This window comes from Mucilaginibacter sp. A5337 (assembly GCF_059690695.1).
On the sequence record NZ_JCAWEC010000001.1, the window covers coordinates 1,210,878 to 1,260,839 of the forward strand.

The window sequence follows — 49,962 nt, forward strand, 5'->3', positions numbered from 1 at the left end:
AGTGGTCTTTAGTTGGATAAGATTTGTTGTAACCGTCAAAGTTATCAGCATCAACATAAGTTTGAGTATAACCCAAATCTAATGCTACCGCATCGCTTAAACGGAACTTAACACCAGCACCAACTGGAACAACAAACTCTTTTACATAGTGGCTGCCACTAGATGTTGGGTTATGGAAATGAAATTCATCAGCACCTACCCTGGTTACTTTTGGATCATAAAAAGCCATACCGGCACCACCTTTTAAGTAGAAGTTAACTGCGTTTTTACGACGGATGAAATCGATGGTAGCAACGTTAACTACAGCACTTAAGCTTGCTTGCCAAAAGCGGGTGTCATAAGATACGTAATCGCCTGTTGCAGTAGGAGCAGGGTCATTTTTACCTTTAACTTTACCGCCAGTAACATCTAATTGTAAAGCGAAAGAATGTGCTAACTGCTCTTTTAAATAAATACCGTAGCCATAGCTAACAGAATGAGAGTTAAAATCATTGTTACGGCCACCGGTAGCAATAACTGGTGAAGTAACACCACCATTGATACCAATGCTAAATTTCCTGTACTGACCTAAACCACCAAATACCTTAGCGGTTTGGGTTTCAGATGACGTTGTAGTTGCTGTTGTTTTGGTTGAATCGGTCTGCGCTTGAGACAAACCAGCAACCATCAAAGAAGCAAATGACAATGCGACTGTTTTCTTTAATGTAGAATAATTCATAGTTTTTAAGATTAAACGATTTTAATTGTGATTTTTTTCAAATTTAGTAATTATGTTTGAATCCATGACCAAACATTGTTCCAAAAATTGTAATAGTTACACAAATAACTAAAAAAAAATGATTTAATAAAATAATCACCCGATAAATATGAAATATCTGCCGATCAAAAATAGCTTATTTACAAATAATAGAAAAAGTTTCGTTTCAAGAACAAAACCCAACTCAATCGCTATTTTTCATGCCAATGACGAATTTCCTCGCAGTGGTGACCAGGCTTTTATGTTTAAGCAAAACCCCGACTTTTTTTATCTGACAGGCATTGATCAGGAACAAAGTATCCTGGTTTTATACCCCGATTGTCCTAATAAGGCATACAAAGAAGTACTTTTTTTAAGACAAACCAATGAACACATCGCCATTTGGGAAGGTCACAAATACACCAAAGAAGAAGCGCGTGAAGCATCCGGTATCGAGAGTATTTTTTGGCTGAGCGAGTATGATACTATACTTCACAGCATTATTAACTATGCCGAAAATATATATATTAATACCAACGAAAATGATCGCTATACACATACCGTCCCCTATCGTGACTACCGGATGTATGAGGCACTTAAATTAAAGTACCCGCTCCATAATTATACACGCTCGGCACCCATTTTACGCGACTTGAGGGTAATAAAATCAGACATAGAGATTGAGCTTACGCAAAAAGCCTGTGACATAACGCATGACGCTTTCGTACGCGTTTTGAAATACACGAAGCCCGGCGTAACCGAATACGAAATTGAAGCGGAGATTATCCATGAATTTATCAGGCAGCGGGCTACAGGCCACGCCTACAATCCAATCATTGCTTCGGGCGCCAATGCTATTGTATTGCACTACAATGATAACAACCAGGTTTGTAATGATGGCGATATAATACTACTTGATTTTGGCGCCGAATATGGTAACTATAATGCTGATATGACCCGCTCGATACCGGCCAACGGTCGTTTTACCGCACGTCAGCGACAGGTTTATAATGCCGTTTTAAAGGTGATGCGCGAAGCTACAAAACTCATTGTTGCAGGAACAATACTGAGCGAATATCAGGACGAGGTTGGCAAGATCATGACCAACGAGCTAATTGGACTGGGCTTACTTGACAGACATGATGTTGAAAAACAGGACAAAAACGCACCACTGTATAAAAAATATTTCATGCACGGCACCTCTCATCACCTTGGGCTGGATGTCCACGATTACGCAAGCAGATATAAGCCTTTTGAAATTGGCAATATATTAACCTGCGAACCAGGTATTTATATTGCAGAAGAAGGATTGGGCATTCGCCTTGAAAACAATATTCTCATTACCGGTAATGGCAATATTGATTTAATGGGCAACATTCCGGTTGAAGCAGAACATATTGAAGAGATAATGAACAGCTAATAATTTACATTAAGCTTATATAAATAAAATGGCCGGATTTGCTTTCCCTTTACATTAAGCTAATCAAATACTATACATAGGTATCCACAAAACTATACAGGTTAAAATTATCGCCTGCTAAGGCTTCAGCTATATCAAGCTGAAGCTTTTTTTTGTCTATTCCCGCCATCTTCCTTTGCTCAATAAGTTTGTATACTTTTTCGGTCAGCAATAATTTACGCCTGTGGTTTTGTTTTAAATTGCTTTGTTGTATAAAGGTAGCTATATCAGCTATCCCCCGGGTTTGTGAAGCTATAGTTTTAAACACGGGCGGTTGCCCATTAACATTATGTCCAATAATTTTTTTTAAATTATTGGCAAACACGTCGGCTCCCTCCCGGTCGGCTTTGTTAATAACAAAAGCATCTGCAATTTCCATCAATCCCGATTTAATGTGCTGAATCTCGTCGCCTGCTTCAGGCACCAATACAACCAGGGTAATATCTGCAAGACCGGTAATTTCAATTTCAGACTGGCCAACGCCCACTGTTTCAATCAGCACGTAATCAAAACCGGCTGCCCTTAATACATCGGCCATCTCAATAGTCTTTGCCGATAATCCACCTAATGAACCCCGCGTGGCCAATGACCGGATAAAAACATCCGGATGGTTAAAATGCGTGGCCATCCTGATCCTGTCGCCAAGCAGGGAGCCAAAATTAAAAGGCGAGGTTGGATCAATAGCCAGCACAGCTATTTTTTTTTTCTCTTTTAAAAATATATCGATAATACCGTTTACAAGCGTGCTCTTACCGGCCCCGGGTGGCCCGGTAATACCAATGACCGGGCAGCTTTTATCAAATTTGAGGCTTTTAAGCAAGGCTTTGCTGCCATAAAGATCATTTTCAACAACAGTTAAAGCACGCGCAATTGCACGAAAGTTTAATTGACCGATGCTATTTTGATATAAATTCAACGCAAATGATGATAAAGTTCAAATCTATTCATTATGTAGCAAACACTTTATAACAATATTTAAACTATCCTATATGGCTATTAGCTCATTTATTACTTGCACGATATATAGCTAACATAAGCAGCTAATATTTAAGCAAAAGGCTAATACTTGAAAACTATAAATTATTGATCAAATAAATAAGATATCTATAAACCACCTTCAATAAAAGATACAGATTAAACATAACAATGATATAAAATTACATTAACCCTGTAACAGATTTAATCTTATCATTGCAAATTAATGTGTAGCATTTTATCAATCTGCCCGTATAATTCATTAAAACAATGGCCGATATCAATCATATAAAAACACCGCACATCTTAATAAGCAGGGTTGACGCCATTGGCGATGTTGTACTTACTTTACCCGTAGCAGCATACATTAAGCAATTGTTCCCAAAAGCCACGGTTTCATTTTTAGGCCGTACCTATACGCAGCCGGTAATTGATACAATGGCTTCGATAGATGCATTTATAAATTACGATGAGTTAAAAAAACTCTCCGAAGCACAACAGATCGAATATCTGCAAAAACAAAACGTAGATGCAATTATTCATGTTTTGCCCAATAAACATATTGCCAGGATAGCAAGACAGGCTGGTATTAAGCTCCGGATAGGAACAACAAACAGGGTATTTCATTGGTATACCTGCAATAAGCTGGTAAAATTAAGCCGTAAAAAGTCGGATCTGCATGAAGCACAGCTCAACCTGGTTTTATTAAAACCACTGGGGCTTAAGCATGTACCATCTTTAGCAGAAATTATATCTCATAATAATTTTCATAGTAAAATTGAACTTACCCCGGCTTTAAGTGCAATACTTGTAAACGATAAGTTTAACCTGATTATTCACCCAAAATCGCACGGCAGCGGCATGGAATGGGGGCTGGATAATTTTGCCGAATTGATACACATCCTTCCACCCGAAAAATTCAACATCATTGTAACAGGTTCTGAAAACGAAAAGACATTGCTTGCAACCTGGTTAAAAACACTTCCGCCAACGGTACAGGATATGACCGGAAAAATGTCGCTGGGGCAATTAATAACTTTTATAAGTAAATCTGGCGGGCTTATTGCTTCAGGTACTGGTCCGCTGCATTTGGCCGCCCTGACCGGGATCAATACCCTCGGATTATTTCCCTCGTTAAGGCCAATACACCCGGGCAGGTGGTCACCTGTTGGCAAAAAGGCAGGCTATATTGAAAGCGGGACAAACAATTTACAAACAATTACGCCGTTTATGGTGTCAGAGAAAGTTAAAACATGGATATGAATAAACCTCGCGTATTGGTAACGTTTGATTCGATGCAGTACCCCAATACAGGCTTATTTTATTTTGGAAGAAGCCTGGGAAAAGCACTGATAAAAGAAAATGAAGATTTTGATTTGAGTTATTTTTTATATGATGCTACAGCTGATTTTGATAACGATGAGGTGAAGCGGCATTTCCGTCAGAAATATCATAAGTTCTTTTTCATAAACCGGGATAGTATAAAACTTTTCCATTTTACCGATCAATTTTCAAGACTAAAACCCAAAAAAGTACATAGCAAGTACAAAAAGATCATGACCATTCATGATATTAATCAGATACATGAAAATATCGGCGAAAAAAAGTTAAAGCATTATCTTAAAAAACTGGGCGAACGTATTAACAAATGCCATCGGATAGTAACCATCTCGAAATTTGCAGCCAGGGATGTTGTTACTTATTTCCCCCAGGTAGCTAATAAATTAACTGTAATTTACAATGGTGCCGATAAAGTTGAATCGCCTGACGGCCACTTACCCGCATATCACCCTACACGCAATTTCCTGTTTACTATAGGCATTGTATCTGCAAAGAAGAACTTTCATGTTTTACCTGCTCTATTGGCCAATAACAACCTTGAACTCATTATAGCCGGAATAAAAACTCCATACGAAGATGAAGTTATGGCAGAAGCAAAAAAATATGGCGTGGAAAGCAGAGTGAAAATAATTGGAACAATATCAGATAATGACAAAGCATGGTATTACAAACACTGTGAAGCCTTTGTTTTTCCTTCCATAGCTGAGGGTTTTGGCCTGCCGGTAATAGAAGCTATGCACCATGGCAAGCCGGTTTTTGCTTCAACCCACACTTCGTTACCCGAAATTGCAGGGGATTGCGCTTACTTTTTCCCAAGTTTTGATGGCAAGGAGATGCAAAAAGCATTCAATGATGGCATGCGACATTTTCGTCAACATAACCCATCGGAAAAAATTAAGGCTCATGCACAAAAATTTAACTGGGATGAAACGGCAAGGCAATATCTGCAGCTTTACAGCGAAATGCTTGATGAAGAATAACCAGCTACATAGTCAACAGCCGCATCAAATTTATCCAACACTTTTATCCAGGTGTAATTTTCAGCTACATATGTTTTGGCCTTTTCACCCAGATCCGCAATATTTGTATTACTGCTGAAAGCTGTTTGAATTGCCGCTGTAAAAGTTTCCTGGTTGTTATACAGGAACCCGGCCCCGCTTTTATCAATATGATCTTTAATAACTTCGCATTTTTCATTGGCGATAACGGGGATCCCATAAGCCATGCTTTCAAGCGTTACTAATGATAAGCTTTCAAATATTGAGGGGATTACCAACGCCCTGGCATTTTTGAGCAGATTAAATTTAATATGCTCATCAACAAAACCGGTATAAATTATTGACGGGTGTTCCGTAACGGGCATAAATGCCCTGCCTACAAACACAAGTTTAATGTCATTGTGAGTATTGGCCTTAAACTTTATAAAGTTGCTGATAAGTTCATCACAAGCTTTGGCAACCTCTATACGCCCGATATAAATAATATAATTTCCGGCTTGTTTAATCAAAGCTTCGGCATTGGGGCTGGATTGTAATGCAGGCACTTCAATTCCAACCCCAACAACATCCGAATAAATAGCCTCGTTATCAAAAAGTTTGTTAACGAAGCGCTTTTCGCTTTCGGTATTATAAAGGATGGCCTTAGGCAGTTTAAAGAAGCTTCTAAAAAATTCGAGATATATCGGTGGCTCGTCGTGAGCAGTAGGTATCAGTATAGATTTATGGGGAGCAACTGAAATACCTATTGCCGTAGGGTAATACAAATAGGTAAAAAAGATAAAAGCATCATAATTTTCCTGGTTTGCTTTCAAAAACGTGATGAGCTCGGGTACATAAGGCCCCTGCTCATTTATCCACGCTAATTCGTTTTCGGCCCGGGATTTAACTTTGGTTAATTTTTCAAAGTTTTTGAGCTGCCCGAAATAGCTGAGCAACTTTTGATACCTCTTTTGTTTTCTCTTCCGTAACCTGCGCCCTGCGAGTTTAAATTTTTTTAAGTCCCTTGGGTGTTCAACGCCAAAACGAGTCACTTTAACGCCATTTATAAATTCGGTGCCGGCAGTATACTCATTTGCCCATGACATATAATCTTTGGCACAGGTAGTAAGCACCTCAACATTAAAACGGTCGTTAAGTTTTTCGGCAACTAAACGGCAATGGTACTCGGCACCGCCATTAACCTCGATGCCATACCGTTGAACAATAAAAGCTATACGTTTCACTAAAATAATTGTGTTTGGTCAGGATTGTAAGGTATCATAAAAATTGTTCTGGGCTTCCTGCCGTTCAAGGTTTTTAATGTGCATCAGGCAATACTTCTCATTTTTGCGGGGCAAATAGCAGCTTTTTTCAAAGCCATAAAGTTCTTCATGTACCTTATTTTTCCATTTAATATGCCCGTTTAACTTGAGGATTCTAAACTGGTAATCCGGAAAATTAACGCGGTTAAGTTTATCAACCGTCCAGTTCCATTTTTGTATATGCGCTTCTGTAAGCCCCTCAACAATATTAACCCTCGGCACCAGGAAGCAATCGCAATTGCGTTTTCGGTGCAAACGCTTTTTTATACGTTTGATGAGCGTTTTTTTAGGTATTTCATCGGCATCTATCTGAAACAGATAATTGCGGGACGCATTTTGTACAAGGTTATTTTTAAACGATGCAAAATCGCCATTAAGCTTTGCCTTTAAATGCAATATCTGGTGCTTATACCTTTCAATTACTGCAGTAGTTTTTTTATCCTCGTTAGTAATATCCTGCAATATTATTACCTCATCATTTTTATCAATGTTTTTGAGCAAATGAGCCAGCAATTTGTTTAGTTGCTCATGTTCATTACAAACGGTTACGCCGTACGATATGCTTATTTTATTTTTATAAAAACTGAAAAACATTATTTCCTTTTGATGAGCAGGTGTTGATAAGTTGCAAAGTTAGCTATCCTGATCCGGAAAATATGCTTTCTGAATATCATATTGCCCAATCCTAACAGCTTGTAAATTATTGCCGTTCGTTTCTGCCTTTTGCGGGTAATTATGCTGCTCAAATTTTCGAGGATATCCAGCGAATGCGCACCAAATTTCTTACCATCAAAAAAAACAAGGATGTCATTTTCCTTTTTTTGATGGTATGGCTTTATCTTATCATTTAATTTGAACAAAGTATTTCGTTGCTCGCGATCAATATATTCGTTAAAACCGCTATCGATATAAACAGCTGCACAAAGTGGTTCTATTTTTTCTAGCAGTTCTGTACTTCCATTTTTTACCACAAACCCAATGTCATATTTTATTTTTACTGCCGATGAATTTCTGAAGCCCCATTTCCTAAAAAAATTACGATTGGAATTTCGTTCAATCTGCCTGGTTCTGTTCTGATATTCGTCTGAAAACCTGGATGTTTTACTAACAAAGTGATAACACAAAGCATTAACGGTTACAGATCCTGTTAGCCCAAGCAACCCCAGCCTTATAATCATATCGTCATCTTCACAAAACATCGGGTTGTATAAAGGATCAAAGCCACCGATATTCAGCAATGTTTCCCTCAACATACAAAAGAAAAAAGTTGTAGCATCATTTTTAACATCAGGCTGTTTTTTGTTCTGAATATCTGTAGCATACTCATAAAACCCTGCAATATCAAAGGTGTTAATGTCAGCTCCGAAATCTTTTACAAGTTTGCCAGGCCTTTCATCATCAGCAAAAACCGGGGGCTCAACAGTTGTAAATTTGGTGATCTTTTGTTCCGATATACTTTTTTCCAGATATTCAATAAAATTGGGAGCAATTATAATATCGTTATGTAATAAGGCAACATACTTTTTTGTGGCTATTTCAATACACTTGTTATAGGTATCTGAAAATGTCTTCTCTTCATCTGAACAGTAATACCTGACATTGCTGTCATTCAAACTATCCAACCATAAATGAGTTCCATCGGTACTATTGTAACTTGTAAAAACAATTTCAACATCAGGATAAAGCGCGCGGGTTGTAGCATAAAAGTTTTTACTGTAGTCTAAATTATTCTTAAGTCCTACCAGTAATGCTATATTATTATTCATTTTTTTAACGTTGATATGCCTGATGTAATTAAGCACAATCTGTGATAAAGGTATAACAAAATCGGATAGTTTTTGACAGGCCCGGCTCCGTCAGCTATAGGTATTATTAAATGCCCCCGGGCAGCTTCTATATTTTTGATCGTTTTAATTACTTAATTACTATTAGCTTTGCACCTTTAAAGTTATTTGATGAAGATATATTTCAGGCTTCTTTCCTTTGCACGACCTATAGGTAAATTCGCAGTCCCTTACTTTATATGTACTTTATTTTCGGTAATATTTAATACCCTTAACCTTGCCTTGCTGGCACCGTTATTAAAAACAATTTTTGACCCTAAAACCGCCCAGGTAGTTACCAAACCTGAAAACTGGTGGAATCCATTAAAAGATTTCGACTATTTTGCGCATGAGGCTAATTTAATTTACGGGCCGCTGGGTGCGTTGAAATTTGTGTGCGTGGCTATAGTTGTTTCGGTATTGCTAAGCAACCTGTTCCGCTATTTTTCGCAGCGGATTATGGAAAACCTGCGGATATATACCCTGCTTAATCTGCGCCGCACGGTTTTCAATAATGTCATGAACCTGCATTTAGGCTATTTTAGCAATGAACGCAAAGGCGATATCCTTTCAAAAATCTCTGCCGACGTGCAGGTTGTACAATTTTCTGTTACGGGTACTTTGCAGGTAGCCTTTAAGGAACCATTCCAGCTGATAACCTATCTTGTATTCTTATTTGTAATATCGGTTAAGTTAACACTGTTTTCTATGTTGATAATACCTGTATCGGCATTTGTGATATCAAGGATAGTTAAGCGCCTTAAAGAGCAGGCTGCCGAATCACAGCAAACCTACAGTAATATGATCAGTAATCTTGATGAAGCCTTATCGGGCATTAAGATCATAAAGGCATTTAATGCCGTTACATTTATCAAAAATCGTTTTGATCGCGAAAACAAGGAATATTCAAGAATTACCCGTTCTATGGCGAAAAGGCAGCAAATGGCATCGCCGGTATCTGAATTTTTGGGAGTATTAATGGTTGCGGGTATTGTGTTATATGGCGGCTCGTTAATTATCAAAGGTCAAGGCACCCTATCTGCCGATAATTTCATTGTTTATATTGCTATGTTTTCACAGGTTATGCGTCCGGCAAAGGCTATATCTGATTCTTTTAGTAATATCCATTCGGGTATTGCCGCGGGTGAACGTGTGTTGGCACTGATTGATGAAAAACCACTAATTGTAAATGCCCTCAATGCAACAGAACTTACTGGCTTTGAGGATAAGGTTAAATTTGAAAACGTATCATTTGCATATACTGTTAAACCCGGCGCTAAACAAATAGCAGATACCGGAAAGCCTCAGGCCGACACCGAAAAATATGTATTAAAAAACGTTAATTTCGAGATCCAGAAAGGAAAAACAGTAGCCCTCGTTGGGCCTTCAGGTGGTGGAAAATCAACCTTGATGGATTTGCTACCCAGATTTAGCGAACCACAGTCGGGCATCATTTCTATTGATGGTAAAAACATTCAGTCTGTTACGATGGAATCGTTAAGGTCATTAATGGGTATAGTTAACCAGGAGTCTATTTTATTTAATGATACTATTTTCAATAATATAGCCTTTGGCAAACCGGATGTAACTATAGAAGAGGTTGAGGCTGCGGCACGCATAGCCAACGCACATAATTTTATTATGGATACGCCAAACGGATATCAAACCAATACCGGCGACCGCGGCACAAAACTATCGGGCGGTCAGCGCCAGCGCATCTGTATAGCCCGTGCGGTGTTGAACAATCCGCCAATCATGTTATTAGATGAAGCAACATCGGCATTGGATACCGAATCGGAAAAACTGGTGCAGGAAGCTTTGAATAACCTGATGCAGAACCGCACCTCGCTTATTATCGCGCATCGTTTAAGCACCATACAAAATGCAGATATCATTCTTGTTCTTGAAAATGGTTGCATTGTTGAACGGGGCTCACACATCGAGCTATTACAAAACAATGGCCTTTATAAAAAACTGATAGATATGCAGGCATTTAACAGTGTGGAGTAAGTTCTAAGGACTAAGTCGAAAGTTTTAAGTCATAAGTCATATTTCCCCGGTGGCCTCTACAAGTTTCAGTTAACCCACAAAATTCACCAAACTGAAATTTCAGTAGGAGGCACCTATGGAGCCAAAAAACGTATTCTTTTAGAGCTATAAACACGTGGCCCCGCTGGGGCCTGCAATGTCTTATATGTAAACTTTTTTTAGGACGAGACAGTTTGTAGCATAAATATCCCTTTGGCCCAGAGGGACAAAACTTAAATCTACAAGAGACCTTGAAGAGACGAAAGTTATAAGTTCAGGTATTGATTTAATTATATCCGATAAATCTCAGCCTTAAGACTTAAGGCTTAATACCTCAAACTTAATACTCTCCTACCGATAACATGACCAGCGTACAAGCGTATTCTGTTTCAATGCCTTTTTCATTCGCTTTACGCCGCAACTCGGTATTTTCGGTTCCGGGATTAAATATGATCCGTTTGGGGTTTGTATTCAATATATAATCATACAACGGCGGCTGGTTTTGCGGACCAACGTACAGCGTTATGGTGTCAATATCATGATGTATTGTTTCGGGCTTTTCAATAGCTACGCCGGCCACCACGCCTGTTTTTATACCAACGTTAACAATAGTATGCCCGCGTTCAACTAAACGGGTAGCCGCAAAGTTGGCATACCTGCTGGTATCGGGCGTTGCTCCTAATATTAATGTTTTTTTATTAGCCATTGATCATCCTGTTTAATAAGGCAATTTGCGCGGAATGATAAATATGGTGCTGTATCAAACCCGCTACCTGGTACTCGTAAGTTTCGCCGGCCTCATCAGCTCCCGGTTTACCGGCAACAATTTCGCTCCATCTTTCTTCCGGAAAATTTTGGATAAAGCCTGCCAGGTTTACATTCACCAGCTTTATATCTTCAACAATCCATTTCCATTTTTGTTCGTCGGGCAGCCCGGGTTCAGGCCAGTCACCACGAACCGGCAGTTGGGCATCCATACCGTTCATGCGGTCCATTACTTCCTCAGTCCAACCGGTCATGTGCAAAATAATGGCGGCAATATTATGCACCGAGCCTGTGGGCTTTTCATAAGCTGCTTCAAAGCTGATGCTATCCACGATAGCATAAACCGAAGGACCATACCATGGTTCGCCCGACAAAACACTTTGAAGCTGGTTAAATAGTTTTTGAGATGTGGTCATGATAATATTTTTAAAGCAGCAGTTGCGCAGTTAATCCCATCAATAGCAGCAGAAATTATACCACCAGCATAGCCGGCCCCCTCTCCGCAGGGAAATAATCCTGAAACCTGCGGGTGCTGTAAGGTTTCTCTGTCGCGCGGAATTTTTACCGGAGACGATGTGCGCGATTCAACACCAACCAAAGTTGCTTCGTTGGTATAATAACCTTTCATTTTTTTACCGAATACCGGCAACGCTTTACGCAAACGTTCATTGATCCACCCTGGTAAAACTTCTTTCAGTTCAATGCTTTTAGTACCGGGCAGGTATGAATTAACCGGCAAATCAACCGATAAACGGTTCTGTACAAAATCAACCATCCGTTGTCCGGGAGCTACAAGGTTACCACCACCGGCTGTAAAAGCTGCCTGTTCAACCTGTTTCTGAAAGTTGAGCATTTTAAAGGGATCATTGTCATCGCCGGCAACATCTTCCAGGTTAATTTGTACCACCGTGCCTGAATTAGCAAAAGGATTGTTCCGTTTAGATGGACTCCAGCCGTTCACCACAATTTCACCTGCTTCTGTTGAGCAAGGCGCGATGATACCACCGGGGCACATACAAAACGAAAATACTCCACGGTCGTCAACCTGTTCAACCAGGCTGTAATACGACGGTGGCAAATCGGGACCGCGAAATTCGCAATGATATTGTGCGCGGTCAATTATTTCCTGTGGATGCTCTATCCTTACACCCAAAGCAAAAGGTTTGGCCTCAATCAGGATATTTTGGCTGTGCAACATTTCAAACACATCCCTTGCCGAGTGACCTGTTGCCAGGATCACAGCGTCAGACATTACCTTTTCGCCTGTTGCTATTTTAACACCTTTAATTTTCCCAAACTCAACCAGTAACTGGATTACTTTGGTGTCAAACAGAATCTCTCCCCCGGCATTCAGCACGGTTTCGCGCATAGCGGTGATGATCTGCGGCAGTTTATTGGTGCCTATGTGGGGCCGTGCATCAATCAATATATCTTCGGCGGCTCCATGTGCTACAAACATTTTTAACACCTGGTTTACATCGCCGCGTTTGGTTGAGCGGGTATACAGCTTGCCATCTGAATAGGTACCGGCCCCTCCCTCGCCAAAGCAATAATTTGATTCGGGGTTAACAATACCTTGTTTATTAATATTAGCCAAATCCCGGCGGCGTTGTTTAACATCTTTGCCACGTTCAATAACAATTGGTTTTAATCCAAGCTCAATACATTGCAGGGCAGCAAATAACCCGGCAGGGCCCGCGCCTACAATAATTACCGGCCGGCCAAATTGTACATTGGGATAGTTGACGGTAAAAACTTCGGGCTGATAAGCCTCCTGCATAAAAACCTTCACCTGCATGCGGTAAACCACACGACGGCCGCGTGCATCAATAGAACGCTTTAAAATTTTTAATGCAGTAATATTTTTCAGGGGGATTTTAAGTGCCGATGCTGCCAGTTGTTTTAAAACTGCTTCATCCTCGTGCTGTCCGGGCGGGCAAACTATCTCTGTTTCTTTTGTCATGACTGATGCCGGGTTTTTATCCCGGATGGTGCAAAGTTAAGAAAAAAACTGCCCCCCAGCCCCCTAAGGGGGAGCTTTTGACAGGCTATTTTACCTGCGCTGATTCTCACCTTGTGGCTGTATTATAAATAACTATCAGGCTATTTTTTCCTTATTCAGTTACTCAGGCGATATCGTTTTGGGTTGGATTGACTCTACTTACAAGGGGGGTTAACAGGGTTAACACAATTCAGGGTTAACATTTACATATATAGCTAACAATCAAATGATTATGCGTTTTTTTGTCCAAAAAAGTGTTAACCCCCATTTTGTATGAATATTATCGGCTAAATTCCAATTATTCCCCCCGTTTTAATGATGTTCAATATGCTCAAAACCGTTCGGCTTTGCACAATGACCGTACGCTATCGGACAGTTTTAAAACCGAATAAAAAATAAATACCTAAAAATCAACAACTTACAAAATGGCACTTAGATTGGCATGCACCTCATGTATTTAAATAATAAAAATATGACTACCGCCGACGAACGCTTACACACAATATGGAATGGCTGCCTGAGCAACGACAGGAAAAGCCAGGAACAATTATACAGGTTATTAGCGCCCCGCATGCTTGCAGTTTGCATGCGTTATGCAACCGACAAAGACGAGGCACAGGATATATTGCAGGAGGGATTTATAAAAATGTTCCGCAATATGAAAAACTATCGTGGCGAAGGTAGTTTGGAGGGATGGATCCGCCGCATTATGGTGCATTGTGCTATATCACGCTACCGCAAATTAAAACCAATGGTTTTGGTTGATGATTTTGCAGCAGAGGAAGCTTCAGCAGTACCAATCAGCAGCTCATATAATGATAATGGCCTTGAAGCTAAAGACCTGATGAAACTGGTACAAAAATTACCAAAAACATATCGTTCTGTTTTTAATATGTACGCCATTGAAGGCTACTCACACCAGGAAATAGGCTCATCGCTGGGTATGAGCGAGCTGTTATCGCGCACTACCCTTCACCGCGCCCGTACATTGTTAAAAGATATGGTAGCCAAACTAACCATGCGCGAAGAACATTGCCTGGCAGGATAAGCCGGTTCTACCATTAACCTTATACAAATCATTTACAAAGCTACAGCCCCTGATGGGGCTTTCTGCTTTTATAGGGGAAGCATGGACTCAAAATTTCTCATTTTCCAACAAACTGCATCTAATATTAGCATCCCCCGGTGCTGAAAACAACCCTGACACTTAGCACATTTGCCACCAGAACAGCCTTACTGCAGTCATCGCAAAATTTCTCATATCTCACGTCTCATATCTCACACCCTTTCATAATTTACCGAAAAGCCGTAACTTGACACCTTGTCAGCAGCTCAGGCCTTTTGTAACAACGGTACGTGATTTGCACTCTAACCCAAAACATCACAAAAACACACGAAAAACAAAATGAAAAAGTTATTCTCAGTTATATTAATCATAGCAACAGCTATGTCGTTAAGTTCATGCAGCTATAACAGCATGGTTAAATTGGATGAGTCTGTTAAAGCCAAATGGGGTGCTGTACAAAGCGACTACCAACGCCGCAGCGATATGATCCCTAATTTGGTTAATACCGTAAAAGGCGCAGCCAATTTTGAAAAAAGCACGTTAACTGCCGTGGTTGAGGCTCGCTCAAAGGCAACTTCGGTACAGGTTGACCCCAATAAGCTTACGCCCGAATCAATTAAAGCTTTTCAGGCATCACAAGGGGAGCTAAGTGCTGCGCTTGGCAAATTACTTTCTATTACCGAAAACTATCCCGACCTGAAATCGAACTCTAACTTCCATGACCTGCAAATTCAACTGGAAGGTACCGAAAACAGGATCAACGTATCGCGTAAAGATTTTAACGATGCCGTGCAGGAATATAACAGCAAGATCCGCTCGTTCCCGGCCAACATTACTGCCAAAATGTTCGGTTTTTCTGAAAAGGGTTATTTCACCGCCGAACCAGGCGCCGATAAAGCCCCTAAAGTAGAGTTTAATTAATTTGATGGGTTACTGAAGTATGAGTTATTGAATTACCAACGCTATTTCAATAACTCTAAAATTCAATAATTCACTAAATCAATAATTCAATAATTAAAATATATGGCTGTATTTAACGAAGAGGAACAGCAGCGCATTCGCAAAGCTATTGAAGATGCCGAGCACCGCTCATCGGGCGAGATCAGGGTTTGTATCGAAAAGCGGTGCAGCGAGAATGTTCTTGACCGTGCTGCAAAATATTTCCAGCAGCTCAATATGCATAAAACCAAGCTCAGGCATGGCGTGCTCGTATACGTGGCTACTGTCGACCGTAAGTTTGCCATCATAGGCGATGCCGGTATTAACCAGGTAGTCCCCCCCGATTTTTGGGATACCACCCGCGACGATATGCTCCAGCATTTTAAATACGGCGATATTGTTGAGGGAATTGTTACAGGCCTTAAAATTGCCGGTGAACAGCTACAAAAATATTTCCCTCATCAGGATGGTGATCAAAACGAACTACCGGATGATATAGCCTTTATGGATGGCGATTAAAAATTAAAAACATGTTCAAAAAATTTATACTGTTTTTCGGATTTATACTTTGCGTTGTTGCCGCAATAGCCCAGGATTTTCCGGAACGCTCTAATACCCTGGTTACAGATTATACCAACACCTTAAACCCGGCCGAAAAACAGCAGTTGGAAACCAAACTGGTTGCTTTTAATGATTCTACATCAACTCAAATTGCTGTAGTGATCTTAAAATCTGTTGGCAACTACGATATTAACGACTATGGAGTCCAGCTGTTACGCAAATGGGGCATAGGTCAAAAAGACAAAAACAATGGTGTATTGATGCTTGTTGCCATCGGCGACCGTAAAATGAGCATCCAAACCGGCTACGGCGCCGAAGGCGCCTTGCCCGATATCGTTACGCAGGACATTATCCAAAACGACCTTAAACCACACTTTAAGCAAGGCGACTATTATGGCGGACTTGATGCCGGCACCAATAGTATCATCAAAGCCATGAAGGGTGAGTATAAGGCGGCAAAAAAACAAAAGCAAAGTAATGGCGGCCCTGCGGGTTTTATATTTATTGTAATAGTGGTAGTTATCCTGATCATTGTGTTCCGTAATCGCGGCGGTGGTGGCGGCAGGCAGATCATCGGTCGCCGGGGTGGAGCGAGCCCTTTCTGGTGGTTCCTGGCAGGTAATATGCTTGGTGGCGGCGGCAGAGGCAGCGGCGGCGACTGGGGCGGCTTTTCCGGTGGCGGCGGAGGTGGTGGCTTCGGCGGTTTTGGCGGCGGAAGCGGCGGCGGCGGCGGTTCAAGCGGCAGCTGGTAACCGTTGATTGGTTAGATTGATTCCGTTGATTTCGCTGATGCTATCACACAAACAAAATTATCTTAACATCACATTTACTTTTATTCATTATTTTTCGATCATTGATTTTAGTTTGATCTAACAAAATCAAAATAATCATCGAAATCAAAACATCAACGGTTAAATTAATGAGCAAAGATCTCACCTGGAAACTACTTTCATCATCATACATACATAAAGGCCCCTGGGCCACCCTCCGCATCGATAAATGCGAAATGCCCAACGGCAAAATAGTTGAAGATTATTATGTGCTCGAATACCCCAACTGGGTTAATGCAGTAGCCATAACCGAAGACAACAAGGTGCTGATGGTAAAACAATATCGCCATGCTGCGGGTATTATTTCGCTCGAAATTCCGGGCGGCGTAATTGATGCCGGCGAAGAGCCAGTTCATGCTATACGCCGCGAATTACTGGAAGAAACCGGCTACCAATTTGACGAATTTGAACTGATCTGCACCGTATACGGCAACCCGTCCACTGCCAACAATCAAACGTTTACCTACTTTACCAAAGGTGGTAAGAAAGTGCAGGGCCAGCACCTCGACGAATTGGAGGACCTGATTGTTGAAGAATATACCATTGAACAAGTAAAACAACTGTTGCTCAATAACGAAATAAAACAGGCCATGCATTGTGCCGGTTTGTTTTATGGCATAATGAAGCTGGGAGTGATATAGCATTACTCCGGGCAATTATCCTTCCGCCGGGTATCAACTATGTAAATGATCTTCCAGCCGTCGGCAGTTTTCATTAGTTGAAAAACATCGACACCGCAATGGCTGTATTTATCATCTAAGTAAAACTTATATGGCGCCCAAACGCTGGCCAATGGGCCATCAATCTTGATATCGGCGAAGGTTACACGCTCATCATATACACCTTTGTGCGGCGTACCTATGAGTTTAATAAAATCATCCGGGTTTTCAATTTCCAAACTTACGGTTCCGTCCTTCTTATTAGCTATACCATGAAAAGCAATTCCTTTAGCAAAAGTGGATCTAAGCATTGTGCTATCGCCCTTACGCATAGCATTAAACATGGTGTTGATGGTTTGCTTAATGGCCTCCTGCTCCGTTTGCTGGGCGAAGGATTGGAACGACAATAAAGTAAATACAGCAAGGATAAGTTTTTTCATAGCTAAATATACCTTATTTGCAATCAAGTTGATATCCTGATTTAATCACTTGCCGATAACAGAAAAAAGCAAAACTCAATTTAGACCTTCTTCATTTTTAAACTGCGCTGACATTTAATATGAAGGCCTTCACTACTTTGCGATAAACAAAAATCTATCAAATGAAAAAGTTACCCTATTATATACTTGATGTATTTACCAACCAACTATACAAAGGCAACCCATTGGCGGTAGTGAGGTGCGAAGGCGAGCTGGAATTATCTCAATACTATAACATAGCCCGCGAATTCGGTTATTCAGAAACATCCTTTGTGTGGTATTCTGACGCCGAAAAGTCACTTAAGGTACGCTCATTTACCCCGGGTAATTACGAGGTTGGAGGCGGCGGTCATAATTTCCTTGGGGCCGTATCATTGGCCTTATTACAAGGATGGGATATTTTTAGCGGTCAGGGTGATGAGCATTGGGTAACCATGAAGAATGAAAAATTACCTGTTGTCATCAATGAAGAAAATGGCCTTATATTGGTAGCGGTAAAGCAGCAGGCTGCGAAGAATCTTGGCACTATTAACCCGGAAATCATAGCAGCGGCGCTCAGTTTAGAAGCTGCTGATCTGGAGCTAAATAATTGGAAGCCCACCATCATGAAAACAGAAGTAGCCCACACCATGGTTCCTGTAAAAAACAGAGCACTTCTTAATCAGGCTACCCCGAACCCGGACAAGCTTAAAGAAATTTCAAAAGATTACGGCTTTGAAGGCTTTTACTTGTATACCACTGATGTTTCGGAGATTGGCTATCTAACTGAAACCCGCTTTTTTAACCCGGCATATGGCATTGACGAAGACCCTGCCACAGGAACAGCTGCCGGTCCCCTCGCTGGATTTTTGCAGCAGGCCAATTACATAAACGCCAACCAGGATTACAAATTTTTGCAGGGTGTATTGGTAAATCATCCATCTACCATTCACGTAAAGGTAACACCCAATAATGTGTTGGTGAGCGGCTCGTCGGTGATTGTAATGGAGGGGACATTATTTCTATAAAAACCAACCACAATCGCCTGCTTCAAAGTTAATGTTTCACAAAAAAAGCCCTGCATAAATGCAAGGCTTTCATATTTTCAGAGTCGGTTATTATGACATTTTCAATTTCTTCTGAATATCAGCCACGTAACCTTTAAATTTCTTATCGGTATCAATCAAATCCTCCACGGTTTGGCAGGCATAGATCACGGTTGAGTGGTCGCGGCCACCAAAGAAATGACCAATTGATTTAAGCGAGCTTTTGGTATGGGCTTTGGCCAGATACATCGATATTTGACGAGCCTGTACAATTTCGCGTTTACGGGTTTGTGATTTAACCATTTCGATAGGCACTTCAAAATACTCGCAAACCAAACTTTGGATATACTCCATCGAAATTTCTTTAGATGAGTTCTTCACAAAGTTTTTCAACATTTGTTTAGCCAGGTTCAGGTCAATCTCCTTGCGGTTAAGGGTTGACTGTGCCAGTAATGATACCATTGCCCCTTCCAGCTCACGTACATTATTGTCGATATTGTGGGCAACGTATTCAATTACGTCATTTGACAGGTCGATACCATCCTGGTAAATTTTATTTTTAAGGATAGCCATACGGGTTTCCAGGTCAGGAATCTGCAAGTCGGCAGATAAACCCCATTTAAACCTCGAAAGCAGGCGTTCTTCCAAACCGGCCAGATCCTTAGGCGCTTTATCTGATGTGATGATCAGCTGCTTGCCCGATTGATGCAGGTGGTTAAAAATATGGAAGAAGAAATCCTGTGTTTTTTCTTTACCGGCAAAGTTATGCACGTCGTCCATGATGAGCACGTCAATGGCCTGGTAAAAGTTAACAAAGTCATTAATGTTGTTGTGCTTCAAGGCATCAACAAATTGTTGCGTAAATTTTTCGCATGATACATACAGTACCAGTTTATCCGGCAGGGTGCGCTTAATTTCGTTACCAATAGCTTGTGCAAGGTGGGTTTTACCCAACCCAACGCCACCATAAATCATCAGCGGGTTAAAAGAGGTACCTCCTGGTTTAGCCGCTACCGCATAACCGGCCGAGCGGGCCAGGCGGTTGCAATCACCCTCAACAAAATTTTCGAAGGTGTAGTTACGGTTAAGCTGAGGATCTACATTCAACTTTTTAAGCCCGGGTATAACAAAGGGGTTTTTAATATCCTTGTTAATTGAAATAGGTATCGGCATACTCTGATGTTTTGCATCAGCGCCATTTCCGTTTGAAGGCATGTTAGTTGTGTATGGTTTACTTGATGATTGCTCAACAACTATATTATACTCTAAACGTCCTTCATCGCCCAATTGTTTCTTAATTGTTTTGCGCAGTAACCCTACATAGTGCTCTTCAAGCCACTCGTAAAAGAATAAACTTGGTACTTGTATGGTTAATACGCTTCCTTCCATCCTCAAAGCTTTTATCGGCTCAAACCAGGTTTTAAAACTCTGGGCCGGTATGTTGTCTTTGATGATCTGAAGGCAGCTATTCCAAACGTTCGTACAAGTTTTTTCCATATAGATAAAAAGTAAAATATTGATTTCCAACCCCCAGCAAAACAACTTTTGGCCTTGCTACGGAACATCGAATATTGCCAAAAAAAGCTTATAAAAAAATTAAATTTTCACTTTTTTAACATTTGGCTTTTTACTAACAAATTCGATTTTTTAATGAAATTTTTGTATGGATAACATAATTTTTGATATAAAAATCACAATCCGAATATTTCTCAATTGTTTTTTTCTTTTTTTGAAATTTCAAGAAAAAGAATAACAAAACCGCGTGTTTCAACCCTTAGTTATACGCCAAAACACGGGCAATGTTTGAGCCTTTTAGGCCGTTATTGCAAACAAAAAAATAACACACTGGTTTAGTGCCTTATAAAAAATAAAAACCAAGTTTGCTGATTTGTGGCACGCTATAAACACATGCAAGGAAGCCACACCACGATGCTAATATTCCCCAAAAACACCGCGCAGTACGTCGGCGATCTCTCCAAGGGTTGCATAGCTTTCTACCGAAGTTACGATAAAAGGAATTAAGTTTTCAGTGCCCGCCGCCGCTATTCCCAAAAGATGTAAACTTTTCTCAACATCTTCACTATTACGCGTGACTTTTAGCTCTGCAATTTTCTCAGACTGCATTTTTCTGATAGCGTCATCTACTCTGAACACACTACCAGGAGCTTCTTCTTGCTGGGCAAACCGGTTAACACCAACAATCACTTTTTCGCCGGTTTCTATTTCCTGCTGGTATTGGTAAGCCGATGCTGCTATTTCCTGCTGAATATAATCCTGCTCAATAGCTTTCACCGCACCTCCCATGGCGTCTATCTTATCTATATATAATTGAGCGGCGGCTTCTATCTCATCTGTCAGAGCCTCTATAAAGTATGAACCCGCCAGCGGGTCGACCGTGTCGGTAACGCCGCTTTCAAACGCGATAATCTGCTGGGTACGCAGGGCAATTTTGGCAGCAGCCTCAGTTGGTAACGACAATGCTTCATCATATCCATTGGTATGCAATGATTGTGTCCCCCCCAATACCGCAGCCATAGCCTGGTTACTTACCCTTATAATATTATTAAGCGGCTGTTGAGCGGTTAAAGTAGAGCCGCCTGTTTGCGTATGAAAACGAAGTTTTTGAGCACCGGCGTCGGTAGCACCGAGTTGTTGGGTAATATGCGCCCACATACGCCTCGCAGCTCTGAACTTGGCTATCTCTTCAAAAAAATTACTGTGACAGTTAAAAAAGAAGGAAAGTCGTTTGGCAAATACGTTAATGTCAAGCCCTTTATCCAAAGCTGCCTTTAAATAAGCTTTACCATTGGCTAATGTAAAGGCCAGCTCCTGCACTGCGGTCGAACCTGCTTCGCGGATGTGATAACCTGATATGGAAATGGTGTTCCATTTGGGCACTTCTTTACTGCAATATTCAAACACGTCGGTAATGAGCCGCATGGAAGGCGCAGGCGGGTATATATAGGTACCACGTGCAGCATACTCTTTTAATATATCGTTTTGGATTGTACCTGAAATTTGTTTCAGATCAGCCCCCTGTTTTTTTGCCAGCGCAATGTACATGGCCAGTAAAATAGGAGCCGTAGCGTTGATGGTCATGGAGGTGGTAATATCCTTCAGTTCAATACCTGCAAACAGGACCTCCATGTCCTTTAACGAATCAATGGCTACACCTACCTTGCCTACCTCACCTTCTGCAAGTGCGTGGTCGGAGTCGTAGCCTATTTGTGTGGGAAGATCGAATGCTACCGAAAGGCCGTTTGTACCCTGGCTTAATAAATAGTGATAGCGCTTATTTGACTCCTCGGCAGTTGAGAAGCCTGCGTATTGACGCATGGTCCAGGGTTTGCCCCGATACATATCTTTCTGGATACCACGGGTAAAAGGGAACTCACCGGGCAATTCATTCATATTTGAAGGTTCGGTATAAACCTCTTTTATTTCGATACCCGATGTAGTAACAATCTTTTTATCCGCAGCCATAAGCTTAGTATAATTCTTCCATATCCTGCCTGATCAATCCCAGCGCTACATCATAAGGATTATCTTCAAGCTTACTTAAATGCACCAGGATAACCTTGCTTAGCTCAAGCGCCGATGTATCCGGCGGCAAGGCCTTTACAGCGTTGTTGATCATATTAATGGTATCATCCTTTACTCTTTTCACCACATTCCAAACCCTGGCACTTACATAAATTTGCTGGGTAATGTTATGCTGAAATTCATTACGAACTTCGTTAATAATAATGGCCTGCAATTCGGCGGCAGTATCGGCCGATCCGTTAAGGCGGATAAGTAAGCTTGCCGGGTTAACCCTTTCAATGAATAGTACAACCCTTTCATAGGCTTGCAATCGTAACTGCAGGGTTTGGTTACTGATAGTACGTTTTAGCTCCAATAGCTGAATGCTTTCTGATTTATCAAGATATGGCTTAAACAGGTAAAAAGCGATATACACAACGCCTAAGCCCGAAATAGTATACTTTATAATATCAAATAAAAGAGAGAGAGTAGGCATGTTTATAATGTTATACAGGGGTCATAAAATTATGACACTAACAAAAATCTGCATTTTACGTTATATTTGTGTAGAATAAATAAAAATAAGATGAGTATAGCTGTTGAAACTGCCCCGGTTTCTTTTACTCCGGGAGCCGTAAAAGAACTTTTTAAATTAAAAGACCAGCAAGAAATAAACGACGAATTTGGCTTACGTGTTGGTGTTGAAGGCGGTGGCTGTTCTGGCATGAACTATATTTTAGGCTTCGACATGAAAAAAGACGGCGACCAGGAATACATTATTGATGGTATTAAAGTTTTTATGCACAAAGCCCACGGTTTATACCTGGCCGGTATGCAAATTGATTACCAGGACGGATTAAATGCCCGTGGTTTTACTTTCAACAACCCTAACGCTGCCAGCACCTGCGGCTGCGGCTCTTCTTTCTCGGTTTAAAGCAAGGCCGCTTAAAATACTGAAGGCCGTTTCATATTGTTATGAAGCGGCCTCTTATTTGCTGTAGCGTTTCAATCCTACTTTAATCCTTCGTTAATCGTTTTCCGCATCCAGTACGGCGAGTTTACTGCGAAGCCTACCGTATGAAAAGCAACTTTTCCTTCCTTATTTAATATAACGCTGGTTGGATAAAGGCCTATTTTATACCCGGCGGCTATATACCGGCCGTCATCTATAATATCATACTTAAACTCCGTTTGCTTTAAAAATTTCTTCAGATCATAGCGATCATCCAGGGCAATCGCCAAAAAAACTACATTTGCGTTATCCTTATAATCATCAACCAGTTTATTTAACTCCGGAATCTCCTGCATACAGGCCGGGCAACCAATGAACCAAAAATTGAGCACCACTACTTTGCCACGCAAATCTTTCAGTTTGATTTTGTTACCGTTGATATCATGCGTACTAAAAGGTTCCATTACCTCGCCTGTATTAAAATAAGCAGATTCGTAAGGCTTGGGAAGAGAGGCCATGTACTGCTCTTTGGCTTCTTCGGCCGAAAGCTGTTTGGGGATATTTGCAGGAGCTCTATCTGTAGGTGTGGTATTGGGCTTTATGTATCGCACCTCCCGCTCATCTTTCCTGCTAAGTATAAAGGCAGTTTTGGTGTCTTCCATATTTTCGGGCAATAAAACATATTGTCTTGTACGCATCAGATTACTCCACTGCTTATAAGTAAGTTGTTTTCCCGTCGAATCCTTTACAACCGAATGGTCATCAATTCTGAAGGACCGATTAACAACTTTACGCACCAGCGTATCCTGCGACCATGCACCGAAACTCCATGTTATAAATAAAAGCAAAAGGAAGATATGTTTCATGACAGGCTTAGTTTATATTTCATAAATATACCTGAAGATATTTAATATACAGCGATCAAATTGTAACAAACAGGCAATATAATTAACGCCGGGTTATACTATCTGTCAAAAAGTTTATTGTTCAGCAGTTGTAACAAATTGACATGGTGCATAGTCATACCAACAAGTTTTTTATATTTATACCATGCCGGTAAAAACCTCTTACAAAGAAAACATTTCCATTGCATTACAGTCTATAGCCGGCAACAGGCTGCGCACCTCGTTAACGGCGCTTATCATAGCCATAGGTATCATGGCACTGGTTGGTATTTTGACAGCCATTGAGGGCATCAGGCAGTTTACCAATGATGCTTTTGCCGATCTTGGCGCCAATACCTTCACCTTACAAAACCGCGGCGAAGGACTAAACTTTGGCAATGGCGGGCACCGCAAGGTTTATCCGGCCATTACTTATGATCAGGCCGTACGTTTCAAAAATACTTTCAAACTACCGGTGGCCGTAGCCATCAATTTAGAGGTAACCGGTACAGCAGTAGCCAAATACGGCAACCAAAAAACCAATCCAAACATATCTATTTCAGGCTCGAATGAAAACTACCTGGTTACAGCCGGCAAAAAACTGGCTTTCGGCCGTAATTTTTCAACTTCTGAGCTGGAACATGGCTCAAACGTGGTCATCATTGGCGACGAGATTAAAAAGAAGCTTTTTAAAACTGAAGACCCGATCAATAAATTGGTATATCTTGGCACCAACAGGTTCAGGATCGTGGGTGTGTTTGCGTCAAAGGGTTCAAGCTCATTTGGAGGCGATAAATTTTGTGTGATCCCGGTATTGAAAGCCAAACAAATAGACAGTACCAAAAACGCATCATTTACGGTAACAATTAAAGTAGCCACTCCCGGTGCTCTCGATGCTACCATTGGCGAAGCCACTTCCCTGTTCAGAAATGTAAGGGGATTAAACGTTGTTAACCAGGATAATTTTGAAATAAGCCGGAGCGATTCGATCCAAAAAGAACTTTCAGGCCAGCTTGCAGGCATTACTGCAGCCGGTTTCGCAGTGGGCATTATCACGCTTATCGGTGCAGCCATCGGTCTTATGAATATCATGCTGGTATCGGTAACAGAACGCACCCGCGAAATTGGTGTGCGTAAAGCTATTGGGGCAACGCCCGCAATTATCCGCAAACAGTTTCTGATTGAGGCCATAGTAATCTGCCTTATAGGCGGCGCGGCGGGCATGATCCTCGGTATGGCTGCCGGAAACCTTATCGCCGTTCAAATAAGCGGATCATTTGTGGTGCCGTGGGCGTGGCTATTCTTTGCAGTGGTGCTGTGTACCTTTATCGGTTTGATATCGGGTTATTACCCCGCAAAAAAAGCGGCAAAGCTTGACCCGGTTGAGGCGTTGAGGTATGAATAGAGAATTATTTCAAAATCTTAAAGGCTGTTTGCAAACAAAAAAGTCATCGCGAGTATCCTCCTGCCCCCGGAAAAATTCGTAACGACGTGTAATATATATAGTGATATTGTGCGGGGGCCGCGTTAGGGATAGTAGCGGATACCCGCCTGTGGCTAAGGCCTTGTGGAGTATGAGCGGATAGCCCGGCCGCAGGCAACGCCCATATTATAAAACTGCTGAAAAAATACACCTAATAATCAATAACTTACAATCAAGTTACTATTAGGCAAGAAACAGAACGACTTTGTAAGTCGGAGCTTGCTTCGTACCTCGCAATAACGGTTCTTTTTAGCTATATCACCATGTCCCATCAGGCTTTTCGGCGAGAGCTCCTAAGAAGGCGTAACATATCACCCAACAAAAAAGGCGCATTGAATGCACCTTTTTCGTAACAAATATTTTTACTAAAACAACATCTTATTTTTAAGCGGATAATCAACCAGTACTTTCTCAATGTAAGTTGTCCTGAGTGCATCGCTTAATGCTGCGGCATGCTTTAGATGGTGCATATCGCTCGATATATAATCAATTAAGCTATTATCGATCAGATCTTCGGCCATCTTTTTGATGTCCTTGCCATAGTACCCGGTAAGTGATATCGTGTTAAGCTGAAAATCAACACCCCAGCTATGCAGATTTTTTAACTTATCTAAATCAAGATATTGATAACGCTCCGGATGGGCCAAAATAGGTTTATACCCCTTATCGTGAAGTTTTTGAATTACACTATAAGTATTTGGCGGTTGATTGATGAATGAAAACTCAAATAACACATGGTTATCACCCATGGTCATCACCGGACCATTTTCTACGCGTGCCTCAAACGTTTCATCAAAATAATGTTCGGCAGCAGCTTCAACCGGGATATCAATTTCTTGTTTCACCAGTTCGGCTTTTAGCAAAGTAAGCGCATTACCTATAGTTTCGGGCGTATTGCGATAAAAATCAATCATGATGTGAGGTGTGGCAATAATTTTTTTTATGCCCAGTTCCATCATCTTTTTTATCAATTCTACCGACTCTTCCGGCGTTTTGGCGCCATCGTCAATTCCCGGTAATACATGTGAGTGCATATCAACCATGATCCCCTCATAGTTGCGCTTTGCTTCCCTTACTTCCTTTTTCTTCTTAAAAAGCCCGAACATTTTTTATCTATCGTTATACTGACTGCTGTAATACTGCTGGTAATGTCCCGACGTTACATCATTAAGCCATTCCTCATTAGCCAGGTACCAATCAACTGTTTTTTCCAACCCTTCTTCAAAAGTTATGCCCGGCACCCAACCCAAATCATTTTTAAGCTTGGTTGCGTCGATGGCATATCTTAGATCGTGCCCGGCCCGGTCTGTTACAAAAGTGATCAGTTTAGCCGATTCTCCTTCGGCCCTGCCTAATTTTTTGTCCAATATACTGCAAAGCAATTTGATCAGGTCAATATTTTTCCATTCATTATGGCCGCCTATATTATAGGTAGAGCCCGATTTGGCATTATGAAATATCACATCAATTGCACGGGCATGGTCTTCAACCCAAAGCCAATCGCGGATGTTTTCGCCTTTACCGTATACGGGGACAGGCTTATTTTGTTTGATATTATTGATTGCCAGTGGAATAAGCTTTTCCGGAAAATGAAATGATCCATAATTGTTTGAGCAATTGGATATTACCGTATCCATACCATAAGTATCCTGGTATGCCCTTACAAAATGATCAGAACCTGCTTTTGAAGCCGAATAAGGAGAATGAGGGTCATAGGCAGTTTCTTCGGTAAACATGCCATCTTCACCAAGGGTACCGTACACTTCATCCGTAGATACATGATAAAAACGGGTTTGATCATATCTGCCTTTCCAGTGCTCGCGGGCGGTGTTTAGTAAGTTTACTGTGCCAACCACATTGGTCATCACAAAATCAAGCGGATTAGTGATTGACCTGTCTACATGCGATTCGGCAGCAAGGTGGATCACTGCATCGGGGTTCTCGACTGCAAAAAGCTCATTAATAAAGGCAATGTCAACAATATCGCCTTTTACAAACTTGTAATTAGGCTCGTTCTCAATATCTTTTAAATTGGCAAGGTTACCCGCATAGGTAAGTTTATCTAAGTTAACAATGCTGTAATCAGGATAGTTTTTAACAAACCTGCGCACCACGTGCGAGCCAATAAAACCAGCACCGCCTGTAATAATGATCTTTTTTTTCATTCCCTGCTGTTAGTTTTAATTAAACGGATTTTGAGCAATATACTTTTCCCACTCCCAGGCCGATGACATCATTTCGCCAATACCGAGTTTAGCTGTCCAGCCAAGTTTGGTTGATGATTTGGTAACATCGCCCCAAACCTGCTCCACATCACCTTCGCGGCGCGGGCCAATTTCGTAGTTTAGTTTTTCGCCTGTAGTGCTTTCAAAAGCATGAATTACTTCCAACACCGAAGTGCCGTTGCCGGTACCCAGGTTAAATACGTCATATCCTTTAAATTCGTCTTTTTCGGCAAGTTTTAACGCCGCTACGTGAGCCTTGGCCAAATCAACTACGTGAATATAATCGCGGATACAGCTGCCATCCGGCGTATTATAATCATCGCCAAATACGGTTATTTTTTGGCGTTTGCCTATAGCTGTTTGTGTAATAAAAGGTACCAGGTTTTGCGGCACGCCAATTGGCAACTCACCAATCAGGGCCGACTCGTGGGCACCTACCGGGTTAAAATAACGTAATGATATTACTTTATAGTTGGTACCGGAATTTACCATATCAACCAAAATTTCTTCGGCTATCTGCTTGGTATTACCATACGGCGATTGCGCAGGTTGTACCGGTGCATTTTCGGTAACAGGTAGTTTTTCTGGCTGACCATAAACTGTACAGCTTGATGAAAATACAAAATTGATAGCCTTACCGTAATAAGCTTCCAATAAATTAATAAGCGAATAAAAGTTATTCCTGTAGTATTTCATCGGTTTTTTCACCGATTCACCAACAGCCTTAAAAGCTGCGAAATGGATGATTCCACCTATTTCGGGCTCAGCAAGTGCAAGTGACCTAACACCCGCCTCATCGCAAAGATCAAGCTTATGAAACGTTGGGGTAAAGCCTAAGATTTTGGTAAGCTGATCTAATATTTTAGGATCAGAGTTTGACAGGTCATCAACAATAACGGGATCGTAACCTGCATTAACCAATTCAACAACGGTATGCGAGCCAATAAAACCTAAACCGCCAGTTACTAATATTTTCATAGTTTAAATAGAATGTGTGTTTGAATGTTCGGCAAAGTAAGCAGATTGTAACAATTCATCCGCTTTTATATTATAAAAAAGGCCAAAAATTAATTTCCGGCCTTGCTACCTTATTTATTGTAATAAGTAAAGTCTTTATGATGTATTTCCTGCTCGGGCAATGATTTGAAGTATTCATAAGTGATCTTCAAACCTTCACTCCTTGATACCTTCGGTTCCCAGCCCAATATAGCTTTGGCCTTGGTAATATCAGGGCGGCGTTGTTTTGGATCATCAGTAGGTAAGGGCAGGCTGATCAGTTTTTGATCCGTACCTGTTAATTTGATGATCTCCTCCCCAAATTGTTTGATCGTGATCTCATCAGGGTTACCGATATTCATTGGCTGTACATAATCGCTCAGCAATAAACGGTAAATGCCTTCTATCAAATCATCTACATAACAAAATGAACGGGTTTGAGAGCCGTCACCAAACATCGTTAACGGTTCGCCACGCAGTGCCTGCCCGATAAATGCCGGTAATACCCTGCCATCATTCAATCGCATCCTCGGACCGTAGGTGTTAAAAATCCTTACAATCCTGGTTTCAACACCATGGAAAGTATGGTAGGCCATCGTAATAGCTTCCTGGAACCTTTTGGCTTCATCATATACCCCTCTCGGACCTACAGGGTTCACATTGCCCCAGTACTCCTCCGGCTGAGGGCTGATGTTCGGGTCGCCGTACACTTCTGATGTCGAAGCGATCAGCATCCGGGCCTTCTTGTTCCGCGCCAACCCCAGCAGGTTATGCGTACCCAGTGAGCCTACTTTTAATGTCTGGATCGGGATTTTCAAATAATCAATCGGGCTGGCCGGCGAGGCAAAGTGCAAAATATAATGCAAATCCCCGGGAACATACACAAACGTGGATACGTCATGGTTATAAAACTCAAAGTTCTCCAGTTTGAACAAATGCTCGATGTTTCTCAGATCTCCCGTGATCAGGTTATCCATACCTATCACATGATATCCTTCTTTAATAAACCTGTCGCAAAGGTGAGAGCCTAAAAAACCAGCTGCTCCCGTGATCAGGATCCTTTTTCTTTCTGTCATATTGATACTGTTTTACGGCCTATGCTGTTATAATAAAATCCATGATCTTTCATCCTGTCCAAATCATACAGGTTACGACCGTCAAAAATCACTGCCGACTTCAGTTTTTCCTTCATGAAGTCAAAATCCGGCGTACGAAATACCGGCCATTCAGTCACTATCAGCAGGGCATCTGCTTCATCCAACGCATTATACCTGTTGGCTGCATAAGCTATTTTATCACCCAGCAGTTTTTTTACGTTTGGCATCCCTTCCGGATCATAAGCAGTTACTGTTGCACCTGCTGCTAACAGCTCATCAATGATGTATAGCGCCGGTGCTTCGCGAATATCGTCTGTTTCTGGTTTAAAGGCCAGGCCCCACAGTGCAAAGTGTTTGCCTTTCAAGCCATCCGCTCCATAATATTCACGCATTTTCACCACCAGGCGTTTCTTCTGCGTTTCGTTCACCTCCATCACCGAGTTCAGGATCTTGAAATCGTATTTATTTTCTTCGGCTGCTTTAGATAAAGCCTGCACATCTTTGGGGAAACAGCTACCACCGTAACCTACGCCAGGGAAAAGGAAGCGTTTACCAATACGGGCATCTGCACCTACACCTTTGCGCACCATGTCTACATCTGCCCCTACCAGCTCGCACATATTGGCAATCTCGTTCATAAACGTGATCTTAGTGGCCAGGAATGAGTTGGCTGCATATTTGGTGAGCTCTGATGAGCGTTCGTCCATGTATAAGATAGGGTTGCCCTGGCGCACGTATGGCGCATAAAGGTCGCCCATCACCTGGCGTGCTTTCTCGTCGCTTGTACCAATCACCACCCTGTCAGGTTTCATGAAATCTTCTACAGCTACACCTTCACGTAAAAATTCAGGATTGGATACCACTGCGAACGGCACATCGGTATTGGCTTTCATTACGGCCGTTACCTTATCGGCTGTGCCTACCGGTACAGTTGATTTGGTTACGATCACTTTATATTCAGTGATCAGTTTGGCTATATCGCCGGCTGCCCCAAGCACGTAGCTCAAATCGGCTGCTCCATCAGCTCCCGGAGGCGTTGGCAGGGCTAAAAATATCACCTTTGCCGGTGCTATGGCTTCAGCAAGATTGGTAGTAAACGTTAACCGTTCCTGTTTGATATTGCGCAAAAATAAAATGTCAAGACCCGGTTCATAGATCGGCATTTCGCCATTGCGCATCTTGTTTACTTTTTCCTCAACTATATCTACACAGGTTACTTCATTGCCCGTTTCGGCCAAACACGTACCTGTTACCAAACCTACATAACCCGTACCAATTACTGCAATTTTCATAGTGTTAAATGTATTTTAATTTAAGGTAAGCATTTGTATAATGAACCATATCGACAGCTTATTATGGCACCGGGCGGACCATAAAACCAATATTGTAATTATTGTTATTACTTTTATGCCCGGCTAAGATAATCATTCGGCGTTAAAATTGATGGTATTATATAATATAGGTATCAAATTATATTCCCTTTTTATCCGTTTTGCCGCGTTGTTTAACAACAAGGCAAAACTTTGGGTTGCAGGACGTAAAAACCCCGTCTTTGTACGTATAGAAAGCAGTATTTGGTTTCATTTTGCTTCATTGGGCGAATTTGAACAAGGCCGTCCGATACTGGAAGCAATCAGGACATTGCACCCCGGCAAAAAAGTAGTAGTTACTTTTTTTTCCCCTTCGGGATACGAAATCAGGAAAAACACCCCGCTTGCCGATTATGTTTATTACCTGCCTTTGGATACAGCCCCAAACGCCCGCAAATTTGTTGATGCTATCAATCCCGAACTTGTCGTTTTTACCAAGTACGAATACTGGTTTCATTTTTTTAACGAAGCACATAAGCGCAACATTCCTTTATATATAGTATCGGGAATATTCAGGCCCGGGCAAGTGTTTTTTAGATGGTATGGTGGTTTTAACCGCAAAATATTAAGGCTCGTAAGCCATTTCTTTTTACAGGATGAGGCATCTGAAGAATTATTACAGGGTATTGGCATCACCAATACTTCGGTAAGCGGCGATACCCGGTTCGACCGCGTTTGGGCCAACGCGCAAAATCCGAAAGCTTTGCCTTTAATAGCTGAATTTAAAAACGGCCACAAACTATTTATTGCGGGCAGCACATGGCCGCAGGACGAAACCCTGTTGGCGAAACTGGTAAGCCAGTATCCCAACTGGAAATTCATCTTCGCCCCGCATGAAATACCGGAGGAGAAGATCAACAACCTGATAGAGTTGCTTCCTGAAGGAAAAGCGATCACTTTTTCTCAATTAAAAACCGAAGCCGAAGGTTTGAAGTCGGGAGATTTTATTAACCAATCGCTAACATCTAACAATCTCCAGGCACTCGTAATAGACAACATCGGTATGCTGTCGTCCCTTTACGCTTATGCCGATATTGCCTATATAGGCGGCGGTTTTGGGGTAGGTATCCACAATACGCTGGAGGCGGCAGCTTTTGGCCTGCCTGTTATTTTTGGCCCTAATTATCAGAAATTTAACGAGGCCAGGGAGCTTATCGCCCTTGAGGCCGGGTTTAGCATCAGCAATGAAACAGAACTGAAAGACATTGTTGAAACGCTTGTTAATGATGAGACTTTTTATGATACAACCCGTAAAAAGATATCCAATTACGTAAAAGATAATGTTGGGGCCACGGAAATGATCATGAGGTATATTACCAGATAAAATATAAAGTGTCATTTCGAAACAAGGTACGAGTGAGAAATCTTATACGCTGGTTAGTAAACCATGTATGGTGATTTACGAGAAGTAGAAGATTTCTCCTCACGCCCCCTTCGCCCTCTCCGCCGTTCATCGAAATGACAATTTTTATAAAAAGACTATTCCATTGTCCAAAACAAAACAAATGTGTTTACTGTACAAAAGCCATAAATTCTTAATATTGCCTTAATGGGTTTTTTACATCTGCCAGGTTTGGGCAAAGCACATTTTCACGAATACGGTACCGGTCAAAAGCCACTGCTGGCCTTCCATGGCTATGGCATGACGGGTAAGCAATTTCACGTGCTTGATCAATCTATTTTGCCTCAATATCATATCTACGGGTTCGATCATTTTTTTCATGGCGAAAGCCGGCTCGACGGCTGGACAGAACAACAGATCCTGGCCGGGATGCCCAAAGCCATGGTACGCAACTACATGGAAGAATGGTTTAAGCTTTACGGCCTGCAGCGCTTTTCGGTTATGGGTTATTCCATAGGCGCCAACCTGGCCCTGATATTAGTTGAAGAATATGCCGATATGATTGATGATATCATATTAATGGCCCCCGATGGCCTGGCCGTTTTTAAAGGCTTTCATTTTATGCTGCACAACAAACTTGGCCGCGCTATTTTCCGTACAGCTACCAAAAGCAGATGGCTTGCACCTTTTTTGGTTAAAAGCGTAAAAAGAGTTGGGGTTATCGACGAAAGCTTATACAAGATAGCTTATAATGAAATTGACACCGAACAAAAAAGGCTTGATACCTATTATACCCTAAATTTGATCAGGCTATTAAAACCCGATGTGCAGAAAATAGCCCGGCTGATCAATCAGCATCAAATTAAATGTTTGCTGATATTTGGCAAGCACGACAAACTGTTCCCTAAATCGGCAGCGATGCCATTTTTAGGAATGCTTCATGATGCCGAAGTGCATGAAGTTGAGCTTGGGCATTGGCTGGTTACAAAGGCACTGGATGAGTATTTAGTTAAATAAAACATGGTACCCTCTCGTAAAAAAAAATTCTGGAGTAAACTATATATCAGCTACGTAAGGTGGTGGATCAGCCGCAACTTTAAAGAGGTTAATGTACAGCCTTTTGAACCGCAACCGGGCCACTCGATATTACTTCTGAGTAACCACTTTAGCTGGTGGGATGGCTTTATTGCCAACTGGACGGCTGTTTATAACCTCAAAAAACAATATTATGTAATGATGCAGCAGGATCAGTTTGATCAGCGTAGCTATTTACGATATATCGGCGCTTACTCCATCCAAAAAGGATCGAGGGCTATGTTGGAATCGCTCACCTACTCGGCTGGGATATTGGATAAGCCGGATAACCTGATCGTGATATTTCCGCAGGGCGAACTGTTTTCGAACCATGAAACGCATATTCATGTTGAAAAAGGTGTTTATAAATTAATGCAGCAAATAAAAGGCCCGTGCCAAATTGTTTATCACTGTATTCTGATAGATTATTTTGAAAGCCTGAAACCCCGAGCCTATGTTCATCTCTTTGATTTAGGTGTGGCTAACGAGCTTACATTTGAGCAGTTAAAAGAGAACATTAACCAGGCGCATCAGCAGGCATTGAAAAACCAAATCAATATAGAACACTAACTTAATTGACACTAATTTCCCGAATTGTTTGGAATTGACGCTAATTCCATTTGAGATATTCATTACTTAATTCGTGTAATTCGATAAAATTATACAATAAGCAAAGCATTCGTGCCAACTGCTTTAATTCGTGTAATTCGATAAAACTATCGCCTACATACGATACATTCGTGTCAAAATATGATCCGCAATAAAAAGAACTTTTTCATGAACCGTATTGTCCACTACTATATCAAGTGGGCTGTTGGCAAAACGTTTCACGAGTTATTGTTCAACGATGTTGCGATTGATAAAAGCAAGTCGGTGTTGCTTATCGGCAATCACTTCAGTTTTTGGGACGGATTGATTTTATATTGTGTCAACGAAAAACTATTGAAAAAAAAACTGCATGTCATGATACTGGAAGAAACCGCCCGTAAAGAACGCTTTCTGAAATATGTGGGTGCATTTTCAGTAAAAAAAGACTCGAGAAGTATTTTTCAGTCACTTGATTACGCCGCCGAATTACTTAACGATCCTGCAAATTTGGTTTTAATGTTTCCGCAGGGCAAACTGTATGCTAACTTTGTTACAAACATAAAATTTGAAAAAGGTATTATGAGAATAATTGAAAAAGCCACCGGGAATTTTCAACTTGTTTTTGCTTCAACTTTTATTCAGTACTTTAAACATAAAAAGCCAACAGTAACCGTTTACTTAAAAGGCGAACCCGAAAATTACACAGGTAAAAGCATAGATAAATTACAGGAAGCATACCAAAGGCATTATGAATCCTCCAAATTACAACAAACCGAAATTGATATATAAAAAGTGATAATAGCCATATTAATAACCCTCTTTTTTATCATACTCAGGTTTGCGGTAACGCTGTTCAATTACATATCCAACCCTAAGCTACCCCACATAGGCCGGTATTATTCGGATAAGGTATCCATCCTGATCCCTGCACGCAACGAGGCTGGTAATATATTAACCCTGTTAAACTCCATCCATCAGCAGGATTACAACAACTATGAGGTTATTATTTATGACGATGATTCGACCGATGATACATACCGGGTTTGTAACGAGTTTGCAGCCGGGCACCCCCATTTCAGCGTAATAAAAGGCAGCAAATTGCCCGATGGCTGGATAGGTAAAAACTATGCCTGCCATCAAATGGCCAGGCAAGCCGACGGTAAATACCTGCTGTTTCTGGACGCCGACGAGCAAATCAGCAACCGGCTTATCAACAGTGCTGTACACCGCATGCACCTGCACCAGTTGGGTTTATTAAGCCTGTTCACTAACCAAATCATGATTACTACGGGCGAGAACCTCGTGGTTCCGCTTATGCATTTTATATTGCTTAACCTCCTTCCTTTACGCCTGGTTTATCTGGTTAAAAATGCTTCGGTAGCTGCCGCGAGCGGTCAATTCATGTTGTTTGATGCTGCTATTTACCACAAACACCAATGGCATAAAGCAGTGAAAAACAAAATAGTGGAAGATGTGGAGATCATGCGCCTTATCAAATCAGAACGTTATAACGGTGAAGCCTTACTGGCCAACGGCATGATCAGTTGCCGCATGTACAAGGGATATATTGAGGCTATAAATGGATTCAGCAAAAATTTCCTGGCTGCTTTTAACTACAGCATCATCGGCTTTTTGGTATACGTTACCATTACCATTGCCGGTCCGCTAATTATACTAACTACCCTGAACCTGCCTCTTATATTTTTTACCGTAGGATTGATCTTGCTCACACGGATCATGATCTCCCTTTCGGCCGGGCAAAAAGCCGGATATAATATCTTTTTGCACCCGGCGCAAATGTTTAGCCTCCTGGCAGTTGCTATTTTAGCTATACAAAGATACCTCACCAAAACCACCATGTGGAAAGGGCGAAAGATTTGAAACCGGCTGCATTTACCATGGATATGCCAGCCAAAAACAGGATTTGTGTAACAATCATTTTTTTGTTCCATTTGGTGGGCATAATCGGCTTCATTATTCCATCTCTAAGTGTATTATTTATAGCCCTGGTACCATGGCATTTACTCTTGATGCTTGGCGTAATCATTTATAGCCATGATGCTTTCAACATTAAGTTTCTGTTGTTTGCGTTGATAACCTTTATTACCGGTTTTATGGCTGAATATATCGGGGTACATACAAGTTTGCTCTTCGGCCATTATCGTTACGATGGCACACTCGGTGCCAAACTGCTTGATATCCCTTTAATGATTGGGGTGAATTGGTTTTTGCTGATATACAGCGTAGGTGTTGTTCTGCGGAGAAGTAGCTTCAATAATAAATTAATAAGAATGCTTGCGGGAGCTATTATCTTAACCATGCTTGATGCACTAATTGAACCTATTGCTATACGCTTTGATTACTGGCATTGGCTGGATGGCAGCATTCCATTTAAAAACTATATTTGCTGGTTTGCCCTGAGTGCAGTGCTCCTTTTTATATTTGAGCAGTTTAAATTTAAACGGCAAAGCATTGTTGCCCCGGCACTGCTGATTGCACAATTTGTATTTTTTGCTGTTTTGAATTTGATGTATTAAGCCGCTCATTAATCAAAAACTGATTTTGTATCTTTGTTTAAGATGAAAAAGGATATACACATTCAAGAAATATTCCCTAAATATTTATTTTGGGACGTGGACATCGCATCTCTTGATATCAATCACGATCAAGATCTCATCATTCCGAGGGCATTGATGGCAACTACTTCATCAACTTTTGCAGATGATATATTAAGGCTCGAAGCTATTTATCCCAAAGCAGTTATTGCACGTGAGTTAAAAGCCACTAAAGAAAAAGTGAGTAATCAGGTTTGCTTGCTGGTTGCACGTCGTTACCATATTAAACAGTTTTTACGGTTTACCCAATGAAAGCTGTCGATGATAATTTATTTAAAACCATTTGTGAACTTCAACAACTCCCATCGCTAAAGGCAAGTGTTTTAGGTGGCGGTACCAGCCTGGCGATTCGTTATAGCCATCGGGTATCTAATGATATTGATTTTTTCTTTCCCGGTATTATAGGCAAAATTGGATATGAGTTGGTTAGAAAGGAAGTTGAAGCTTTTTACGGAGAAGCTGTTTTTGCGATAGATTATCCATGCGATATAAATGATCAGTTTTTGTTTCAACGTTTTTTTATTCGCAGAAACGATACTGCAATTAAAGTAGAAATATTGCAGAACATGCAGATCTATAACACTCCTGAAATTATCAACAACATTAAGGTTATGAGTCTAATCGATATTGGGCCATTAAAATTAATAACCGCATCAAGCAGGGCAAATCATAAAGATATTTATGATCTTGACTATATTACCGACCACATCTCCCTAAATGAATTGATGAACCTGCTTAAGAGCAGAAGAGAGTTATACAACAGACCCGAACATCAAACTATATTTGACCAGGATGGGGATTTTGACCCCATAAACGATCCTGAGCTATTATTAAAATTTGAACAACCCTCAAAAGGTAGCAACTCCAGACCGGGGCATTCCAATCCTCGTATTGATTTTATTGAGGGACAAAAAAACTGGCCGTCTGCAAGAAGTAGCTGGCGTAGGAAGGTAAGAGCTTATTACAATAGCATAGGAAAGGAGTTTCCAGGCATCCAATCGGTTTAAATAGCCACAACAAATAAGGTTAACGATCGAAAAATCAGCGAAATCAACGTAATCATTACAATCGACGGTTATTTTTGCCGTAAATTTGCAACACCATGGGAGATTATCAGTTACAGGTTACTATTGATCAGGATTCGGGCTTTTGCTTTGGGGTGGTTTATGCCATTGACATGGCCGAGGAGATTTTAGAAGAGGACGGTTACCTGTACTGCCTTGGCGATATTGTACATAACGATGAGGAAGTTGAGCGCCTTAAGGCACGCGGCTTGCGTATCATTGAACATACCCAGCTCAAAGATCTGCACAACGAAAAGGTACTGATCCGTGCCCATGGCGAAGCACCGGATACTTACCGCACGGCTTTAGAAAACAATATTACCCTTATTGATGCCTCATGCCCGGTAGTGCTTAAACTGCAAAACCGTATCAAAACCTCATACGACTCGAACGAGAAGATCCTGATTTTTGGTAAACATGGCCACGCCGAAGTAGTTGGCTTACAGGGGCAAACAAATGATGAAGCCATCGTTTTCCAGGATATTGCCGAGCTGGATAATGTAGAACTTCCGCATAACATCACGCTATACAGCCAAACCACCAAGAGTATGGATAAATTTTACTCGGTGAAGGATGAGCTTATTGCGCGTGGTTATGCCCTTAAGGCCAATGATACCATTTGTCGCCAGGTTAGTAACCGAGATAAGGACCTGCCCAAATTTGCAACGCGTTTTGATAAGATAGTTTTTGTATCGGGCAAAAAATCATCAAACGGCAAGGTATTGTTTGAGGTATGCCGTAAACATAACCCCAACACCTACTTCATATCATCAACCGATGAACTGGAACAAAACATGTTTGCTCCTAATGACACTGTAGGTATTGCCGGCGCTACATCAACCCCCATGTGGCTGATGCAAAAGGTAAAAGCCGCTATAGAAAGTTTTTAACAGCACGCTTTTTGCTGTAACACCATAGCATGCAAAAAAGCCCTTCACATACCGGTTTATTGATAGCCTCCCTGGTAATTGGCAGTTGGGCAACAAGCATTATATTATTGATGCAATGGCATTTCAGTTTCACCAATCCCCTGGTTTACATTTTCATGCTGGTACAGATGCACCTGTATACCGGATTGTTCATTACCGCGCATGATGCCATGCATGGTACAGTTTCGCCCAATAAGGGTTTAAATAACTTTGTCGGCTACCTGAGCACCTTTTTGTATGCCTCGTTCTGGTACCCACAGCTGTATACTAAACATCATAAGCATCACCGCCATGTACATACCCACGATGATCCGGATTATCACCACGGTGGATTTTTTGCCTGGTATGTGCAGTTCATCCGCAATTATCTGTCGATATGGCAAATTGTTGTAATGGCGATAGTTTTCAATATCCTGAAAATCTGGATCCCGCAGCCAAACCTGATCATGTTTTGGGTAGTGCCGTCCCTCCTAAGTACATTGCAACTATTTTACTTCGGAACCTACCAACCCCATAAAGGCGAACACAATAACCGGCACTTTGCCCGGAGCCAGCGCCGTAACCACTTTGCTGCGTTTTTTAGCTGTTACTTTTTCGGGTACCACTATGAGCATCACGAATCGCCGGGAGTGCCATGGTGGAGGTTGTGGAAAGTTATTAAATAAGACATAAAGCAAGCCGCGTTAGGGATAGTAGCGGATACCGGCCTGTGATTAAGGCCTTGTGCAGTATGAGCGGATAGCCCGGCCGCAGGCAACGCCCATATTTATAGTATCGATCAAAAAACACATTTAATAATCAACAACTTACAATCGTCCCATTATAAGACACAAAGTAATACCCCATTTATAGGTTAGCCATTCAATTCTCTCTGTACAGTTCGCGATTGCTTCGTGCCTCACAATGACGGGAGTGTAAACGCCAGGAATATAAACGATGCTTACACCTCATTTATTTGTAAATTGTGACCGCCGTCATTAGTTATGGGGCATTTTTTGTTACTTTTGTACCTCATAATTATGGCTAAAAAAGGAATTTTACTGGTTAACCTGGGCACCCCGGATAGCCCAAGTACAGCAGATGTTAAGCGTTATTTGAATGAGTTTTTGATGGACCCCCGGGTTATTGATATTGGAACCCTTTCACGTACCATTTTAGTAAAAGGCTTAATTGTTCCTTTCAGGGCACCTAAATCAGCTAAATTATACCAGGCCATCTGGGATCCTAAAACAGGATCACCGCTGTTACATTACAGTATTTTACAACAAAAAGCCTTACAGCAACGCCTCGGCGATGGGTATATGGTTGAGCTGGCTATGCGTTACCAAAACCCTTCTATCGAATCGGCTTTGGAGAAACTGAAGGCAGCCCTCGTTGAAAGTATCCAGGTAATCCCTTTGTTTCCGCAATACGCTTCGGCCAGTACCGGATCTGTTTATGAAAAGGTGATGGATATTGTTGGTAAATGGCCAACATCACCAAATATCACTTTCATCAACTCTTTCCATGATAATGAGCTGATGATTGAAACCTTTGCCGATAATGCTCAAAAATACAATCCGGATACCTATGACCACGTTTTGTTCAGCTTCCATGGTTTACCGCAAAGGCAACTGATCAAAGCAGATCATACACATAATCACTGCCTTAAATCTGCCGGTTGCTGCGAAACACTTACCGACGCTAACCGCTTTTGTTATTCAGCACAATCGCACCATACGGCGAAGCTGATAGCTGAGAAAATGGGGATCCCGAGAGAGAAATATACCATCTGCTTTCAATCGCGCCTGGGTAACGACCCCTGGGTACAGCCTTATACAAGCGAAATCATAGCCAAACTGGCCAACGAAGGTAAAAAACGCCTGTTGGTATTTTGCCCGGCGTTTGTGGCCGACTGCCTTGAAACTGTTTACGAAGTAACTACCGAATATGGTGATGAGTTTAAAGCACTGGGTGGAGAGCATGTTCAGTTGGTTGAAAGCTTGAATGATTCACCAAAGTTTATTGATGCTTTAGTGCAGATGGTAAACCCATCTTAAGAATACTTCAAATCGAAAAATAATTATAGCCTGACGGAATGCATACGTTAGGCTTTTTTATTGCATAAAAAAAGCATCTGCTCATTGCTGAACAGATGCCGTACGATTTTTATATAATTAATAGTTTAAGCTACTTTTACATTCACCGCATTTGGACCTTTACGGCCTTGCTCTACATCGTAGGTAACGCTATCGTTTTCACGGATAGTGTCAACCAAACCTGATACGTGTACAAAAACTTCAGCACCACCATCAGTTGGGGTAATAAATCCGAAGCCTTTAGTTTCATTAAAGAATTTTACTGTTCCTTGCATTATATTTTTATTTAAGCCACAAAGGTAATATTAATAATCAATAAATTATTAAAAATAAGGCCATTACACTTTTATAGTTTCCACAAGCATAATTGTAGGCTTAAAAACATCGCCTAAAAATAATGTTTCACTATATCCGGAAGCCTTAACACTTAGCATTTTAGCTGGTTTATTGCAGCAATGCAACACTGCTGTAAACATGATATTCGCCGGGTTGCAGGGTCATGGAATATGGCAATGATGTTACATTAATACTGGTTTTACTAATGTTATCGTACCAGGTTCCGGTACCCGGGAAGCTGATACTACCTGTTTGTTGTACCACGTCAAAATTGCCTACCACTTCTACATTTGCGCTGGCATCTTTTAGCTGAATGGTTTTAATAGCGCCCGCAAGAGTATAAGTATAATTAGTTGAGGCAAACACGGCATTCTTCTCTTTCATCTTAATCATTTTGGCGTAAACACCATATAAATGCCTCCTGTTAGGATCGGTATTATAGTTCCAGTAGATAGGCTTATTACTGGTACGGCCGCCCTGATCGATACTTACATCATAACCGAGCTCGCCAAACTGCCATAACATTTTAGGGCCTGGAACAGCGAACAGGAATGCCGCTGCCATTTCTTCGCGTGCCAATCCTGTATTTTTGTCTTTTACATTGTAGCCGTTATAGCTGTTACCATAACTCTCGTTTTTAAACTGCAGGCGTTCTTCATCATGGCTTTCAAAATAGCTCACCAAATTATAAGGCTGGGTAAACGTATGCTGATCATAAAATAAGCCCTGGAAGTTAGAGTTGGTTAACCAGCCCATGGTAGCTTCGTTGGCATTATAGTTAAGGTTGTTCCAAAGCATCATGCCTTCGCCGGCCAGTTCTTTCTCTTCCTGATTGGCCGCAAAGTGCTCCAGTATCACGTAAAAGTTGTTATTGTCGATGCTTTTGATATAGTTATTATAGTCTTTCCAGATAGCTACACGACTGGCATCGTACTGGCTCCAGGCGTTCACGGCGGCATCTGATGTGCCATAGTTAACCTGCGTAAAGCCTTTTGAAAGATCAAAGCGGAATCCATCGATCTTATACTCCGTCATCCAGAATTTGAGCACATTCTTCACAAAATATTTGGTATCGGCACTTTCGTGGTTAAACTGGTAGCCTACATTGTAGGGGTGCGTTGGGTCCAAATTATACCAGGGATTATCGGCCGATGGCTTACCGGCAGTTGTATTAAAATACATCTGTACCATAGGCGACTGGCCGAACGAGTGATTTAAAACAATATCCTGGATCACAGCTATACCGCGCGAATGACACTCATCTATAAAAGCCTTCAAAGCATTTTTGGTACCGTAATATTTATCCGGCGCAAAATAAAATGACGGATTATAGCCCCATGAAAGGTTGCCTTCAAACTCATTAATCGGCATCAGTTCAACAGCATTAACACCTAAGTTTGAAAGGTACTTTAACGTATCTGTAAGGGTTTGATAGTTATGGGCATCAATAAAATCGCGCACCAATAGTTCATAAACAACCAGGTTCTTTTTATCCGGGCGGGTAAAACTGGTATTTTTCCAGCTGTACGCAGGCTGATTGGCCTGGAAAACGCTTACGTTACCGGTAGTTTTCCCGGTTGGATATTTCTTTAAATTGGGATAAGTATCTGACGATATGTACGAATCGTTATCAGGGTCCAGCACCTTTTCGGTATAAGGATCTGCCACTTTTAAGGATTTATCTATATAAAACTGGTAACCGTATTCGGTGGCGGGGTCTATATTATCAATTTGTACCCACCAGCGTTTGCCGTCCGGCGTGTTATTCATCACTGCTTTGGTATCATTAGCATCCCAGCCATTAAAATCGCCAATAACTGATACAGATTTTTTGCCGGGTGCGTACAGGTTAAAAATTACCGATTTGCCGGAGTTGATAAAAGTAACGCCATCCTTTGCTCCTGCAGGTAATGCCTTCCCGGTATTCACCGTTGTATCACCGGGAACGTTCCCGGTATTGCCCGGCAAAACGTCCTTCTTCTTGCATGAAGTAAAACCGGCCAATAAAAGTCCGGCAAGTAATAAGTAAACATTCTTGATTGTCATATCTCGTTATAATTGGTTCTTTGTACCGAAACAACTCATAGCCAACTGGTTTACAGGCCACATCGTATCAGCACCGCAATATCTGTAAAATAATTGATAAAATTATCTTTCGTTAAAATTATGTATTTATCATTCAGGGATAAACAGATTTGCAGGGCACCCAATACCGGGACGGCTTAAGAAATTGTGTACCTCTGGCACACCAAAAATCTATCGGTATTTTGCTTCTACAAACCTTTTGCACCTCTGGTGCAACCTTCTTTTAGGGATAAACTTGTTTTACGAACTATATCTTTTAAGCAATCAGCTCACTCACAATTTTTGCCGATAACAAACAAAGCGGGATACCCCCACCCGGATGCACACTTCCACCACAAAAATACAGACCTTCTACTTTCGATGATTTATTGGCATGCCGCAAAAACGCCGCAAACTGGTTGTTGGAACTGGTACCATAAAGCGAGCCCTGGTATGACGATGTGCGGCTTTCTATATTTCGCGGATCAAGGATATTTTCATTAGCTATCAACGGGCTGATATCTTTACTTAACAGGCGGCTTAACTTGCTCAATATGTTCTTCCTCGCTTCTGTTATCAGCGTATCCCAGTTTTGCCCCGAATTAGCCGGTACATTGATCATCACAAACCAGTTTTCGCAACCTTCGGGTGCATCATCCGGCTTATATTTTGAACTGATATTCAGATAAATAGTAGAATCATTACAAATATCTTTTTCGTGCCAGATATGATCAAACTCCGATTCGTAATCTGCACTAAAAAAAATATTATGCAGGTCAAGGTCTTTAAACTGAGCTTTTATTCCCCAGTAAAATATCAGTGCCGAACTGCTCCGCTCCTGGTTTAATATTTTTTGAGGATGAAGCTTAGGATAACCGCTTAACAACTTGTAATAGGTAAACCAGATATCCATATTGGATACCACAATATCCCCCTCTACTGTTCCCTCTTTAGTATTGATGCCTTTTATCGCTCGCCCATCCAAAATAATTTCCGTTACCGGATTATTGTAACGAAATTTTACCCCGACAGATTCGGCCAGCTGCACTAAGCACAAAGTAATACTATACATCCCCCCGTCGGGGAAATACGCGCCAAAATGCTGTTCCAGGTGAGGGATCACGTTTAAAGTAGCCGGAGCTGCGTAAGGGTTTGAGCCGTTATAGGTTGCATATCTGTCAAAAAACTGCACTATTCGTTTATCCTTAAAAAAGCTTTGGTTGGCCTTATGCATACTGCGAAAAGCATCAATCTTCCCAAATCTGAATATTGATTTAACAGTATCCCACCGCAGATAAGTTTTAAGCCGGTGCAGCGAGCGCTCCAAAAAAACATGATTGGTAATATCGTAGATCCGCCTGCTATTTGCAAGATATTGATTCACAGCCATAGCAGATTCGCCGGTTTGTGCCTGCACCTCTTTGCCAAATTTATCAACATCTGCATAAGCGGCTAACCGGGTGCCATCTTCATAAAAGTACCTGCAAACGGTATCCAGTTTTTGATATTTGAAATAATCAGAAGGATTTTTACCGGCCAGCTCAAAAAGTTCGTCAACGTATTGGGGCATCGTAAACAAACTTGGCCCGGCATCAAAGCGGTAGCCATCCTGTTCAAACTGGCTTAGCTTACCCCCGGGATAATTATTGGCCTCATAAACCTCAACCTGGTAACCTTTAACCGCCAGCCTGATAGCGCTGGCTATTCCGGCTATTCCGGCACCAATAATTAAAGCTTTTTTAGAGGAGGGCATGGGGGTAAAGATAACCGGGATTTTGGGGGATTTTTAGGATTAACAGGATTTTCTTTGATTTGATACTAAAAATCCGGGCAATCAGAAAAATCCTATAAAATCCCGGTTCAGACAATATGCTGCAACGCGTAATTGATAAAATTACTCGTCAACCCATAATCCTCAGTGCCCTTGCGGCGGATAAAGAAGAAATCGCGCGTGATTTTCAACCCTTCAATAGGTACCTCAACCAGGTCGCCCTCAGCTAATTGTCGGATAATTGACGGCCGCGGCATAAAGCCAAGGCACTGGTCGGCCAAAAGGAAGTTTTTCAATGCCTCTGTACCCCCGAGACGGATCTTTACCGACAGATCGGCCGGTTTGATGTGTAATGCCGAAAGAGCTTTCAATACGGCATTTAGCGTACCCGAACCACGTTCTCTTACAGCTAAAGGCGTTTTTACGAACTGCTTTAAGGTTAATGATTTTCCAGCCAGCGGACTCTTAGCCGAGCAAACCGGGATCACCTCATCGCTCATGAAAGGTTTGTATGATACTGTGGTGAGCTTATTATCAACTTCAATAATACCAATATCAACTTCATGGTTAAGCAAAGCATTCAGGATGTACTCGCTGTTACGGTTTACCAGTTGCACATCAACGTTGGCATACTCGCGCTGGAAACCTGAAAGTATCTGTGGTAAAATGTAAAGAGCTATGGTTGTACTGGCCCCCAACCGTAAATGTCCCGCAGCCTGCGATAGGTTACTTAATACCGAAAGATCGTATTCAACCTTCCGTTCTATCTCTGTTGCCTGCTGCAGGTATTCGTTTAGCTTATTGCCTGCTTCCGTAAGCAAAATACTATTTCCCTTACGCTCAAACAAGGGCACTTTGTATTGATCTTCAAGTGCCTTAACGTGTTTGCTGATGGCCGGCTGCGTGATAAACAGTACCTGGGCAGCCTTACTGAAACTCAGGTTAGCGGCAACTTCCATAAATACACGGTGGGCGAAGGAGATCATAGGGCAAAGTTAATTTTTTACCCGTTCGAAATACTTACCGGTAAATTTATATACGATATAGTCGCGGGTAACCTGTCGTTTTGCATTAACTAACGGACTATGGATGGTTTGTGTTTTGGCATCATAATAAATAGTTGGGATCACCTTCATATTAACCACCGACAGGAAATCATAATCAAAATACAACTTGCTATGCATACCGCTTGGAGTTTTGACCAGCAATACAGTGCCATTTAGCTTATCCTTTTCAACAGTAAAAAACTGGATGCCCTGTGTAGCGTCATTACTCGAACGTACCGAATTATACGCCGCCAGGTAGTAAACCTTACTGTTTGCCCGGAGGGTATAGATCTTGGAATACCAGTAAACAGGGTTATGCTTTTTTCCTACCGAATCCATTTTTAACGAAGAAAATATTTTGCCATTAGCCTTGTATTGGAAAACATTATCAAAGTCATAACCGGCGCTGCCCAATTTGGTATCCCATGAATAGGTGCGGAACAAACCATCGGCAGATGTGGCTATCACTACCCGTTCTTTAACCAGTTCGGTAAAAGGATAATTAATAGTTCCGGGATATTTAGAGGTATAGTACTTCAGCTTAAAGCCGAAGATTTTGTTCATTTTTTCTAATGAATCAATAGCCTTCCACTCTTTTTTGTGGGAGCCGTAGTAGTTCACCCGTTTAAAGATCCGTAGCAGGTCGGCTTCAATGGCCTGCGGACTTTGGGCAAACAAATTTGCTGAGTAAAAACAGCAGCAGAAAACAATTATTAACTTAAAGGTTTTCATCGGTAAACAAGATACGCAAAAAAAGCAAATCCGGCGGATATTCGTAGTAATTCGCTATCAGTTGCTTGTTTCTTAGCTTTTTATTTCTTCGAAGTATTGGCCGTTGAATTTGTAATTAATGAATTTGGCGGTAACCTGCGCTTTAGCATTTACCAAAGGTATATGTATAGTTTGCGTAGCCTGATCAAAAGTGATAGTAGGGCGTTTTTCAAAAGGGATATCAACTACCGAACCAAAATCGTATTCGTAAAAAATTGTACTATGTAGCCCTGATTGCGTTTTAATAATTTTCACATCGTTATTCAAAACGCCATTTTGAATAGCAAAAACCCTGATTCCCGTGCCAGCATATCTTGATGACTCGATAACTCCATAAATACCCAAATAGTAAGTACTGCCACCTGTTTTAAAAGTATATAAATTTGAATAAAAGGGAGCACCTCCCTCCTCGGGATTGTTCACCAACAATGCTTTTGTCTTATCACCAGCTTGACTTTGCAACACATTGGCAAAAATGTGCATGGTGCCGCCTGTCCAGGTGTCCCATGAGTAAATCCTAAACAAGCCATCTGTCGACGTGAAGATATCAAGTTGTGCTTTTTTAAGCGAGTTAAAAGGCATGTTAATGGAAGCCGGACAGGTTTCCGCGTACTTTTTTAGTTTGCTTCCAAATTCATCATTAGCATCGCTTAATGATTCGCTTGCACCGTCAACTCCTTTATCTTGCTGATCATCCCAATATGCAATCTTTTTAAATGATTTTAGCAGATCGGCCTCAACGGCCTGCGGTGTTTGAGCAACGAGCTTAGCGGTTGCAATACAACAGAAAAGAGCAATCAGGCTTAAGGTTCTCATAACAAAATATTACTGCATAAAAATAGGGATAATCAAATAACTATCCCTATCTCAATATCTTATCTATGGTAAAACAAATCTATAATTCTTTATCCTCATCAAAATGACAATGAACCGCATCACGGATATTTGCCTTAAGCTCATCAAGTGAATCTCCTTCTGTAAAAATCGACTCACCGATCGCCCGCGCGTTATACCCGCCTTCTATCGCTTCTTCAACAAGGAAAAATATTTCGTTCATACTCAAATTTAAGAAATATTCTTCACAAAAAAGCCCCATAGCATACGCTATAGGGCTCAATGAGAAATATATTTCTTACTCTGTTTTACGCCTCAACCGGCTGACCGATCAAATGCTGAGCAGCCAAATATTCAGCAATCTGCACGGCATTGGTAGCTGCACCTTTACGCAGGTTATCAGATACTATCCAGCAGTTAAGGGTATTATCCTGTGTTTCATCACGGCGGATGCGGCCTACAAAAACCTCATCTTTGTCATGCGCGTCAAGCGGCATCGGGTATTTCAGGTTAGCGGTATCATCAACCACAACAATACCCGGCGCGTTAGCTAATAACTCACGCACTTCGGCCAAATCAAAATCATTTGCAAACTCAATGTTAACCGACTCCGAGTGACCACCCATAACCGGGATCCGCACGGTGGTAGCAGTTACTTTAATGCTATCATCGCCCATGATCTTCTTAGTTTCGAGGATCATTTTCATTTCCTCTTTAGTATAACCGTTTTCGGTAAATACATCAATCTGCGGGATCACGTTCAAATCGATAGTGTAAGGGTAAACCTTTGGCCCATCGATACCTTTACGCTCGTTAAACAGCTGATCGACAGCTTTAACACCAGTACCGGTAACAGATTGATAGGTTGAAACTACCACCCTTTTAATTTTATATCTATCGTGCAGCGGTTTTAAAGCCACTACCATTTGTATAGTTGAGCAATTTGGGTTAGCGATGATCTTATCTTCGGCGGTAAGTACATCAGCGTTTACTTCGGGCACAACCAGTTTTTTGGTCGGGTCCATGCGCCATGCCGATGAATTATCAATAACAGTTGTACCAGCAGCTGCAAATAAAGGAGCTTGCTGTAATGAAGTGCTTCCGCCGGCCGAGAAAATTGCTACGTCCGGCTTCATCTTAATCGCATCCTCAACAGAAACCACCTTAAACTGCTTACCCTTAAAAGTAATTTCTTTACCAATACTTTTTTCTGAAGCTACGGGAATTAATTCTGTAACGGGGAAGTTGCGTTCTGCAAGAACCTGCAACATTTTGGTGCCTACTAATCCTGTAGCACCTACTACTGCGACTTTCATTTTTAAATTGTTTTTGAAATGTATCAGGCTGCTTCACAGCGCCTGTTTTTAATTAATTATGTGTTTTAAAAGTTAAACCCTCAAATATGCACATTTTTTTGGTATCCTGAAAATATAAAGTCTATGGTTTTTATGGGGAATTAGTGAGTGGTTGATTAGGTGAATAGTTGGTTGTCTGAATCAGAATTTTCAGGATTTGAGAATTAACAGCATGAAATCCAATTCCAAAAATTCCTCAATTCGTTTAATTCGTGTTCAGACCGATACTGGCGCAAGTCTTGAGCGGAGGCCAGCGGGTGGCGGACTTGTGACTTCTCCGCTCGTTTGGATCTTTTTCTGTTTGAACCTGAATTTTCAGGATTCGAGAACTAATAGAATGAAAATAAAAATGGAAAGGAATTCTGATAATTATTTAATTCTGAAAACTCTGATTCAGACAATATCCTGGCAATCCTAAAAATCATGATTCAGAACCAGGGCGTTACCTCCGGCCCGCGCTATACGCTCATACGCCTGCAGGCCTTAGTCACAGGCCGGTATCCCAATGTCATTAAGTTAAGAAAATCCCCCAGAGGGGGAACAGGTTTGTAGCACATAATATACCGAAAATAACCGTGC

49 protein-coding genes (1 of these 49 cut by a window edge) are annotated in these 49,962 nt (G+C 41.4%); 23 read left to right on the top strand and 26 right to left on the bottom strand.

The window, feature by feature from the left end; genetic code table 11:
- Positions 1-718, bottom strand: partial view of an OmpA family protein gene (locus AC59JO_RS04975; RefSeq protein ID WP_413669469.1) — the 5' portion only. The gene continues 638 nt to the left of window position 1, outside the view; only the first 718 of its 1,356 coding nucleotides appear in the window; it begins with the start codon at positions 716-718; the stop codon falls past the left edge of the window.
- Positions 719-866: 148 nt separating this feature from the next.
- Between AC59JO_RS04975 and AC59JO_RS04980 the strand changes: the two genes are divergently transcribed.
- Positions 867-2,156, top strand: coding sequence for an aminopeptidase P N-terminal domain-containing protein (locus AC59JO_RS04980; protein WP_413669470.1), 1,290 nt, complete (start codon positions 867-869; stop codon positions 2,154-2,156).
- A gap of 70 nt (positions 2,157-2,226) precedes the next feature.
- Here the strand turns inward: AC59JO_RS04980 and meaB are convergent, their stop codons facing one another.
- Positions 2,227-3,111, bottom strand: a complete 885-nt coding sequence (meaB, locus tag AC59JO_RS04985) for a methylmalonyl Co-A mutase-associated GTPase MeaB (RefSeq protein WP_497303791.1) — start codon at positions 3,109-3,111, stop codon at positions 2,227-2,229.
- Positions 3,112-3,440: 329 nt separating this feature from the next.
- On the opposite strand from meaB, the gene AC59JO_RS04990 reads away from it, so the two are divergent.
- Both AC59JO_RS04990 and AC59JO_RS04995 read left to right on the top strand, forming a co-directional pair.
- On the top strand, positions 3,441-4,433 hold the full coding sequence (locus AC59JO_RS04990; RefSeq protein WP_497303793.1) for a glycosyltransferase family 9 protein: 993 nt from the start codon (positions 3,441-3,443) through the stop codon (positions 4,431-4,433).
- Positions 4,430-5,491: a glycosyltransferase family 4 protein gene (locus AC59JO_RS04995; RefSeq protein ID WP_413669473.1), complete on the top strand. Its 1,062-nt coding sequence runs from the start codon at positions 4,430-4,432 to the stop codon at positions 5,489-5,491. Before AC59JO_RS04990 ends, AC59JO_RS04995 begins: the two co-directional genes overlap by 4 nt.
- On the opposite strand, the gene AC59JO_RS05000 is transcribed toward AC59JO_RS04995, so the two are convergent.
- From AC59JO_RS05000 to AC59JO_RS05010, 3 genes are read right to left on the bottom strand one after another with little or no spacing between them, the layout of a single operon-like run.
- Entirely contained in the window at positions 5,464-6,732 is a 1,269-nt protein-coding gene (locus AC59JO_RS05000; protein ID WP_413669474.1) for a glycosyltransferase family 4 protein, read from the bottom strand. The two genes, AC59JO_RS04995 and AC59JO_RS05000, sit on opposite strands and share 28 nt — an antisense overlap.
- Positions 6,733-6,750: 18 nt before the next feature.
- The gene (locus AC59JO_RS05005) at positions 6,751-7,404 is read right to left on the bottom strand and encodes a glycosyltransferase (RefSeq protein WP_497303795.1); all 654 of its coding nucleotides are present in this window, start codon (positions 7,402-7,404) and stop codon (positions 6,751-6,753) included.
- On the bottom strand, positions 7,404-8,576 hold the full coding sequence (locus AC59JO_RS05010) for a glycosyltransferase family 2 protein (protein WP_497303797.1): 1,173 nt from the start codon (positions 8,574-8,576) through the stop codon (positions 7,404-7,406). The genes AC59JO_RS05005 and AC59JO_RS05010 overlap by 1 nt, the downstream gene beginning before the upstream one ends.
- A 189-nt stretch (positions 8,577-8,765) precedes the next feature.
- Between AC59JO_RS05010 and AC59JO_RS05015 the strand changes: the two genes are divergently transcribed.
- The gene (locus AC59JO_RS05015) at positions 8,766-10,643 is read left to right on the top strand and encodes an ABC transporter ATP-binding protein (protein ID WP_497303799.1); all 1,878 of its coding nucleotides are present in this window, start codon (positions 8,766-8,768) and stop codon (positions 10,641-10,643) included.
- Positions 10,644-11,001: 358 nt separating this feature from the next.
- Here the strand turns inward: AC59JO_RS05015 and AC59JO_RS05020 are convergent, their stop codons facing one another.
- Genes AC59JO_RS05020 through AC59JO_RS05030 form a run of 3 tightly spaced genes read right to left on the bottom strand, consistent with a single transcriptional unit; the run spans position 11,002 to position 13,389 of the window.
- The gene (locus AC59JO_RS05020) at positions 11,002-11,367 is read right to left on the bottom strand and encodes a CoA-binding protein (RefSeq protein ID WP_413669478.1); all 366 of its coding nucleotides are present in this window, start codon (positions 11,365-11,367) and stop codon (positions 11,002-11,004) included.
- Positions 11,360-11,842: a DinB family protein gene (locus AC59JO_RS05025; RefSeq protein WP_413669479.1), complete on the bottom strand. Its 483-nt coding sequence runs from the start codon at positions 11,840-11,842 to the stop codon at positions 11,360-11,362. The genes AC59JO_RS05020 and AC59JO_RS05025 overlap by 8 nt, the downstream gene beginning before the upstream one ends.
- Positions 11,839-13,389 carry an NAD(P)/FAD-dependent oxidoreductase gene (locus AC59JO_RS05030; protein ID WP_497303801.1) on the bottom strand — a complete coding sequence of 517 codons (1,551 nt, stop codon included), beginning with the start codon at positions 13,387-13,389 and terminating at the stop codon, positions 11,839-11,841. Before AC59JO_RS05030 ends, AC59JO_RS05025 begins: the two co-directional genes overlap by 4 nt.
- 511 nt (positions 13,390-13,900) lie before the next feature.
- On the opposite strand from AC59JO_RS05030, the gene AC59JO_RS05035 reads away from it, so the two are divergent.
- From AC59JO_RS05035 to AC59JO_RS05055, 5 genes are all read left to right on the top strand, one after another.
- Positions 13,901-14,476, top strand: coding sequence for an RNA polymerase sigma factor (locus tag AC59JO_RS05035; RefSeq protein WP_413669481.1), 576 nt, complete (start codon positions 13,901-13,903; stop codon positions 14,474-14,476).
- 357 nt (positions 14,477-14,833) lie between these two features.
- A complete protein-coding gene (locus tag AC59JO_RS05040) occupies positions 14,834-15,415 on the top strand; it encodes a LemA family protein (RefSeq protein WP_497303803.1) in 582 nt (193 codons plus the stop codon).
- A 102-nt stretch (positions 15,416-15,517) separates the two neighbouring features.
- Positions 15,518-15,952: a TPM domain-containing protein gene (locus AC59JO_RS05045; protein ID WP_090528810.1), complete on the top strand. Its 435-nt coding sequence runs from the start codon at positions 15,518-15,520 to the stop codon at positions 15,950-15,952.
- A gap of 11 nt (positions 15,953-15,963) precedes the next feature.
- Positions 15,964-16,746, top strand: a complete 783-nt coding sequence (locus AC59JO_RS05050; protein WP_497303806.1) for a TPM domain-containing protein — start codon at positions 15,964-15,966, stop codon at positions 16,744-16,746.
- Positions 16,747-16,913: 167 nt separating this feature from the next.
- Positions 16,914-17,465 (top strand): NUDIX hydrolase, encoded by a 552-nt coding sequence (locus AC59JO_RS05055; protein ID WP_497303808.1) that lies wholly within the window; start codon positions 16,914-16,916, stop codon positions 17,463-17,465.
- A 2-nt stretch (positions 17,466-17,467) separates the two neighbouring features.
- Here the strand turns inward: AC59JO_RS05055 and AC59JO_RS05060 are convergent, their stop codons facing one another.
- Positions 17,468-17,923, bottom strand: coding sequence for a nuclear transport factor 2 family protein (locus AC59JO_RS05060; protein WP_497303810.1), 456 nt, complete (start codon positions 17,921-17,923; stop codon positions 17,468-17,470).
- A 161-nt stretch (positions 17,924-18,084) separates the two neighbouring features.
- Here AC59JO_RS05060 and AC59JO_RS05065 point away from each other — a divergent pair, with 161 nt between their 5' ends.
- A complete protein-coding gene (locus AC59JO_RS05065) occupies positions 18,085-18,969 on the top strand; it encodes a PhzF family phenazine biosynthesis protein (protein ID WP_497303812.1) in 885 nt (294 codons plus the stop codon).
- A 90-nt stretch (positions 18,970-19,059) separates the two neighbouring features.
- On the opposite strand, the gene dnaA is transcribed toward AC59JO_RS05065, so the two are convergent.
- From dnaA to AC59JO_RS05080, 3 genes are all read right to left on the bottom strand, one after another.
- Positions 19,060-20,484, bottom strand: a complete 1,425-nt coding sequence (gene dnaA / locus AC59JO_RS05070; protein WP_413669486.1) for a chromosomal replication initiator protein DnaA — start codon at positions 20,482-20,484, stop codon at positions 19,060-19,062.
- 435 nt (positions 20,485-20,919) lie between these two features.
- Positions 20,920-22,470, bottom strand: coding sequence for an acyl-CoA mutase large subunit family protein (locus tag AC59JO_RS05075; RefSeq protein ID WP_497303815.1), 1,551 nt, complete (start codon positions 22,468-22,470; stop codon positions 20,920-20,922).
- Positions 22,471-22,474: 4 nt separating this feature from the next.
- The gene (locus AC59JO_RS05080; RefSeq protein WP_497303817.1) at positions 22,475-23,005 is read right to left on the bottom strand and encodes a DUF7935 family protein; all 531 of its coding nucleotides are present in this window, start codon (positions 23,003-23,005) and stop codon (positions 22,475-22,477) included.
- Positions 23,006-23,095: 90 nt separating this feature from the next.
- On the opposite strand from AC59JO_RS05080, the gene AC59JO_RS05085 reads away from it, so the two are divergent.
- On the top strand, positions 23,096-23,443 hold the full coding sequence (locus AC59JO_RS05085) for a HesB/IscA family protein (protein ID WP_413669488.1): 348 nt from the start codon (positions 23,096-23,098) through the stop codon (positions 23,441-23,443).
- Between the two features lie 77 nt (positions 23,444-23,520).
- On the opposite strand, the gene AC59JO_RS05090 is transcribed toward AC59JO_RS05085, so the two are convergent.
- Entirely contained in the window at positions 23,521-24,327 is an 807-nt protein-coding gene (locus AC59JO_RS05090) for a redoxin domain-containing protein (RefSeq protein WP_413669489.1), read from the bottom strand.
- A 184-nt stretch (positions 24,328-24,511) separates the two neighbouring features.
- Between AC59JO_RS05090 and AC59JO_RS05095 the strand changes: the two genes are divergently transcribed.
- Entirely contained in the window at positions 24,512-25,750 is a 1,239-nt protein-coding gene (locus AC59JO_RS05095; RefSeq protein WP_413669490.1) for an ABC transporter permease, read from the top strand.
- Between the two features lie 443 nt (positions 25,751-26,193).
- Here the strand turns inward: AC59JO_RS05095 and AC59JO_RS05100 are convergent, their stop codons facing one another.
- The 5 genes from AC59JO_RS05100 to AC59JO_RS05120 all read right to left on the bottom strand — a co-directional run bounded on the left by AC59JO_RS05100 (position 26,194) and on the right by AC59JO_RS05120 (position 31,438).
- The gene (locus tag AC59JO_RS05100; RefSeq protein ID WP_413669491.1) at positions 26,194-26,934 is read right to left on the bottom strand and encodes a tyrosine-protein phosphatase; all 741 of its coding nucleotides are present in this window, start codon (positions 26,932-26,934) and stop codon (positions 26,194-26,196) included.
- A gap of 3 nt (positions 26,935-26,937) precedes the next feature.
- On the bottom strand, positions 26,938-27,993 hold the full coding sequence (gene rfbB, locus AC59JO_RS05105; protein WP_413669492.1) for a dTDP-glucose 4,6-dehydratase: 1,056 nt from the start codon (positions 27,991-27,993) through the stop codon (positions 26,938-26,940).
- Positions 27,994-28,008: 15 nt separating this feature from the next.
- A complete protein-coding gene (gene galE, locus AC59JO_RS05110; protein ID WP_413669493.1) occupies positions 28,009-29,031 on the bottom strand; it encodes a UDP-glucose 4-epimerase GalE in 1,023 nt (340 codons plus the stop codon).
- A 110-nt stretch (positions 29,032-29,141) separates the two neighbouring features.
- Positions 29,142-30,125, bottom strand: coding sequence for a UDP-glucuronic acid decarboxylase family protein (locus tag AC59JO_RS05115; protein ID WP_413669494.1), 984 nt, complete (start codon positions 30,123-30,125; stop codon positions 29,142-29,144).
- Positions 30,122-31,438 (bottom strand): UDP-glucose dehydrogenase family protein, encoded by a 1,317-nt coding sequence (locus AC59JO_RS05120; protein ID WP_413669495.1) that lies wholly within the window; start codon positions 31,436-31,438, stop codon positions 30,122-30,124. Before AC59JO_RS05120 ends, AC59JO_RS05115 begins: the two co-directional genes overlap by 4 nt.
- Before the next feature lie 151 nt (positions 31,439-31,589).
- On the opposite strand from AC59JO_RS05120, the gene AC59JO_RS05125 reads away from it, so the two are divergent.
- The 11 genes from AC59JO_RS05125 (at position 31,590) to hemH (ending at position 41,167) form a co-directional block, all read left to right on the top strand.
- Positions 31,590-32,840 (top strand): 3-deoxy-D-manno-octulosonic acid transferase, encoded by a 1,251-nt coding sequence (locus AC59JO_RS05125; RefSeq protein WP_497303821.1) that lies wholly within the window; start codon positions 31,590-31,592, stop codon positions 32,838-32,840.
- A gap of 225 nt (positions 32,841-33,065) precedes the next feature.
- On the top strand, positions 33,066-33,875 hold the full coding sequence (locus AC59JO_RS05130) for an alpha/beta fold hydrolase (RefSeq protein ID WP_497303823.1): 810 nt from the start codon (positions 33,066-33,068) through the stop codon (positions 33,873-33,875).
- A 3-nt stretch (positions 33,876-33,878) separates the two neighbouring features.
- Positions 33,879-34,502 carry a lysophospholipid acyltransferase family protein gene (locus tag AC59JO_RS05135; RefSeq protein WP_497303825.1) on the top strand — a complete coding sequence of 208 codons (624 nt, stop codon included), beginning with the start codon at positions 33,879-33,881 and terminating at the stop codon, positions 34,500-34,502.
- Positions 34,503-34,709: 207 nt separating this feature from the next.
- A complete protein-coding gene (locus AC59JO_RS05140) occupies positions 34,710-35,309 on the top strand; it encodes a lysophospholipid acyltransferase family protein (RefSeq protein WP_497303827.1) in 600 nt (199 codons plus the stop codon).
- A 3-nt stretch (positions 35,310-35,312) separates the two neighbouring features.
- Positions 35,313-36,401, top strand: coding sequence for a glycosyltransferase family 2 protein (locus AC59JO_RS05145; protein WP_497303829.1), 1,089 nt, complete (start codon positions 35,313-35,315; stop codon positions 36,399-36,401).
- Positions 36,380-37,057 carry a carotenoid biosynthesis protein gene (locus AC59JO_RS05150; protein WP_497303831.1) on the top strand — a complete coding sequence of 226 codons (678 nt, stop codon included), beginning with the start codon at positions 36,380-36,382 and terminating at the stop codon, positions 37,055-37,057. The genes AC59JO_RS05145 and AC59JO_RS05150 overlap by 22 nt, the downstream gene beginning before the upstream one ends.
- 42 nt (positions 37,058-37,099) lie before the next feature.
- The gene (locus tag AC59JO_RS05155; RefSeq protein WP_497303833.1) at positions 37,100-37,387 is read left to right on the top strand and encodes a DUF6922 domain-containing protein; all 288 of its coding nucleotides are present in this window, start codon (positions 37,100-37,102) and stop codon (positions 37,385-37,387) included.
- The gene (locus AC59JO_RS05160; protein ID WP_497303835.1) at positions 37,384-38,142 is read left to right on the top strand and encodes a nucleotidyl transferase AbiEii/AbiGii toxin family protein; all 759 of its coding nucleotides are present in this window, start codon (positions 37,384-37,386) and stop codon (positions 38,140-38,142) included. The genes AC59JO_RS05155 and AC59JO_RS05160 overlap by 4 nt, the downstream gene beginning before the upstream one ends.
- 95 nt (positions 38,143-38,237) lie before the next feature.
- Positions 38,238-39,089 (top strand): 4-hydroxy-3-methylbut-2-enyl diphosphate reductase, encoded by an 852-nt coding sequence (locus AC59JO_RS05165; protein ID WP_497303837.1) that lies wholly within the window; start codon positions 38,238-38,240, stop codon positions 39,087-39,089.
- Positions 39,090-39,118: 29 nt separating this feature from the next.
- Positions 39,119-39,793 (top strand): fatty acid desaturase, encoded by a 675-nt coding sequence (locus tag AC59JO_RS05170; protein WP_413669504.1) that lies wholly within the window; start codon positions 39,119-39,121, stop codon positions 39,791-39,793.
- A 354-nt stretch (positions 39,794-40,147) separates the two neighbouring features.
- Positions 40,148-41,167 carry a ferrochelatase gene (hemH, locus tag AC59JO_RS05175; protein WP_497303839.1) on the top strand — a complete coding sequence of 340 codons (1,020 nt, stop codon included), beginning with the start codon at positions 40,148-40,150 and terminating at the stop codon, positions 41,165-41,167.
- A 125-nt stretch (positions 41,168-41,292) separates the two neighbouring features.
- Here the strand turns inward: hemH and AC59JO_RS05180 are convergent, their stop codons facing one another.
- From AC59JO_RS05180 to AC59JO_RS05215, 8 genes are all read right to left on the bottom strand, one after another.
- Complete coding sequence (locus AC59JO_RS05180; protein ID WP_091220527.1) at positions 41,293-41,484, bottom strand: cold-shock protein; 192 nt, start codon at positions 41,482-41,484, stop codon at positions 41,293-41,295.
- Positions 41,485-41,650: 166 nt separating this feature from the next.
- Positions 41,651-43,588, bottom strand: coding sequence for an alpha-amylase family glycosyl hydrolase (locus AC59JO_RS05185; RefSeq protein WP_497303841.1), 1,938 nt, complete (start codon positions 43,586-43,588; stop codon positions 41,651-41,653).
- Between the two features lie 295 nt (positions 43,589-43,883).
- On the bottom strand, positions 43,884-45,359 hold the full coding sequence (crtD, locus tag AC59JO_RS05190) for a 1-hydroxycarotenoid 3,4-desaturase CrtD (protein WP_497303843.1): 1,476 nt from the start codon (positions 45,357-45,359) through the stop codon (positions 43,884-43,886).
- Between the two features lie 107 nt (positions 45,360-45,466).
- Positions 45,467-46,363, bottom strand: coding sequence for a LysR substrate-binding domain-containing protein (locus AC59JO_RS05195; protein WP_497303845.1), 897 nt, complete (start codon positions 46,361-46,363; stop codon positions 45,467-45,469).
- Positions 46,364-46,372: 9 nt separating this feature from the next.
- The gene (locus AC59JO_RS05200; protein WP_497303847.1) at positions 46,373-47,155 is read right to left on the bottom strand and encodes a hypothetical protein; all 783 of its coding nucleotides are present in this window, start codon (positions 47,153-47,155) and stop codon (positions 46,373-46,375) included.
- A 72-nt stretch (positions 47,156-47,227) separates the two neighbouring features.
- Positions 47,228-48,010, bottom strand: coding sequence for a hypothetical protein (locus AC59JO_RS05205; RefSeq protein ID WP_497303849.1), 783 nt, complete (start codon positions 48,008-48,010; stop codon positions 47,228-47,230).
- 79 nt (positions 48,011-48,089) lie between these two features.
- Positions 48,090-48,251, bottom strand: a complete 162-nt coding sequence (locus AC59JO_RS05210; protein WP_330859085.1) for a 2-oxoisovalerate dehydrogenase — start codon at positions 48,249-48,251, stop codon at positions 48,090-48,092.
- Positions 48,252-48,336: 85 nt separating this feature from the next.
- On the bottom strand, positions 48,337-49,344 hold the full coding sequence (locus AC59JO_RS05215) for an aspartate-semialdehyde dehydrogenase (protein ID WP_497303852.1): 1,008 nt from the start codon (positions 49,342-49,344) through the stop codon (positions 48,337-48,339).
- Positions 49,345-49,962: the final 618 nt, after the last annotated feature.

Bases quoted from the DNA above. Each gene is read 5' to 3' on its own strand.
- AC59JO_RS04980 (WP_413669470.1), top strand. From the start codon at position 867: ATGAAATATCTGCCGATCAAAAATAGCTTATTTACAAATAATAGAAAA.
- AC59JO_RS04990 (WP_497303793.1), top strand. From the start codon at position 3,441: ATGGCCGATATCAATCATATAAAAACACCGCACATCTTAATAAGCAGG.
- AC59JO_RS04995 (WP_413669473.1), top strand. From the start codon at position 4,430: ATGAATAAACCTCGCGTATTGGTAACGTTTGATTCGATGCAGTACCCC.
- AC59JO_RS05005 (WP_497303795.1), bottom strand. From the start codon at position 7,404: ATGTTTTTCAGTTTTTATAAAAATAAAATAAGCATATCGTACGGCGTA.
- AC59JO_RS05010 (WP_497303797.1), bottom strand. From the start codon at position 8,576: ATGAATAATAATATAGCATTACTGGTAGGACTTAAGAATAATTTAGAC.
- AC59JO_RS05015 (WP_497303799.1), top strand. From the start codon at position 8,766: ATGAAGATATATTTCAGGCTTCTTTCCTTTGCACGACCTATAGGTAAA.
- AC59JO_RS05020 (WP_413669478.1), bottom strand. From the start codon at position 11,367: ATGGCTAATAAAAAAACATTAATATTAGGAGCAACGCCCGATACCAGC.
- AC59JO_RS05025 (WP_413669479.1), bottom strand. From the start codon at position 11,842: ATGACCACATCTCAAAAACTATTTAACCAGCTTCAAAGTGTTTTGTCG.
- AC59JO_RS05030 (WP_497303801.1), bottom strand. From the start codon at position 13,389: ATGACAAAAGAAACAGAGATAGTTTGCCCGCCCGGACAGCACGAGGAT.
- AC59JO_RS05035 (WP_413669481.1), top strand. From the start codon at position 13,901: ATGACTACCGCCGACGAACGCTTACACACAATATGGAATGGCTGCCTG.
- AC59JO_RS05040 (WP_497303803.1), top strand. From the start codon at position 14,834: ATGAAAAAGTTATTCTCAGTTATATTAATCATAGCAACAGCTATGTCG.
- AC59JO_RS05045 (WP_090528810.1), top strand. From the start codon at position 15,518: ATGGCTGTATTTAACGAAGAGGAACAGCAGCGCATTCGCAAAGCTATT.
- AC59JO_RS05050 (WP_497303806.1), top strand. From the start codon at position 15,964: ATGTTCAAAAAATTTATACTGTTTTTCGGATTTATACTTTGCGTTGTT.
- AC59JO_RS05055 (WP_497303808.1), top strand. From the start codon at position 16,914: ATGAGCAAAGATCTCACCTGGAAACTACTTTCATCATCATACATACAT.
- AC59JO_RS05060 (WP_497303810.1), bottom strand. From the start codon at position 17,923: ATGAAAAAACTTATCCTTGCTGTATTTACTTTATTGTCGTTCCAATCC.
- AC59JO_RS05065 (WP_497303812.1), top strand. From the start codon at position 18,085: ATGAAAAAGTTACCCTATTATATACTTGATGTATTTACCAACCAACTA.
- dnaA (WP_413669486.1), bottom strand. From the start codon at position 20,484: ATGGAAAAAACTTGTACGAACGTTTGGAATAGCTGCCTTCAGATCATC.
- AC59JO_RS05075 (WP_497303815.1), bottom strand. From the start codon at position 22,470: ATGGCTGCGGATAAAAAGATTGTTACTACATCGGGTATCGAAATAAAA.
- AC59JO_RS05080 (WP_497303817.1), bottom strand. From the start codon at position 23,005: ATGCCTACTCTCTCTCTTTTATTTGATATTATAAAGTATACTATTTCG.
- AC59JO_RS05085 (WP_413669488.1), top strand. From the start codon at position 23,096: ATGAGTATAGCTGTTGAAACTGCCCCGGTTTCTTTTACTCCGGGAGCC.
- AC59JO_RS05090 (WP_413669489.1), bottom strand. From the start codon at position 24,327: ATGAAACATATCTTCCTTTTGCTTTTATTTATAACATGGAGTTTCGGT.
- AC59JO_RS05095 (WP_413669490.1), top strand. From the start codon at position 24,512: ATGCCGGTAAAAACCTCTTACAAAGAAAACATTTCCATTGCATTACAG.
- AC59JO_RS05100 (WP_413669491.1), bottom strand. From the start codon at position 26,934: ATGTTCGGGCTTTTTAAGAAGAAAAAGGAAGTAAGGGAAGCAAAGCGC.
- rfbB (WP_413669492.1), bottom strand. From the start codon at position 27,993: ATGAAAAAAAAGATCATTATTACAGGCGGTGCTGGTTTTATTGGCTCG.
- galE (WP_413669493.1), bottom strand. From the start codon at position 29,031: ATGAAAATATTAGTAACTGGCGGTTTAGGTTTTATTGGCTCGCATACC.
- AC59JO_RS05115 (WP_413669494.1), bottom strand. From the start codon at position 30,125: ATGACAGAAAGAAAAAGGATCCTGATCACGGGAGCAGCTGGTTTTTTA.
- AC59JO_RS05120 (WP_413669495.1), bottom strand. From the start codon at position 31,438: ATGAAAATTGCAGTAATTGGTACGGGTTATGTAGGTTTGGTAACAGGT.
- AC59JO_RS05125 (WP_497303821.1), top strand. From the start codon at position 31,590: ATGGTATTATATAATATAGGTATCAAATTATATTCCCTTTTTATCCGT.
- AC59JO_RS05130 (WP_497303823.1), top strand. From the start codon at position 33,066: ATGGGTTTTTTACATCTGCCAGGTTTGGGCAAAGCACATTTTCACGAA.
- AC59JO_RS05135 (WP_497303825.1), top strand. From the start codon at position 33,879: ATGGTACCCTCTCGTAAAAAAAAATTCTGGAGTAAACTATATATCAGC.
- AC59JO_RS05140 (WP_497303827.1), top strand. From the start codon at position 34,710: ATGAACCGTATTGTCCACTACTATATCAAGTGGGCTGTTGGCAAAACG.
- AC59JO_RS05155 (WP_497303833.1), top strand. From the start codon at position 37,100: ATGAAAAAGGATATACACATTCAAGAAATATTCCCTAAATATTTATTT.
- AC59JO_RS05160 (WP_497303835.1), top strand. From the start codon at position 37,384: ATGAAAGCTGTCGATGATAATTTATTTAAAACCATTTGTGAACTTCAA.
- AC59JO_RS05165 (WP_497303837.1), top strand. From the start codon at position 38,238: ATGGGAGATTATCAGTTACAGGTTACTATTGATCAGGATTCGGGCTTT.
- AC59JO_RS05170 (WP_413669504.1), top strand. From the start codon at position 39,119: ATGCAAAAAAGCCCTTCACATACCGGTTTATTGATAGCCTCCCTGGTA.
- hemH (WP_497303839.1), top strand. From the start codon at position 40,148: ATGGCTAAAAAAGGAATTTTACTGGTTAACCTGGGCACCCCGGATAGC.
- AC59JO_RS05185 (WP_497303841.1), bottom strand. From the start codon at position 43,588: ATGACAATCAAGAATGTTTACTTATTACTTGCCGGACTTTTATTGGCC.
- crtD (WP_497303843.1), bottom strand. From the start codon at position 45,359: ATGCCCTCCTCTAAAAAAGCTTTAATTATTGGTGCCGGAATAGCCGGA.
- AC59JO_RS05195 (WP_497303845.1), bottom strand. From the start codon at position 46,363: ATGATCTCCTTCGCCCACCGTGTATTTATGGAAGTTGCCGCTAACCTG.
- AC59JO_RS05200 (WP_497303847.1), bottom strand. From the start codon at position 47,155: ATGAAAACCTTTAAGTTAATAATTGTTTTCTGCTGCTGTTTTTACTCA.
- AC59JO_RS05205 (WP_497303849.1), bottom strand. From the start codon at position 48,010: ATGAGAACCTTAAGCCTGATTGCTCTTTTCTGTTGTATTGCAACCGCT.
- AC59JO_RS05210 (WP_330859085.1), bottom strand. From the start codon at position 48,251: ATGAACGAAATATTTTTCCTTGTTGAAGAAGCGATAGAAGGCGGGTAT.
- AC59JO_RS05215 (WP_497303852.1), bottom strand. From the start codon at position 49,344: ATGAAAGTCGCAGTAGTAGGTGCTACAGGATTAGTAGGCACCAAAATG.